The organism is Arthrobacter sp. BGA-UO-ETr-C19 (assembly GCF_059568005.1).
In genome coordinates this window covers 171742-229412 of the sequence record NZ_JCAQPC010000009.1, presented here as the reverse complement: position 1 = coordinate 229412, position 57671 = coordinate 171742, and the positions used below count along the sequence as shown (strand labels likewise).

Sequence of the window (57671 nt, the reverse complement as noted above, 5' to 3'; positions counted from 1 at the left end):
GAATAGAGTGATGCCGTCGTCTGCCTGCACCGGGTAGAGGACGAGGCCGTGCCGGGTTCCCCGCGTCTGGAGGATGTTTCGGCCACGATGGGCGGCCAAGGCGGCCAGCAGTTCCCCTGCCGGCGTCAGTCCTGTCGGGGTACTGATGCCGTGCGGGCCTGACGTTTCGAAGTAGCTGATGCCCTCGACGCCGGGAATGCTCAGCGCGTCGATGCTGCCCAGCAGCCATGCGGCGGTGAACGGGTCAGCTTGGAGCGGATCAGCCGTTTGTTCGCTTGTTGCCTCGTCATCCCCCGCGGAGGTTGCCACAGCGTTGAACCTCGGTTTGAGCGTGATCGGGCCGATGTGGAGCGGACGTCCACCGGAGATCCGGAGAGCATTTACCGCGGTCGTTCTCTGCATTGGCAGGCTTTCTACCAGGTGCGGCACTTCAGTGGCGTGCATTTGCGGTGTGATGCTGTAGGTCAGAGCCCCAGCCCCTGAGGGGAGAAGGTGGGCGTTGCGGTTGAGCTCCGTGAAATGCGAGCGGGCTCCTGCGATGAGCTGGCCGCCGAAGCCCGACCGGTCCGCTGCTGATTTGAGCGCATCCCACAATGCCGGCTCCGTAACGTGGCTGTTCGAGTCGAATACACCCAGCCGAATGACGCGGTGTGCCGGGACCAGCCCGAGGAGCGCGGGAATCTGTTCCGTGGTTTCAACGCTCAGACGGACGTCCAAGGGGACGTTGAGTGCTGTGGCCTGTTCCACTGCCTGCCGGGCATGCTCCTCCACGGCAGGGGAACCGGCAACCAGTTCCACCAAAAGGGACTCCAGCCCGGGCAACGAAGCAGGCAATCCGGCTTCCCGCGCTACGGCCGCGGCCGATACAGACAGGGCCGGAACCACTGATGCTGGGTCCATGGTGACAGCGAGTTCTTCGTCAGGCGGAGCCGGCATGCTTGGTCCCCGTCCCGCGGACCTTGATGCTGTTAGTGTTATGGACTGGCTGAGGCGGCTGCCGGCCGGGACATCCATGGGGAAGGGCAGGGCCAGCGGCCGGCTGTAGGTTTTGAACGAGGCGTCGGTCCAGTTGCGCTGGTCTTCCGTCTCAAAAACGTCGCCGGTGAATTCGAGCCGGAAATTAGCCCCGTCACGCTCCCATTCCATCGCTGCCACGTCCTGGAACGGTTGGTGCGGACTGATTTCCTTGGGAAACCTCGAGGGCGCGCGGCGGCCGCGGGTACTCTCGATGACAACCGGGCGGCCAGCCTCGTCGGGCCGGTGGAGCACCACCAACCCGATGCGGTTGCTTTGGAAGGCAGCGGGAGCTTCACCGTGGAAGGTCACCTCAAGGCCTTGGGCCGAGAAAATGAAAGCAAGTTTGGCTCTATAGCGGCAGCCAAATCCGTCAAAATCCACGTCGAGGAGCAGGGAATAAGCGCCATCGCCGGGAACGCGAACCATGCCCTGCACGACCGGGACCAGCGTGTGCCAGCCCCGGTCGCGGACAACCGCCCGGATCCCCCGCAGCACCGGAATGCCGCGGTAGCTGATCTCGGCGAGTTCGTCGTTGCGTACTTCGGCCCGCCAGTCACCCGACTCCACGGCATCAGACGCTGCGAAGAGCCGCCTACGGTTGATAGTCATCACGATTCCTTGCTGGCCCGCACGCGAACAGCCATGAACGGCCGGGCAGGCAGTTCGATGCGTTGCCGCCCAGTGAACGTCCCGGCCAGCGTGTCGATCGTCATCGCCCAGGTGTCGATCACGTCAATCACGCTTTCCTGGCCCTCCGGTACCTCGAGCGTGACATACCGGTACTGGCTGAAGCCGTTGTAGTGGATTTCGTACTCACCGGCTACACCGCCCGCCGGAGTGGGGGACGTGAGGGGCAGCGGTTCCAGCCGGCCCGTGGGGGATTCGGCTACGAGTTTGTCCAGGAAAGCGATCCTGTCTGCGCTTTCGCCGACCAGTTCTCCGCCCTTGGCCCACCACAGTTCGTCTTCCGGGTGGTAGTAGGTCTCGCCGTGGGTGTAGTAGCCGCCGCGGAGGTTCGTCTCCCATGCTCGGCGCACAACCTCCTGGGCTGAGAGGCTGCCCCATTCGTATTCGAGGTCGCCTTCGTAGCCAATTTCGTCCATGATGACCGGCTTGCCCCATGTGTCGCGCAGATCGGGGACGTTTTCGGCGGTCTTGTAGTAATCGACTTTCTGCAGGCTGCAATGCGTGACCCATTCTGCTGAGAAGTCGTAAATCCGGGTGCCGTTGTGGATGGACAGCAGGTGGGTGGCGTGGTCTTCCTCGCCCACGATTTTCGCGAAGCGTTCCCAGTCCTGAGGCATCTTTGTAGTCATGAAGTCGTACTCGTTGGCCAGGGACCACCACACGTTGGGAAGGGCGGCAAGGCGCCGGACCACGTAGCGCAGGTAGCGGTCGTCGGCGGCAGCACCGAGGTCCTGGAACCCCCACCGGTCGTAGGGGTGGAAGAGAATGACATCTGCCTCGATGCCGAGTTCTGCCAGGTCCCGGATGCGGCTTTCGAAGTGGTGGAAGAACGCCGCGTCGAAGCGGGTCGTGTCCCACTTCTCGCCGTCCCGCTCAAATGGATAGAGGTCAGGGTCGTTGTCGTTGAAGATGAACGCCTTGGGGAAGACGCACATGCGCACCTTGGTGAACGGGCTCGAGGACAGTGTTTCCAGCGTCCGCTTCTGCAGTTCGGGGCTCTGATGCGTCCACGCGTACAAGGTGGTGCCCACGGGCCGGTAGACCTCGCCATTGGCATAGGAGAAATGGAAAGTGTCGGCGACGCGCACAGGGCCGCGTGCCTGTCCGGGCTCTACGCCGATGTTTCCGGTGTGGCCGTCCAAAGACCGGGCAGTGGACACGGTCCGGAACTGCCAGCTGCCGGCTTTCCCCGGGAGGAACCGGATGATGTAACGGCCATCACCGTCGTAGAAACCGCCGGCACGAACTTCAACTCCGTCAAGGGTGAAGAAGCCTTCCAGTTCCACGTCAGTAAACGGGTTCGCGTGCGAAGGTCCATCGAGGGTAATTTCGACGGTCTCATTGACCCTGCCGGCCGCGGGAACAGTGATCCGGGCCGATGCTTTGGGAACGCCCTCACCTTCGTATTCAGGGTTGGGTTCCACCGGCGGCACCTCCACGCGGTCCGGCACTTCAATGGTGGACAGCTGCTTCCACAGCCGCTCCTGAGCTGCTTCCTTCACCCGGAAAACCGTTGCCAGAGCTCCAATAGGGAGGTCCAGGGCCCCACCATATTTGTCCGGGTTGCTTACGACGTCGGGCAAGGCCTCTGCCAGGGCGGTTCGTCCCGCGTCATAGTCAAGGACCAGACGGGCCTTTGTGTGCTCACTCATGAAAGCCATGGCTTGCTACCTCTCTCTTGCGCGCTTCTTGTAGGCGCCGTTTGCTGTAGATTTCCCACATGGTCGCGGCCAACGTGGCCGCGAACATGCAGATCGCCGCCCAGAATGGCAGGACTTCCAGCCTCAGGTGGTCGATGACGACGCCGCCCGTGAATGCCCCGCCTCCGATGCCGACATTGAAAGCCGTGGTTTGAAGGGCTGCGGCCAGGTTGCGGGCTCGGACAGACGCCGACTGCATCATGCGCGTCTGGAGCATGACCGGGATGCCCCCGAACACGGCTCCCATCACGGTTATCAGGATCCAGACAAACACCTGAGAATCCGTGCCGGCCGCGAGGGGAACGGCGCAAAGGATGACGACCTGCAATGCCAGGGAGGCCAGAAACATTAGGGTCGGAAACTTCCGATAGAGCGCACCCGTCACCACCACGCCCACAGCGCTGGCAACACCGGAGGCAAACAGGATGACCGGAACCCCGGCCGGCGGCAAATGCCCCACGTCCAGCAGCCACACGACGCTGTAGGTCCCGAAGCTGACCTGCGCCGAAACCACCATCAGGATCAGCAGGCATAAAACCAGGACCGCAGGTATGCTCTTGTCCCGTCCAACCGGCCCGGCTTTTGTAGTGGCTGCACTGGCACCGCTCGTGAGGACGGACGGAAGCAACCACAGCATGAGCAGGGAGAACATCAGGACCAGGACAGCAAGCACTGCGAACGCCATCCGCCACCCAAAAATCTGCCCCAAGGCGTTGCCTGCAGGTGTGCCGACGACGCCGGCGACGGACCCGCCTGCCGCCGTGATGGCCATGGCCTTGGCCAGTTGGGTGGGACGCACGAGGTACGCCGGGTAGGCTGCCACCACGGACCAAAAAACGCCATGCCCCAGTGCCCCGAGGATCCGGGCGCCAAGGAGAGCGTCAAAGCTTGGCGCCAGGACCAGGATGACGTTGCCCGCACCGATCAGGGCAAACGCGATCAATACCATCGTCTTTCGCGGGACCCGTCGAGTCAGGACCGCCAGGGGTGCCGCGGTGAGAATGACCGTCAGCGCGAACACGGTCACCATGTTTCCGACCTCGGACGGTGACCGGCCAAAGTCGGCGGCGATCTGCGGGATAAGTCCACTGGGTAAGAATTCGGTAGCCATCGACACGAACATCGCCCCGGAAAGCGTCAGCAGACCGAGCATCGGTAAGCGTTCACTGCTCGCCGCCGCTGTGTACCGGTTTGTCTCGCCCGGTTTCACGGAAGAAGTCATCCTGTTTCCTCACAAGAGTCAGATTGATTTTCCTGCCGCGAAAACTGCGGATCAGTGGTCCTCAGGTGGAGAACCTTCGTTTCTTTACCCAGTACACTCAGTCGCCCACGGAGCGCCGCCGTACGCCGCCCGCTGTGGTTGCGCATAGCGGTGCCACAGCTTGGTGGTCCGGGGAGAGCTGCGTTGATGACATCTCATGAACCCGAGCCCTTCAGTATCTCTGCGACCTTCTCCCGGAGGGGGACGGAGCGGTTGATCCATGGTTCGGGAACCAACGCGTAGCCGAGGTTGCCGACCGGCTCGTCAAGATATCTGGCGAGCTTATCGGCCGCCTGGGCCTCGCCTTCGGGGGCGATGCCGGTCTCGACCGCTGCATCGACGACTGCGGACCACGTTAGGGGCTGACGGTCCAGGAGTTCCCGGATGGTCATCGCTCTGCCTTCGCCGGCGTCCGGAGTCGGATCAGCCACAGTCCACGTGTAGGTTCCGTGCGGGACGACTTCCGATTCGCGCATGCCGGGGACATGGACATCGGCGGTGGTTCCGACGGGCACGGTCAGGTCAAGGGTCAGGTATCCCCCTGCACGCCGCCATTCTACGGAGGCCTCGCCGTACGGGGTGAGGTGCCGTGCGGATGCATGGCTGAGTGAGGCCGTCGGATGTGGGTGAACGCTGAGCTTCCGGTAGCCGGGCTCGGCGGGCGCCAGGCCGGCGACGCTGCGGTGCAGCCAGTCTGCCACGGCCCCTAGAGCGTAGTGGTTGAAGGATGTCATGCCGCCGGGGTTGACACTGCCGTCCGGACGCAGGCTGTCCCAGCGTTCCCATACGGTGGTTGCGCCCATCGTGACGGGGTACAGCCAGGAGGGGCAACCCGTTTGCAGCAGCAGCCGGTAGGCCACGTCGATTTCACCGGCTGCGGTGAGTGCGTCGCAGACGAGGGGCGTTCCGACGAATCCTGTGCTGATGCGGAAACCACTGACGCGCACCAGGTCTGCCAGCCGGCGTCCGGCTTCCTGGCGTTGGTCTTCGCTGGGAAGCAGTGCCCATTCGAGGGCCATGGCGTACGCCGTTTGGGTGTCAGAGAGAATCCGTCCTGCTGGGGTCACATAGGAGCGGGCGAACGCAGCGCGGACTTCTGCCGACAGCTTGTAATAGGTGGCAGCGTCCTCCGCACGGCCCAGCACGGCGGCGGCCTGGGCCAGGACCTCAGCCGACCGGGCCAGATGCGCTGTGGCTACGACATCCGGGTCGGTCTTGGCGCGGGCGGCGTCCTCCGGTGGTGCGCTGGGGTCCAGCCAGTCGCCGTACTGGAACCCGCCGGTCCACAACATATCGGGGCCGGCCAATGAGGCGACCTTGTCAACGTACGCGCACATGCTCGTGTACTGCTGTTCCAGGATCTGCCGGTTGCCCGTCCGCTGGTACAGGGTCCACGGAATCAGCACGGCGGCGTCGCCCCAGGCAGCAGTGGGGGCGGAGGTGAAGTCGGAATGGATGACGTCGGGTATTACGTGGGGAACTGACCCGTCGGGCAGCTGCTCGGCGGCGAGATCTTGCAGCCATGAGTCAAGGAATCCGCCGATGTCGTACAGGAAGGAGGCTGTGGGGGCGAATATTTGGATGTCCCCGGTCCAGCCGAGCCTCTCGTCCCGCTGCGGGCAGTCCGTGGGCACGTCAACGAAATTTCCGCGGATGCTCCAGTTGACGTTTTCATGGAGCCTGTTGAGTAGTTCGTTCGAAGTCGAGAACCATCCGGTGCGCCTCAGGTCTGATCCGATGACGACGGCTTCGATGTCTTCGGCCTTCAGGTCGGGCACGCCGGTGACCTCGGCGTACCGGAATCCGTGCAGGGTGAGCGATGGCTCCAGGATTTCCTCGGGTGCCCCCGCGAGGACATAGGAATCTGTAGCTTTCGCCGTACGCAGAGGCCCGGTGCACAGTTCACCGTTTTCGAGAACCTCGGCGTGCTGGATGACGACTTCGCTGCCCTCCGGCAACGCGCGCGTCCGGAGGCGGACCCATCCCACGAGGTTCTGCCCGAAGTCGACCAGTGTCTTACCCGATGGCGAGAGGAACACCGAGCGTGCCGGGAGCACGTCCGTCGGCCGGATGGCCGGCCCCTCAGGGGCGACGAGCAGGGAGTGATCTGCCGGGAGAATCTCGACCGCGCTGGTCTTAGCGGATGTCACTTCCGGGCGCGCACGCAGGTTCGTGTGCTGCCCGTCGTAGAGGTCATCTGCAACGATGTGGCTGTTGCAGGCCGTCCAGGAACTGTCGGACAAAAAGACGTGGGTGCTGCCGTCCACCATGGTGACCTCAAGCTGGGCCAGCACCGCGAGCCGGTTGCCGTAGACGGCGCTCTTGTTTTCGAAGCCCAGGCGGCCGCGGTACCAGCCGTTGCCCAGCAGCATGCCAATGTTGTTGGTGCCGGGCTGTAGCAGCGCGGTGACGTCGTACGTCTGGTAGCGCAGACGGTGTTCGTACGAGGTCCAGCCGGGTGCGAGAACCGTGTTATCGAGGCGGTGACCGTTCAGCGTAGGGACGTAGATGCCGTGCGCGGTGGCGTAGAGCCGGGCCTTGGCGATGTTGCCTGGCACCTCCACGGCGCCGGAGAGCAGGGGTGCCGGCATCCCGATGGCGCCGATCTCAACGGGGCTAATGAAGTCCGCGAGCCAGTCAGTAGCGTTGAGAAGGCCGGTCTCGACGGTCGAAGGCTCGCTCCAGTCGCTCCAGTCCTCATCATCGGCCACGCGCACGCGCACCGTTGCCGACTCCCTGGAGGCCAAATCCGGTGCTGGCCAAGGAACCAGCACCTGCTCCGGGCTTTCCACACGGTAGGCCTCGACGCCGCTGCCACGGGTCACCTCGATCTCGTAAGCCGTCTGGGTGTAACCGGATTCGGCGGCCGGCACAAACCACGAGAGTCGGGGGGTGCCGGTGCCGAGGCCGATGACGGGCGATGGTTCGGTGCGCTGTTCAAAGCGAAGGCCTTGGGGAGCGGCAGCATGTGCCATGGGTGTCTCCAGACGTGATTGTGTCGAGTGCTGGTCTGTACCGGGAGCTGACCAGCGGGCTTGGCTGCGGGCTCAGAGCTGAACGGCAGCGCGGCTTCGGCTTTCGGCCGCCTCTTCGGCGGCCAGAAGCTGCAGGCGTGCGGCGCGGCGTTCCCGCTGCTTCTTCGGGTCAGCAACAGGGGCTGCCATCTGCAATCGCCGGGTGTAGCCGTGACGCGGTGCGCGGGCCACCTGGTCGGCCTCTCCAATTTCCACAACGGATCCTTGATACAGGACGGCGATACGGTCGCTGATGGAGTTCACCACGCCCAAATCGTGGCTGATGAACAGGTACGCGACGCCGGTTTTCTCCTGCAACTCCTTGAAGAGAGTCAGGACGCGTGCCTGGGTAGTAACGTCGAGGGCGCTGGTTGGCTCATCGCAGATGATCACGGCCGGGTCCAGGGCCAGCGCCCTGGCGATGGCGATGCGCTGGCGCTGCCCTCCGGAAAATTCTTTTGGATAGCGGCTGCCGGAGTCGCTGGGAAGCCCGACCGAATCAAGCAGTTCGCGGACGCGCTGCCGGCCACCGGACGCACCTGCGGCGGCCATGGGCTCCACCAGGATGTCCTCTACGGTCATGGAAGGATTCAGCGACGAGTAGGGATCCTGGAAGACCACCTGGATGCCGCGCGCGACTTTCCGCCTTTGTGAGCGCGAGATATTGCTGATGGTCTCGCCCCGGAACCTGATGGAGCCTTTGGTCACCGGTGCGAGCCCGAGGATGGCGCGGCCGATGGTGGTCTTGCCCGATCCGGATTCACCAACGAGACTGAGGGTTTCGCCGGCCTTCAGTTCGAGGCTGACGTCATCGATTACGGTCTTGGAGAGGCCATGGCGTCCTGTATAGGTCACCACGAGGTTTTCTACCTGAAGTGTTGAAGTGGTCATCTTTTACACCTCCATCAGTTCGACCCGGCGGGATGACTCGAGCAGGGCTTTCGTGTATTCCTGCTCGGGTTCGGCGAACAAGGACTCGACATCGTTTCGTTCGACGATCCGGCCGTTCTTCATGACACTCACGGTGTCGCAGAGGTCAGCGACGACGCCCAGGTTGTGCGTCACCAGGATCATGGCCAGACCGCGCTCCGTGCTGAGCTCTCGCAGGAGTTCGAGGACTTCGGCCTGCACCGTGACGTCCAGAGCGGTGGTGGGTTCATCTGCCACGATGAGGTCGGGGTCCCCGGCAACGGCTCCGCAGATCAGCACGCGCTGTGCCATACCTCCGGATATTTCGTGAGGGTATAAGCGCATGACGCTCTCCGGGTTTCGAATGCCGACCCTGGCCAGCAAATCGGTCAGTTGTTTCGTGGCGTCCTTGGTGCTGATCTTCTTGACGGCCCGCAGTCCGTAGACCAGCTGCGCGCCGATGGTGAAGGACGGGTCCAGGTTGGACATAGGTTCCTGCGGGATATAGCCGATGCGGCGGCCGCGTGCGTGCTTGAGTGCTTTGTCGTCGGCGAGGAGGTCCTCCCCTTCCAGGTAAATGCTGCCGCCAAGGATAAGAGCTTCCTTGGGCAGGATTCCCAGCGTTGAGAAGGCCATCTGCGACTTACCGGACCCCGACTCGCCTACGAGGCCGTGGATTTCGCCGCGCCGGACATCCAGGTCGACGCCGTGCACGACCGTGCGGACCCGGTCCGGCCCGTCGGGATAACCGACCTTCAGGCCACGAATGCAGAGGAGGGCCTCGCCCGGCGCTGCCGCGGAGGATGTCTTGCGGGTCTTCTGGGCTTGGCCAAGGAGCTCACGCCGGCGTGACTTTTCTAGCGTCTTGTTATGGGCCGAGGTCTGCAGGACGTCCCGCAGGACGTTCCCGAGCAGGACGAGGGCGAGGATGGTGAGGCTGATCAGCAGTGCCGGCCACAGCACACCAAACCGGTTGTTGTAGATATTGCTGTTGGCGTTCTGCAGGGTGCCGCCCCAGGAAGGCTGCTCCGGGTCACCGAGTCCGAGGAACTCCACGCCGGCCTGGATGGCGATACCTGCCGCGGCGACGAAGGAGCTCTGGATGACAACAGGGGCCCGGACGGCCCACAGGACGTGGCGGCCGATGATGCGCTGATCCGGCAGGCCTACGACTTTTGCGGCGTCTATGTAAAGCTCGGTCCTGACGCCAAGGACGACGGCACGGACCAACCGGTAGTAGGTCGGGGCCACGAGGACACCGAAGACGGCCATGGCGACCATGACGTTCGGCCCCGTCAGTGCGAAGAGTGCGATCAGCAGGACGATGCTGGGCAGGGACATGATCACGTCCGTGACGAAGCCCGCGACGGCCTCGAATGTGCCCCTGTAGAAGCCCGAGAGCAGTCCGGTCGTGACGCCGAGCAGGACGGCGATCACCAACACGAGCATCGAGCCCATCAGGGTTCCGTTGGTGCCCCACATCAGCTGGGAAAGGATGTCCCGTCCTGCACGGTCGGCGCCGAACAGGTGCCCGGCTGAGAAGGGCTGGGCGTTCACGGAATCAAGGTCAGACTGGTTTGGCTGGTAGGGGGCCAGAAGGGGGCTGAGAACGCCGTAGAGTATGACGGCCAGCAGGAAGGCGATGCAGATAATGCCTTGGGGGTTTGTCAGCAGGCGCCGCAGGACGGAGCGGCCCGCTGGGGAAACCTCGGCTGCTGTGTCTATCATGCTTGCTTCGGCGCTCATCGGGTCCTCGCTTTCGGGTTCAATACGGAGTTGGCGAGATCACCAAGGAAGTTCACGCACAGCACGATGATGATCGTCACCACGACGGTTCCCATCACCATCGGCACGTCCCCTTGCTGCGCTGATTGGTTGGCCATTTGCCCCATGCCGGGAAGTGCCATGACCTGCTCGACGAAGATCGCACCGCCCAGCAGTCCCAGGGTCTGCAGGCTAAGGACGGTCAGGCCCGGTCCTCCGGCGTTCCGGAGTACGTGCCTGAAGATCACGTGGGATTCCTTGAGTCCACGTGCCCGCAGCGTGCGCACGAAGTCCTTGGACAGTGCATCAAGAACAGCACCCCGGAATTGGCTGGCGGCGCTGGCCACGGAGCCGATCAGCAGTGCAATCACCGGGAGCGTTACGGAGAGAATCCAGCCGCTGAAGCTTCGGTCAGGGGAAACGTAACCGGTAGCTGGGAAGATGCGGACGGCGATGGCGAAGGTGAAGACCAGTGCGATGGCAATGATGAACGGCGGCACCGCGGCGCCCAGCACCGATACGAACTGGAGCACACGGTCCAGCCAGCCGCCGTAGACGGCCGCTGCCACGCCGAGCAGCACACTGAAGATCAGGGTGAGGATCAGGGTGAGAATGACAAGGGTGAGGGTCACCGGCACCCTCGTCGAGAGAGCGGACGTCACGGTCTGTCCCGTGAAGAACGACTCGCCGAGGTTGCCGGTGACTGCCTTTCCCAGCCAGTCGCCGAATTGCACCAGCAACGGGCGGTCCAGGCCCAGACTAACCACTTTGCGCTGCACGTCAGCCTCTGTGGCCTGGTAGCCCAGGATCGCCCGGGCGATGCCCGTTCCGTTGCCGAACATGAGGCAGAAGGTTGCAAAACTGACAAGGAGGAGTATCGCCGCGGAGCGGAAAAGGCTTTTGAGTAGCATCATCGTGGTTGCCGGGTCTCTGGTGTGGTTACTGGAAGTCCCGCAGAAGCGGGTGCAGACCGGAGAAGTCGCTGGACTCCTGGAGGTTTACCTTGGGGTTTGACGCGTAGAAGCGGTCCATGTACGCCATTGGAACGAACCAGGCCTGCTCGGTGACGTACCGGTTAAGGTCCTGCTCGGCTTGCTTGCGCTCGGCTTCGGAGCCGGTGAGTACCTTCTTCCACAACGCTTCCACCTTGGCGTCAGGCTGGTGGGAAACGTTCCAGATGCCGTCTTTCAGAACATAGTCGCTGATGTCCTGCAGGGACTCTCCGTAGTTGCCCAGCTGCCACAGCGGGACGGGGAACTTGCCGCTGAGAAGTTCAGAGATGGCGTTCGGTCCTGACAGGGCCACCTGCTCTACCTTGATGTTGATCTTGGCCAGCTGCTGGGTGATGTACGGCATCAGGGTTTCATGGTTCTGACCGGTCATGGTGGGGATCTGCAGGGTGAAGCCGTCCGCGTAGCCGGCTTTGGCCATGAGTGCCTTGGCTTCGTCGACATTGAAGGGGTAAGGGTCCTTCATGTCCGGGATGTATGCGTCGCTTCCCTCGCGGAAAATCTGGTTTGCCGGCGATGCATGGCCCTGGTACAGCTTCTGGGACATTGCATCCCTGTCAAAGACCATGTTCATGGCCTTACGGACGTCGAGGTTACCCAAAGCGGGTATCTTTTTCCCCAGGTGGTCAGTGATCAGCAGCCGCGTGGTGCTGCTGCCCTTGAGCGTCTGGATGTTCTCACCGGCGCCCTTTGCCTCTTCGAGAGTGGCAGAGGAGACGATCGTGCCATCGATCTGCTCAGTCTTGAGGGCATTGACGGCCGCCGTCTCGTCTTCCAGGACCTTGAGGACCAGCTTCTTGTACGGGAACCGGGCGCTGTCCCAGAAGGAGTCGTTCTTGACGAACGTGTACACAGAACCGCGCGTCGTAGCAGCGGCATCGAGTGTATAGGGACCGGAACCAACCGGGACGTCGAACTTCTTGGAGGAAATCGAGGTGGGGGTGGCGATCTTGGACTCGCACATGCGCAGGGCAAGAAGGGGATTCGGTGCCGGCCAGGAGATGGCCACAGTCTGGGTGTCCGGTGTCTGAACCTTGATCCCAGCCCACCGGCTGGATGCACCGCCGGCCGTGGCGTAGTACTCAGCATTGGCCTTGACCGCAGCAGAGTCCACCGGTGTCCCGTCGGAGAACTTTACGCCCTCCCTGATGTGCAGCTTGGCTGTCTTCTGGTCGGCGCTGAACTCCCATTTGTCAGCCAACGATGCCTCGGGCTTGCCGTTCTTGTCGCAGCGGAGAAGTGAATCCCACACTGCATCCGCACTCCAGCCCTGGTAGCCGGGCTGGACACCCGGATCCCAACCCTGGATATCAGCCGTCATGGCCAAGGTCAGAACATCCTTGCTACCAGGGCCGCCGGCCGTGGTACCGCCCTGGCCGCCGCTCGTGCAGCCGGTCAAGGCGGCGAGCCCAATAGCCAAGGGGGCCGCAAGGGCGACAAGGGCACGTCGTCGTGTGCGTCGCATAAAAACTCCTTTGTTGTGAGAGGCAGGAACGCTGCCCGCAACGGCCGCCAAATCCGCCAAGGGCGAGGCTCGCTTCTGCGGCGTGCAACGTTGTCCGTGAAAACGATAGGACACGCCTTCCGTGATCGTCAAGGCTCTTTAGTTGCTTGGCTCACATGAAGCCGTGTAAATGCAGGAAATTCAAGGGTTTTTACGGATTTGCCGCCAGGTTTTCGCCACGCCTTGCCGCTCGCTGGGGACGCTCTGGTGCAACGTTGTCTTACCGGGATACACTGGCTATGCCATGACGACAGATAGAAGGGGTCGAGGGTGACACCCAACCGGACCGTTAACACCGAGAAGCCGCGCCGGGCGACGCTTCAGGACGTTGCCAGCGAAGCAGGCGTGTCTTTTTCGGCGGTCTCCAAGGTCATTCGGGGGGCGTCCGGTGTCAGCCCGCAGATGCGGGAGCGCGTCACCGCGGCTATCGAAAAGCTCGGCTATCGCCCCCATGCCGGTGCAAGGGCCATGCGTGGAAAGTCCTACACCGTTGGCGTCATGATCGTGGAGATGAGTTCGCCGTTCCAGCCTGAGGTGGTTCAAGGAATTACCGACGCCCTCGAAACGACGCCTTACCAAGAGGTACTCGTGGCGGGGGGCATTTCCCCCGCACGGCAAAAGAGAAGCATCGAGGCATTGATGGATCGACAAGTGGACGGTCTCGTTCTCGTCGCGCCATGGATGGAAGCTGAGTGGCTTGAGGAACTGGGCGCGAAGATCCCCACAGTTGTCGTAGCCCGCCACGGCACCGCCGCCAATTTCGACACGGTTGTCGATGACGAGTTTCAAGGCGCCCGCCTCATGGTTGACCACCTGGTGGGGCTCGGTCACGAACGCATCGTACATACCGGGATGCCTTCGGGTGGTCTTGAGCCTTTCGTCCTGTCACACACGGCGCGCCGGAACGGTTATGAGCAGGCAATGGTGCGACACGGCCTCGTCCCGGACACCATCGAAACTACCTACTCCGAGGTGGGCGGTTACGAAGCTGCCACCCAGGCATTGTCTGGAGACGACCCGCCCACCGCCATTTTCGCGGGAGCAGACATCGCCGCCCTCGGCGTTCTCCGGGCGGCCGAAGAACGCGGGCTAAGGATTCCGCAAGATCTCACCGTCACCGGTTACGACAACATCTCCGTGTCAGCCATCGGCCGAATCTCACTGACAACTGTCGACCAGTCAGGCCAGCTCACCGGAGCCACCAGCGCCAGGCTCCTCCTCGAACGCATCGAGGGCCGCACCCAGCCAGCCCACTATGTGATTGCACCCCAGCTGGTACCGCGGGACACGAGTGGGGCACCGGCACCCTCGAGACAAGCCAAACCCCTGCCCATCAACCACTAGATCCAGGCCACTGTGGCGACACTTCGAAGCCGCTGGGCGAGGCGAACAGCTCATAGGACTGGGGGCTGATCACGCTTGAGATGCCTTCGACTATGAGGCTGAAGAAGGGGTTTTCAATGTTGGAGAGGCTGGCACGACGGTGAACGTGCGCCCCCGCGTGCCCCGCGCGGGCCTGTGGGGACGGTAGGCGGGCTCGTTCATCGCTTCCTGGACGCAGGGCGCGCGTGGACTCACTGGCGCCGTAGGTGTTGCGGAGGACTTTCGAGGCGGAGGCCGTCGAGACTCCAGCATGCTTGGTCACGCCCACGGTGGTGACACGCGTTGGCGCTGGACGTTGGTCTCGCTCATCGGCTTCCCATTGCTTCGACGCAAAGGGTACTTGCGGTCATGGCCGTCCGCGCGAAGGACTGGCGGGCGGAAGTCGGAAGTCCCAGGCCAGCAAACAGGTCCCCGGAAGCCGAACTGATTGTCGCAGTCCGAGTTCCGGGGACCTGTTCAGGCCTTTGGGGTTGCTGTCGTGACTCTGGTCGAGAGTCCCGGTGCTTAACCGGCGGGCGTGACGACGATCTTGACCCGGTCGAGGTTTTGCGCCAGCGCGAACTCGGCCGTCGGATCGCCGTTGCGTTCCGATGACACCCGAAGCGCGACCAGGTATGTGCCCGGCTTATCGAAGGATGCCCGGGTCTGGAGTGTGACTACGTTCCCGGTCCGGCTGAGCGGGGCGTCAGTGTAGACGCCGTCGCCTTCAAGGTCCCACTCCGCCTTAACGATCTTTCCGGCGCCTACGGGCACCTGCGCCCTGGCATTCAACGTCACGGCCTGTCCGGCCTTAACGGCGGCGGCGTCTTGGCCTTGACTGGTGAGGTCGACGGTGGGCTGGATCCCCCGGCGGGCATCGGCGTTGTCCGGCACGACGATCTGAGCGTCCCGGACCTGATAGTTGGTGGAGGCAGGTGGCTTCACGCCGTCCTCGGCCCATGCGGCAACGTCTCGGAGCGCCTGCTCGGCCATGCCGTACCAGTTGACCAGATGCTTCGCCCGTTCTCCAGAGACCGGCGCGTTCTGATGATCGGCGTGGTCGTTGAAGTAGACCCGGTAATTTTCCGCGGCAGCCTTGCCCAGGCTCGCCTCCACGCGATGGCGATACCAGTCGGTGTGCCACGGGAGGGCATCGGTGTCGTAGAGGTTGGACACCGCGATGACTTTCCCGGTGATGGAGCCGTCGAAGGCGGTGTTTCCGGAGACGAAGCCGTAGAAGCCGGGATCCTTCACGGGGCGCTGCGGATAGAGCGGCGTGCCGTCCGCCTTGCGGAACTGATCGAGCCCGACCCAGCCCTCACTGGCGGGAGGGGTCTGGTAACGGTAATAGAAACGGTTCGCGATGTTCCAGCGGTTGGCGACAGAATCGCCCATCTTGGCCAGTTCGGCCCGGACCCGCCCGCCCAGCGGTGAGTTCTCGGTGCCGAGGTACCCCGGGGCGTTCCAGAAGTCGTCGGCGTAGGTCGGGTCAGCGGGAAGCGGAGCGCTGGAGGCGAGGCCATTAGGGTACTGGTCGGAACGGCCTAGCAGATAGTCGGGGTACTCCCAGCCCTTCCATGGGATGCCGAGCGCGTGGACCTCCTTGAGCATGGCCCGCTCGGCCTCGTCGAGGCCGGCATATGGGTCACCACTGCCGCCGGGCAGCAGGGCATTCCGGATCTGGTCCGCCTTGGCCCCGAGGATGAGCTCAGCGGCGGACCGGCCCTGGAAGTTGTAGCTCGTTGGCTGCGGCACTCCCTGCACCATCGGCACGAACCCCCGCCAGATGCCGATAGTGTTCTCGGCGGCGCCAACCGTCTGGTACGAGCCCCCACTTGGTCCGTAGAGGTACCCGGAAATGGGCCGATTGACGCCGTAGTACTTCGAGGCCACCGTCTCCGCAAACTTTGCGGCTGCAGCAGTGTGCCTGTACCCCAGGGCCAGGGATTTGTTTCCGGCCTGAACGGCGTACCCGCCGCTGGAGAGCGCGAACCCGATGGCGCGGTCGTCCGCCCGCGAGGTGTCCTCTTCGGGGGTGAACGCGGTGGGGTAGGTGTACTGGAAGAAGCGGCCCTGCCACTTCGCTTTGTCCTGTTGTGAGTGAAGGTAAATGGTGAACTGGATGTTGGTGCCGTCGAAATGGCCCCGGAGACGGTGGTGCGGCGTGGGCGACGTTTCGTCGGTTTCGCTGTCGATAACTGGTTTGGCATAGGCCGGGTCGATGCAGTCGGCGTTCACTTGCATGGCGCCTGCAACGGTGGCGCACTCGGGCGTGGCGGCCCGGGCCGGTTCCGCTGTGCCGAGCCCGGTTGCGAGCAGCAACGTTACTGCGAGGGCACCGGTTCCTCCCCGGCGGGCGAGAGTGGAATGAATGGTCATGGTCCTCCTTCATGGGGATCTCCAGCACCGCACGAGGACAGGCGTAATCAATCGGCGGTTGTGTGGAGAACGTCCTCTATGGAACGTTTCAACGGAGGTTACAGTGATGCCGCTCACACGGTCAAGCGGCTCTGGCTTCGAATTCGGCAATGCCGCGGGTGGGGCGCCGCGTGTTCATCTGGCGCTGGTTTGCGTCCCGACGATGGATGCCGATACCCGGCCCCGTGTCACCCGTTGCTGGCAAGGAACTGATGGGAAGGCCATTGGCACCGCCGTTACCGGCGCCGGATTGAAGGAATCGGGAACCGGATTTCGGCGCTGGGGGGCACCCCGCGGATTGAGGGAAGCCAAACACCCTCTTGCCATCGCGGTGTGTGGCGCTTATCGTTACGTACAACGTTGCACGCCTTGAGGCAACGCGTATGAAGTCCGGCGCCCTGTCGTCCGGCGCGGCGGGACCACCCGCCGTCCGGTTCGCGGAGCTGAGACTCCTCGACCGGCGCAACTACTGGTAGATCGAGGATCAACATGAGCACCCGTGTGACAGAACCCTGGATGGACGAGCGACTGGCCTCCGGTGAACGGGCCGCCCTGCTGATGGACAAGCTGAGCCTTGACCAGAAAATGGCTCAGATTTCCTGCTACTTCCCCACTGATATCGCACAGACCACCGACTTCCATGAGCGTTTCCCGCACGGCATCGGCGAGGTCTCGTGCCTCGAGGCGCGCACGGCGCTCACGCTGGATGAGGTCACCGCCTTTCAACGCAGGGTGCAGGCGGAGGCCATGGAAGCCTCCGGGCACGGGATCCCGGCGATATTCCACATGGAAGGGCTCTGCGGCGCGTATCTCCCGGGGGCGACGAGCTTCCCCTCGGGGCTTGGACGCGCAGCGAGCTGGGATGTAGACCTGGAGCGCGCAGTGGGTCTGATTGTGGGGAGGCAAGAACGGGCCCTGGGCATCACGCATACCCTGGCTCCTGTCTTGGATGTTTCCCGCGACCCTCGAATGGGACGGCAGGGTGAGACCTACGGTGAAGACCCAAGCCTCGCGGCTGCTCTCGGCGTCGCTTACACCCTTGGACTGCAAGGCGAGGACGCCGCTGGCCGGCGTACAGAGGCGGTGGCGAAGCACTTTGTCGGCTCCCACCACACCGAGGGCGGCATCCATGGGGCCCACTGCAACGTCCCCGACCGGCTGCTGGTGGAGGTGTACGGCAAACCCTTCCAGGCCGCAATTACCCTCGGTGGGCTGCGGGGTGTGATGCCTTCCTACAATTCTGTGGGCGGCGAGCCGGTGTCGGCCTCCGTCCGGCTCCTCAAGACACTGCTGCGGGAACAGATGGGTTTCGACGGCTTGTTGGTATCTGACTACGGCGCAGTGGGGAATCTTCACACCGTTCAGCGTGTTGCCCAATCCCCGGCCCACGCTGGTCTGGCCGCCCTGCTCGCGGGGATGGATGTCGAGCTCCACGTGCCGCAGGGCTTCGGCCCCGAACTGCGGGAGTGGTTCGCGGACGGACGCGCCGACGTTGCGCTCCTCGACCGGGCGGTTCAACAGGTGCTGACCGCAAAGTTTCGAATGGGGCTCTTCGAGCACCCGTTCGCGCCGGACTCCGCCGACCGGGACACTTCATTCCAATCATCTGCCGACAGGGCCGTGGCTGTTCAGTCTGCACGGGAATCGCTGGTCCTGCTGCGCAATGACGGCACGCTGCCTTTGCGGCCGGATCTTCAAACGCTCGCGGTTATCGGCTGCCACGCGGCAACTGCCCGGTACTTTTTCGGGGGCTACACCCACTACTCCATGGCGGAGGGAAAGCTCGCCGTCAACTCCTCAATGGCCGGTCTCACCACCAGCAGCGAGAACCTTCAGACCCTCACCAACACCGTTCATGGCACTACGATCGAGGCGTCCGACGATCCGGTATTCGAGGAACTGCTGCTGCAGCAGCAGCCCGGCATCCGCAGCCTCCTCGACGAGCTCCGCCTCCGGCTGCCCGAAACGGAAGTGAGTTGGGCATACGGGTACCCAATTGCCGGCAACGACGATTCCGGACATAACGAGGCCATCGCCCTCGCCGAGAGGGCCGACGTCGTGATCCTAACGCTCGGAGGCAAACACGGCACGGCCTCCATCGCGTCGATGGGCGAGGGAATTGATGCAACGAACATCAACCTGCCGTCCTGTCAGGACGACCTGATCGTCAAGCTCGCCAGGCTCGGCAAACCGATGATCGGCGTCCACCTGGACGGCCGGCCGGTATCCAGCGACGCCGCCGACACACACCTGGCGGCGCTCCTTGAGGCATGGAGTCCCGCCGAAGGCGGAGCCGAAGCTATCGTCGACGTCCTCACCGGTGCCCACAACCCAAGCGGACGGCTCCCGGTCAGCGTCGCACGCAACGCCGGCCAGGTCCCGGTGTACTACAACCACCCGCATGGGTCGGCCTGGAACCAAGGCGAGAGCGTCGGGTTTCCCGATTACGTCGATGCAGCCCACGCACCGCGATACTTCTTCGGCCATGGGCTGTCCTACACCACGTTCGACTACTCGGACCTGACACTCTCGCAACACGAGGTGGAGGCTGGCGACTCAGTCGCCGTCTCGCTAACCGTGACGAATACCGGAGCCCGGCCCGGAACCGAGATCGTCCAACTCTATGTCAGTGACAAGTTTGCCTCGGTCTCAAGGCCAGTTCTGGAACTCGCCGGCTTCCGCCGGATCAGCCTGGGGCCAGGGCAGTCGGAGCGGGTCGATTTCCGTCTCGATGTGAGCCAGTTGGCCTTCATCGACGCCGATATGCGCTGGCGGGTCGAAGCCGGGGTTGTCGACGTCCTGGTTGGCACGTCATCGAACGACCTGCGGCTGAAGGAATCGGTATCCATCGTTTCAGGCGCCGTGATTGACTGCAAAAACCGAAGCTTCTATGCCGGCTAGCACAACGTCGACGGCTTACCCCGCAAAAGGATGGCATGCGACAGCCGGTCTATTGGCCGCCCCTACTCCCCCAATGCACTAAAAATGCGGCAATGCTGCGAAGAAGAGAGAGTTTCCAATGAATAAGCTGATCCGCCCCGGTGAGATCATGACCGACACTGAAGGCAAGCGCATCCACATTCACGGCGGCTCCGTACTTGCCGTGGACGGCGAGTACTACTGGTATGGCGAAGACAAGTCCCAGTCAACACCAGCCAGTGGTAGATGGCATAGTGGGGTTCGCGCCTATCGCTCCCCTGACCTCATGTCCTGGACTGACCTCGGGTCGATCCTGCCAGCCGAACCCAACGACCCTGATTCACCCCTGCACCCTGCCAAGATGATGGACAGGCCGCATATTGTGCGTCACCCCTCGACTGGAAAATTCGTTTGTTGGATGAAGGTGATGCATGAGGACGGCAAGCAGCGCTCCTGGGTATACCAGGCTGATCGATTCGAAGGACCCTACCTTCTGGTCCGCGCCGGTTTTGAACCCCTTGGCATGAGTGCCGGTGACTTTGACCTGGTGGTTGACCCTGAAACAGGCCGTGGCTACTACTACTTTGAGCGCGTTCATTCCGAACTCATCTGTGCCGACCTGACCGAGGACCTTACAGATGTCACAGGAACATACTCCACGCATTTTCCCCACCCGCATCCACCACTGGTCCGAGAAGCGCCAGCATATTTTCGCCATGATGGCCGTCACTACCTCATCACCTCAGGAACGAGCTGGTATTTTCCCAACCGTTCCGAGGTCGCCGTCGCTGACGACTACCACGGTCCGTGGACAGTGGTCGGAGACCCCCACCGCAACGATCCGAGCGGTACATCATTCCACTCCCAAATTTCCTCAGTGCTGACCCTTGAGGACGGCAGGCATGTGGCGCTGGCAGACCGGTGGCTCCCCGACGTGTCAGATGACCTGATTCGTCGAGGTTGGCGAGCGACCGAAGCCCAGTTCACAGGGGGCGAACGAGATCCCGAAATTGACGCGTTCGTTCATGCCGGCGCTCCCGACACGTCTCGCGCCCGCCACGTATGGTTGGAAATTCGTTTCGAAAACGATGTTCCAGGCATCGACTGGCAAGACGCATGGCGGCCGTAGAGTGTGAATCGCAGCGGTAAATGGCGGCTTTTCCGTAACGCTATTTGTCGCCGCGCCCGAGCCTGCCGGGTCGGCGAACCGAAACCCGACCCCGAGGAAGTCCCCGAACCGGACTACCGCGCCCTCACCGCATAAGCACCCCGAGGGATCACGAACGAATCAGATACACCACTCAAATGGACTCGACTGCGTCAGCATGTGCTCGCCGAGCACGCCGGCCCACTGTGCGTCCTATTGCCCCTCGAACTTTCTCCGCGAATGCCAATCTCCCACGAGCGCGCACCGTGGACTTGCGTAATAGTGCGCAAGTCCACGCTCCGGATGAGAGGGTGCAGGATCGCGCTAAAACTCTCCGCTCCCCTACCTGCCGAAGGCTCTCCCCATGACTTCATCGCCCCGCCGTCTCTTCCTCGGTGGAGAACTACATAATTCGAGCGCGAGCAATGCCGCGTCGCTACGAGAGGCTTTCCGGCGTGTCCGGGAACTTGGCGCAGATACGGTACTCGCGCCGGTGTCATGGGAGACGATCGAACCCCGCGAGGGCGTCTTCGATCTCTCACTGGTAGACACCGCCCTGGAAACAGCCGAGACGTATGGGCTGGACTGGGTTCCCCTGTGGTTCGGCGCCTGGAAGAACGGCGCGTCAACATACGTTCCTGGATGGGTCAAGCGAGATGGTGAGCGCTTCCCACGCGCTCAATCAACAGCGGGGGCGATGCACCATATTTCACCTTTTGGCGACGAGATCGCCGCGGCCGATGCCACCGCCTTCGCTCAGGTCCTGGCCCGGATCAAGAAGTCCGGCGCGGCCCACATAGTGCCGTTCGTGCAGGTGGAAAATGAACCCGGGCTTCTGGGCGCTCGTCGGGATGAGAGCGACGTGGCGTCGGCGTGCTGGCATCGAGATGTGCCGGATGCTGTGATCGCCGCGGTTCGAGACACCCGCGGACGCCTTCGCTCGGCGTGGGAGTCAAAAGGCAGGCAGGCCGAAGGCTCTTGGAGCCAGGTCTTCGGGCCCGAGGCGGACGAGGCTTTCATGGCATGGGCCTATGCCACCCACATTGACAAGGTCGCGGCGCGCGGCAAAGCCGAACTGGGCGTCCCGCTTTACGTCAACGCTTGGCTCGACGCAGTCAACCCGATGACGCCCGCAGACGAGCTTGTCGCGGGCGGTGCCGAGCCAGGCAGTTATCCAAGTGGGGGTCCAGTTCCCCACCTGCTCCCGCTGTGGCGGGCGTTGACACCGTCCATCGACTTCTACTCTCCCGACATTTATTTCGGCGACTTCGACGCCACGTGCGGTGCGTACGCTGCGGTATCCGACCGACTCGTCATCCCCGAAATGAGACGAGACCAGCTCGGCATCGCCCACATGTTCCGCGCCATCGGTGAGCACAACGCTGAGTTGGTGGCACCGTTCGGCCTGGACTCCCTTCACGCCGGCGCTCCCGACCACGACGAGATAGTGGACGCGTACGGGCTCTTGGCGGCAATGCGGGAAACCGTCGTCGGCGCACCCTCCGACTCGGTGCGGGGCTTCTTCGTCGACCGTGCGAACCCCGTCGCTCGTCTCACCATCGGCGAATTCGATCTCGTCGCTTCGCTCGATGATCCCCGCGGCATGCTCGACGAGGGTGAAATCGGCTTTGGTATCGCCGTCGACATGGGAAGCGCGCTGCGGGTGGCAGGTAGGGGCTTTCTACTCCAGCCAGCCGAGCCGGTTACCGGTCGCACGGGACTCGCGTCGGTCATAGAGAGAACGCGGGGGCTCGAGGTCCACCGAGTACTGAACGGCGACGAGACCGGCGGTGGTAACGAGGTGCGCTTTCATCGCCTCTACTCCGGCCGCGGCCAGGGCGTTGTGCCCTTCGACACGCGCTTCACAGGCATCCTTGATATCGAGCTGTATCACTTCGAATGATCAGCCGAGCCACATTGAGCGGTGCCGAGGGAGGCAGTCTCTCTCAGCATGGCCGCTGGCAGCGGTGAATACTGACCTAGGCCACGTGGACGATCGGACCATTCATGGTCGCTCCGTTATGTTCCAGCGTCAGTTGCGCACAGCGGTCAGCCGGACTGCGATGTACGGACGCCGGTAGGTCCAGACGAACCTCACGCGTCCGCGTCCGAAACCGACAAAGACTAAACACCACAACGCCTGTGGCGGCGGGAGCTTTCGCGCTCCCGCCGCCACAAGCATTTAACGTCCCCAGGCTAATGACTAACATCAGCACGGCAGCTGGCGCTGCCGCCGCCATGCTCCTGCCAGCATGAGGCACACCCCAACCTGACGATCTGAGCCCGGATGTCTTGACGTTCTTCTGGGAAGGCTCTAGAACTCAAGCTGACAGGTCGACGGGTTTGGAGGCATCGGTGGCTGGACAAAGAATCGGGTACGTGCGCGTAAGCACCCTCGAGCAGAACGAGAAACGCCAACTTGAAGGCCAGGTCCTGGACCGGGTGTTCACCGACAAAGCCTCAGGCAGGGACACGACCAGACCCGAGCTCACGGAGCTGCTGCGGTTCGCCCGTGACGGGGACACCGTGGTGGTGCACAGCATGGACCGGCTGGCCCGCAACCTCGATGACCTGCGTTCACTGGTCCAGACTCTGACCCGCAGGGGCGTGCGGGTGGAGTTCGTCAAGGAACAACTGGTCTTCACCGGGGAGGACTCCCCCATGGCCAACCTCATGCTCTCGGTCATGGGGGCCTTCGCCGAGTTCGAGCGCTCCCTGATCCGGGAGCGGCAGCGGGAAGGCATCGCGCTGGCCAAGCAGCGCGGCGCCTACCGCGGACGAAAAAAGACCCTCTCAGCGGAACGGGCGGCCGAGCTGGTGCAGCGGGCGGCCAGCGGAATTCCCAAAGCCGTCCTCGCCAGCGACTACGGGATCAGCAGGGAAACGGTGTACCAGTACCTGCGCCAGGCCAAGCTGTCTTGACGCCCTCGCCGGCGATTCTGCCGCAGCCTAAAGCTAGGTTGACGGAATCTCCAATATCGGCGTCAGAAGACTGCGGGTATAAGTTCAAAACCTTCCTTTCACTTACGGCCCGATGAGGGATCTGTCGGGCAGGTGGCGGGACTGCCTGCTGGTCTTCATCGATGCTGCTGACGCCCGGCATTGGTCTGGTGCGCCACTGAGTTTCCGCCAGTCTTCGCCCCCCATGGATTAGAAGATCGGCCCGGTTCAAAAGAAAACACAGGGCTTTTCATCCGAAGCGGTGACATGTACCATTTCACATATCACGTGACATGCCCCACATCGACCGATGGCCTTTTGGTCCCCACATGGAAGATCGCTATGACCCTTTCAGAAATGGCAGACGGAAAGCTCGCGCCCCGTCTGGGCATCAAGTTAGACAACATCTCGAAGCGCTACGGCGACCACGTTGTCCTTGACGACGTGTCCCTGCACGTTGAACCAGGGACGGTCACCGCGCTGATTGGCCCTTCAGGCGCCGGTAAAAGCACGTTCCTGAGGTGCATCAATCTCCTCGAGCGGCCCGATTCCGGCACCATCCAGGTAGACCAGCACGTCATCGAACCGGGCAAGGACGTCAACGGCCGCGACCTTGCCGCCCTGCGCCGCACGGTGGGCATGGTGTTCCAGTCCTTCAACCTGTTTCCCCACATGTCGGCGCTGAAGAACATCAGCTTCCCCCAGCAGAAAGTCCTTGGTCGCAGCAAAGAGGAGGCCGACGCGCGCTCGATGCAACTGCTGGAGCGGGTGGGCCTGAAGGAAAAGGCGGACCAGCACCCCGGACGGTGCTCGGGCGGGCAGCAGCAGCGCATCGCGATCGCCCGGGCGCTGGCGCTCGATCCGAGCATCATGCTTTTTGACGAGCCGACATCGGCCCTGGACCCCGAGGTAGGGCTTGAGGTTCTGGCCGTGATGCGCGAGCTGGCGGCTGATGGCATGACGATGATCGTGGTCACCCATGAAATGCAGTTCGCCCGGGACGTCTCGGACACCTTGGTCGTCATGGCAGATTGCAGGATCATCGAGCAAGGAGATCCACGCGCCATCATGAGCGACCCTCAGGAAGACCGCACCCGCCGTTTCCTGCGGGCCGTGCTGGAGCGCTGACGTGGACGCCCTTTCAGCAGTACTCCAGGGATTGCCGATGACGCTGGTGCTGACGCTGTCGGCGTTCGCCATCGGCATCCTGGGCGCCGTGCCCCTGGCCGTAGGGTTGTCGTCGTCGAACATTCTTGTGCGGCTGGCGTGCCGGCTCTTCGTGGACCTGGTCCGCGGCGTGCCGATCATCGTTTGGTTGTTCCTGCTCAAGTTCGGCATCCAGATCGGCACCTTCAAGTTCAACCCCATTGGGGCGGCCATAATCGGCCTGGGGGTTGTCTCCGTGGCTTATCTCGCCGAAATCTATCGCGGGGGCCTGCAGGCCGTACCGCGTGGGCAGGGCGAAGCGGCGGACGCCCTGGGCCTGACTCGTGGCACGACATTCTACGGCGTCACGGTCCCGCAGGCCTTCCGCATAGTTTCCCCGTCCATCGCCACGTACCTGACAGGCCTGCTCAAAGACTCCTCGATCGCCTCCACAATCATCGTTGCCGAGATGGTCTTCCAGTCGCAGTCCTTCGCCCGGCAGCACCCGACAGTCGAGGGGATCCTGCCCTACATCCTGGTGGGCATCCTCTACATCGCCCTCAGCCTGCCAGTCGCGTACCTGTCCCGCAGACTCGATTCCCGTATGAGGAAGGCTGTTTACGCATGACCTGGCTTACCGAATGGGCGGCATATCTGCCGCAGATGATGTCCGGTCTGAGCGTCAGCCTCCTGATCGCAGGGGTGTCAATCGTCGCCGGCTATCCCTTAGGGCTGATCCTCAGCGTCATGGTGAGCGCGAAGAACCTGGCCGTCCGCACCCTGGCGCTTGCCGTCGTCGAAATCGGTCGTGGGGCACCGGCCCTGGTGATCCTCTACCTCTTCTACTACGGCCTGCCGAAGTTCGGCATCGCCTTCGAAAGCATCACCGCGGCGTGCCTGGCACTGATCTGGAACTCGGCCGCGTACTCCTCTGAGATCATGCGGGCCGGGATCCAGTCCGTTGGCCGCGGACAGCTCGAGGCCTCCAACGCCCTGGGCCTGTCCCAGACACACACCTTCTGGCGGGTCATCATGCCGCAGGGCATGCGCTCGGCAATCCCGGGCCTGATGGGAGTGGCCATCCAGATGTTCCAAGGCACCTCCCTGGCCTACGCCATCGCAGTCCCCGAACTGATGAAATCCGCGTACAATATCGGCAGCCAGGACTTCAACTACCTGCAGATCTTCACCCTCGCCGGCCTCTGCTACGCCGCCATCTCAATGCCGGCCACCTGGATCACCGTCTTCTTCGAGAAACGCCTGGCCCGCCACGCCTGACCACCAGGCCCCACCCACCGTTCCATCAGTCCCCTCTGAAAACAACAGGAGCAACCATGATCACCACCCGTCTCAAGACAGCAGGACTTCTCACGTCCAGCGCACTCGCACTCGCACTCGCACTCAGCCTCTCCGCTTGCGGAGGGACCTCGGACGCAGGCACCTCAGGCTGCACTCCCAAGCACACTGACATCCAGACCGTTGCCCCGGGCAAGCTCACTATCGGAGTCATCGACATCCCGCCGTTTAGCAGCTACGGCTCAGGCAACCCGACAGGCATCGATATAGAAATCGTCAACAAGATCGCCAAAGATGAGTGCCTCACCCCCGCATACCAGCAGGCCACTTATGCCGATGCGGTCCAGTCCATCGCCGGTGGAAACATTGACCTCGCCGTGGGCACAATCGACGCCACCGAAAAACGCCTCAAGGCCGTGGACTTCTCCGCCTCCACCTACCTTGACGGCATGGGCATCGTCTCCAAATCCGGCGCCACCACCGTCGCCGATTTGGAGAAGATGAACAAGGTCGGCACCATCGACGGTTACCTCTGGGTCGAGGACCTCAAGAAGATCCTGGGCGACCGCCTGGTGACTTACCCCAGCAGCGTGGAACTGAAGGCCGATTTTGACGCCGGCCGCCTCGATGCGGACGTCGATGCTTATGGCGTGCAGGTGCTTCAGTTCAAAGACGCCAAAGGTGTGACAGTGGCCCTTTCCAATGAAAAGCCGGATCCGCGCGTCGGTGCCATCAAGAATGCCCCGGAGGCTGCCTTCCCGATCACCAAAGGCAACACCAGCCTCAAGGAAGCGCTCGACGCCGGCATTGTCGCCCAGCGCGAAGACGGAACAATCGCGAAGCTCCTGAGCGGCGCCGGACTGTCCGAAGGACTTGGCAAAGTCGCCGCCGAACAGTACGTGGTCCCCGCCAGCTAGCTGCGGTTCAGATTCCATCAAAACCCGCTCCAACACCAAAAAAACCACCACCGGTTTCCATCCCTGTGCAATGTCACATGGTAAGTTTGGCCGTGAGGTACGTCACGGCCGCAGCACACGCGCCAAGCGTGCCAACCGAAAGGATCATCCATCATGACCGAAACCCGTAAGCCGTGGCACGGAGTGCTCGTAGCTACCTCACTGCCGTTCAATGACGACCTGAGCGTGGACTACGACGCCTATGGCGAGCACGTCCGCTTCCTGGCAAACGCAGGCTGCCACGGTGTGGCCCCGAACGGTTCCCTGGGTGAATACCAGACCCTGAGCGAAGAGGAACGGGCCAGGATCATCACCACGGCGGTCGAAGCCGCCCCTGAAGGCTTCACTGTCATGGCTGGAGTGGGCGCCTACGGAGGCCTGCAAACCCGCAAGTGGGCGGAACAGGCCGCCGAAGCCGGGGCCGGCGCCCTGATGCTGCTGCCCCCGAACTCCTACCGGGCCACCGAGGAAGAGGTGGTGGAGCACTACCGCCTCGCCGCCGCCGTCGGGCTTCCGGTCGTGGCGTACAACAACCCGATTGACACCAAGGTGGACCTGACCCCGCAGCTGATCGCCCGGTTGCACGGCGAGGGCCTGATCGTGGGCGTCAAGGAGTTCACCGGCGATGTCCGCCGCGCTTACGAAATCAAGGAACTCGCCCCCGAAGTGGACCTCCTGATCGGGACCGACGATACCGTCGTCGAAATGGGCCTGGCAGGTGCCGTGGGCTGGGTGGCGGGCTACCCGAACGCCATTCCGGAAGCCACGCTCGAACTGTACCGGCTCTCCACCTCCGGTGACGTTGCGGACCTTGAGCGGGCCCGCGAAATCTACCGCGACCTGCATTCGCTGCTCCGCTGGGACAGCAAGACCGAGTTCGTTCAGGCCATCAAGCTGTCCATGGACGTGGTTGGCCTCCGCGGCGGCGCCTGCCGCCCGCCGCGCGGTCCGCTGGCCCCGGCCGTGCGCGACGCTGTCATCCGTGACACCGAAGCAGCCATCGCCAAGGGCTACAAATAATCAACCAGGTCACCGCCAGTTCCGTGGCCGCCCGTGGACACCAACGGGCGGTCACGGAACATCAGATGGACAAAGAGGGAGTATTCCATGAGAACCAGCCGCATTTTCCACGCCGTGGACTCGCACACCGAAGGCATGCCCACGCGCGTCATCACCGGCGGAATCGGGACGATCCCCGGTGCCACGATGGCGGCGCGGCGGCTGTGGTTCATGGAGAACAGCGACTGGGTCCGCACCCTCCTCATGACCGAACCTCGCGGCCACGCCTCGATGAGCGGGGCGATCCTCCAGCCACCAACGCGCCCGGACGCGGACTTCGGTGTGCTCTTTATCGAGGTTTCGGGCCTTCTGCCGATGTGCGGCCACGGTACCATCGGAGTGGCTACCGTCCTGGTGGAGACCGGCATGGTCGAGGTTGTGGAGCCGGTCACCACCGTACGGCTCGACACACCCGCCGGCCTGGTGATCGCCGAAGTGGCAGTCAATGACGGGCACGCCGAGTCCGTGACCATCCGCAACGTTCCATCATTCGTTGAGCGCCTTGACGCCAAGGTCGAAGTACCCGGGTTCGGTCCTGTGTCCTACGACCTGGCGTTCGGCGGAAACTTCTACGCAATCGTGGACCTGGACAGCCTGGGTTTGCCGTTCGAGCGCGGGCGGAAGGATGACCTGCTCAAGGCCGGATTGTCCATCATGGACGCAATAAACGCCGCGGATGAACCGGTCCACCCGGAGCGGAACGACATTCGCGGCTGCCACCACGTGTACCTCAAAGCCCCGGGCTCCACAGCAGAACATTCCCGCCATGCGATGGCCATCCACCCCGGATGGTTCGACCGCTCCCCCTGCGGCACAGGCACGAGCGCCCGGATGGCCCAGCTGCACGCACGCGGCGAACTGGCCCTGGACACGGACTTCGTCAACGAGTCCTACATAGGTTCGCGTTTCATCGGCCGCCTGGTCGAGGAAACGGAAGTGGCCGGCCGTCCGGCGGTGATCCCCACCGTCACAGGACGGGCCTGGCTGACCGGTACCGCCCAATATTTCCTCGACCCCACCGATCCCTTTCCTGCGGGGTTCCTGCTGTGAACGTTCCCTACTTTGATTCGACGGCTGTCCGCGCGGCAGCCCCCTGGGCAACGGCAATCGATGCCCTGGAGCAGGCACTCCTGAACATGATTGACCCAGAAGACGACAGCCCGCGGCTGTTCAGCCCCGCTCCAAACGGCGAATTCCTGCTCATGCCCGCAAAGAACCGGCAATACAGCGGGATCAAAGCGCTCACCGTGGCCCCAGCCAACCCGGCCCGGGGACTGGAAAAGATCCAAGGGGTCTATGTACTCTTCGATTCGGACACATCAACCCCTTTGGCCACGATGGACGGCAACGAACTCACGGCCATTCGGACCCCGGCCACCACGCTGCTGGCCATCAAACACGTCCTTGCCTCGGCACCCGGAACCGCCGCTCCCCGCCACCCGGGCGCTACCCGGGTGCTCGTGTTCGGCACCGGAGTGCAGGCGCTCAACCACCTGCGCGCCGCGCACGCCGTACTCCCGCAGGCAAGCCTCGCCGTCGTCGGCCGCCGCCCGCAACGGGTGACGGCGCTGATCGCGCAATTGGCTGCGGAAGGCCTGGACATCCGTAAGGGCACCCCTGCCGAGGTGGCCAACGCCGATGTCGTGATCTGCACAACTTCCTCGCCCACGCCGCTGTTCGACGGCGGTTTGGTTGCCCCCGGCGCCGTCGTGGCAGCGGTGGGCCAGCACGGACTGGATGCCCGGGAAGTCGACGCCGCCCTTGTGCGGCGCAGCGACGTTGTGGTCGAAGGGCGAGCCTCGGCGCTGCGGGAGGCCGGGGACCTGATACCCGCACGGTCCGCAGAGCAATGGGAGGCGATCCGTCCCGCCAACCTCCGGGATCTTGTGAAAGGTGAATTCGAGCGCCTGACAGGGAAGCCCTGCCTATACGTCGGGGTGGGGATGGCATGGGAAGACCTTGTGATCGCCAGCCTGGTGTATGAAGGAGGCACTCGACCATGAATCCCGTCCAAGGAGTGCCCACCGTGCCAGCCAACAACCAGCTCCCGATCGCCCCGCTCGGCCGCCAGCACAGCCTGCGCGAGTCAGTGACGGAGTCCCTGCGAACAGCGATCATCGCCGGCACGCTGGTGGAGGGCACCCTCTATTCCGCGCCGGCCCTTGCCGCCGCTTTTGGTGTCTCAGCCACGCCGGTGCGCGAGGCGATGATGGACCTGACCCGCGAAGGCCTGGTGGAAACAGTCAAAAACAAGGGCTTCCGGATCACTACCATGAGCGACCGGGAGCTGGATGAACTGACGGAGATCCGCTTGCTGCTCGAACCACCAGTTGTTGGCGACGTGGCCGGCACTGTTCCGCCATCCGGAGTCAAGGTCCTGCGCTCTATGGCCGACGACATTGTGGATGCAGCGCGGCAAGGCGACCTCACTGCCTACCTTGCCGCGGACCGCATTTTCCATGCAGAGCTTTTGCGGTATGCCGGCAACGGCCAGCTTGTGGAGCTGGCCACCAGCCTCCGGTCCCGGACCCGCCTGTACGGCCTCAAGATCCTCAGCGACAGCAACCGCCTGGCCAACTCCGCGCAGGAGCACCACGAACTGCTGGACCTCATCGAAACCGGCGACGGTGCCGCCGCCGCAGAACTCATGCGTCGCCACATCGGCCACGCCCGCGGCCTGTGGGCCACCGGCGAGACCGAGACCCCTCAGGAGGAGCAGACATGAACGCAGCGAGCGATGTGCTCGTCATCGGCGCAGGCGTCATCGGGGCCGCTACCGCATACTTCGCCACGCAACAGGGCCTCACCGTGACCGTCCTGGACAAGGGGCTCCCCGCCAGCGGCACGTCCTCGGCCTGCGAAGGGAACATCCTCGTCTCGGACAAGGAACTCGGTCCCGAACTCGAACTGACCCGCTACTCTCTGAACGTATGGCACGGTGACCTGGCCGAGCACAAACGGCTCTGGGAATTCGAATCCAAGGGCGGCATCATCGTCGCCTCCCGCGAAAGCAGCCTGGAATCCCTCGACCGTGTCATGGCCGCCCAGTCCGGCCACGGCGTTCGTGTGGACAGGCTGGACCCGGATGACCTGCGGAAAGCCGAACCGCACATCACACCCGACGCCCTGGGCGGGGCAAGTTATCCTGAAGACTGCCAGGTGCAGCCCATGCTGGTGGCCGCACATCTGGTCCGGCTCGCTACCCAAAGCGGAGCACGTTTCGTTGCAGACACGCCCGTCAGCGGCTTCCTCAGGAGCGGCGACGGCATCACCGGTGTCCGGACACCACGCGGCGAGTTCTCCGCCGGCGCCGTGGTCAACTGCACCGGCACGTGGGCCGGTGAACTCGCAGCCCTGGCCGGAGTCAGCGTCCCGGTCCTCCCCCGCCGCGGCTTCGTCATGGTCACCGAGCCGCTGCCGCCCATGGTTCACCACAAGGTCTATGCAGCCGAATACATCGACAACGTCGGAAGCTCCGACGCCGGACTGCAGGGCTCCCCCGTCGTCGAGGGCACCCCCAGCGGCACCATCCTCATCGGCTCCACACGCGAACGCGTCGGGTTCGACCGCACCGTGAGCACGGATGCCCTGCGGCTTCTGGCTGGAAACGCCGTTCAGCTGTTCCCCTTCCTGGAGCACGTCAAGGCCATCCGCCACTACCACGGCTTCCGCCCGTACTGCCCGGACCACCTTCCGGTGATCGGCCACGACGAACGCGCCCCCGGCCTGTGGCATGCCGCCGGCCATGAGGGCGCGGGCATCGGCCTCTCCGCCGGAACCGGCAAGCTCTTGGCCCAGGCCCTGGCCGGCCAGTCCCCGGACCTTGACCTCTCACCCTTCGCCCCGGCACGGTTCGGCCCGGAAGTCCACAACAGCACACCAAACCCCGAGGCGGCTACAGCATGAGCACCCACCCACCGGCAGAAACGGCGCCAGCCACGGCGGACACGGTCAACGTGAGCTTTGACGGCCGCCCCATCAAGGCGTCCGCGGGACAAAGCGTCGGCGCCGCTCTGGTCTCCAACGGCATCACGGCCTGGCGAACTACGCGAAAGGAAGGCCGTCCGCGAGGCCTGTATTGCGGCATCGGTGTCTGCTTCGACTGTCTCGTCACGATCGACGACGAACCGAACCAACGCGCATGCCTCGTTCAGGCGTGTGAAGGCATGGTGATCGAGGGATCCTGCGGGCCAGACGTGGATCTGCTGCCCGAACGCGAAAGGGGCCAGAGATGAGCGCCGCACCATCGGGCCTGCTGAAGGCCGACGTCGCCGTGGTCGGCGCCGGCCCGGCCGGGCTGGCCGCCGCCGTTGCGGCAGCGGAAGCCCGGGCCGCCGTCGTTATTGTGGACGCCGGCACCCAGCCGGGCGGCCAGTTCTGGCGGCACCGGCCCGAAACCGTTGAGCCCCAGCCTGACGGCAAGGGTCATCACGACTGGCAGACCTACCTGAACCTCCGTTCCCGTTTCGACTCTGCACGCCACCAGGGCAGGATCACCTACCTCCCCGGCCAACAGGTCTGGATGGCGGAAGAGGTCGGCGCCGGATTCCTCCTACGCACCACACCCACCACGGCAGGCGGTTCCGTTCGCGGTTCCGGGAAGTCCGACCGCGGCAGGACCGTCGTCGGACGCCGCCTGGTCCTGTGCCCCGGAGGCTACGACCGCCAACTGCCTGTTCCCGGCTGGGATCTGCCGGGGGTTATGGCCGCCGGTGGGATCCAGGCTTTCATCAAGGGCAACGGAGCCCTGCCGGGGCGGCGCTTCGTCATCGCCGGAACGGGTCCGTTCCTGTTGCCCGTGGCGGCAGGAATTGCCGAAGCCGGGGGACGCGTCCTCGCGGTGCTGGAGTCGTCCTCCCCCGCAGCATGGCTGCCGCACCTGAAAGCGGCCGCGGGCGTGCCTGGGAAGGCGCTCGAAGGTGCCGAGTACGCCGCTGTCTTCGCCAGGCACCGCATCCCGTACCGGACCCGGAGCATCGTCACGGAAGTGCTCGGCACCGAATCCGGCAGCCGGGTATCCGGCGTGCGCACGGCTAAAGTGGACGCCGCCGGCCGGGTCCGGTCCGGTACCGAGCGAATTTACCAGGACGTCGACGTCGTCGGCTTCGGCTGGGGCTTCACCCCGCAGATGGAACTGCCCCTCTCCCTCGGAGCAGAAACCCGTCTCGACGCGGACGGTTCCCTGGCCAGCGTCGTGAATGACCGCCAAGAATCCACCGTCCCCGGCCTGTTCCTTGCCGGGGAGGTAACCGGGGTCGGCGGGGCTTCACTGGCCGTCCTCGAGGGCCTCACCGCCGGCGCATCCGCAGCCGCTGACGGTGGCCCCGGCATTGACGTACCGGCCCTGCGCGCCATGGCACGGCACCGGACTTTCGCTAATGCCATGCACCGCGCCCATCCCGTACCGACCGCCTGGCAGGACTGGCTGACGCCGGACACCACCGTGTGCCGCTGCGAAGAAGTCACTGCAGGCCAGATCATCGACGCGCGCGAGACTCTGGGAGCCCGCGACGCCCGCACCCTCAAGTCCTTCACCCGCGCCGGAATGGGCTGGTGCCAAGGCCGCGTGTGCGGTTTCGCAGCCGCCTGCCTGGGCACCGGCCCAAGCGCCGCCGCCACCCCTGAAAACCTGGCCGGCACCGCAAAACGCCCGCTGGCCGCGCCGGTGGGCATCGGCGAACTCGCCGCCCTCGAAACAACGGACGACTGACCTTCCCTTTGACCTGCCTCCCGAAAGGAGACTGCGCATGACCACGATCACCCCGGCCTCCGCCGTCGTACTCCCACCGACCACCGAGATCGAACTCGAGGCGCTGCTAACAGCAGCCCACGCAGCGGCCACACCGCTCGCCGCCCTGCTTCCCACCGACCGCGCGAAACTGCTTGATGCCGTCTCGAACGCCTTGGATGCGGCAGCGGACCAGCTCGTTCCCGAAGCTGAAAGGGAGACCCGTCTGCCCGAGGCGCGCCTGCGCGGCGAGCTCAAACGCACCACCTTCCAGCTGCGCCTCTTCGGGGAAGAATTGCGCGACGGCGGCTACCTTGATGTCCGCATCGACCATGCCGACGCGGAATGGCCCATGGGGGCGCCTAGACCGGATCTGCGGCGCCTGCGGGTGCCCGTAGGACCCGTGGTCGTCTTCGCAGCCAGCAACTTTCCCTTCGCGTTCTCCGTAGCCGGCGGCGACACCGCCTCGGCGCTGGCCGCAGGCTGCCCTGTGCTGCTCAAAGCACATTCCGGCCACCCCGGGCTCTCCCGGCTCACGGCTGAAGTGATGACATCCGCGCTTGGCAAGGCGGGGGCGCCGGAGGGCACGTTCGCACTCATCGCCGGGACGGCAGCGGGAGCCGCTGCCCTGCGCGATCCGCGGATCAAAGCCGGCGCCTTCACCGGATCCATTCCAGGCGGCCGCGCGCTGTTCGACATCGCGAATTCCCGGCCGGAACCCATCCCTTTCTTCGGGGAATTGGGCAGCAACAACCCTGCCTTCGTCACCGAGGCTGCGGCCAGCGAGCGTGGAGCGGAAATTGCCCATGGGTTCGTGAACTCGTTCACCCTTGGAGCCGGGCAATTCTGCACCAAGCCCGGGACGCTCTTCGTTCCTGCTGGATCCGGAATGGCGGAGGCCCTGCGCGACGCCGCCCTGCCATCGGCCTTTCCCCTGCTCAACGAACGCATCCAGTCCGGCTACGAAGACGTCCTGCAAGACCTGCTATCCAACCCGCGCCTCGAGGTCCTTGCCCAGGGAACCGGCCCCCTGGCCGATCCGCCGGGCCCGACCCTCCTCCTCACCACCGCCGCGGACATGCTCACCGAGCCACACGCTCTCCAAACCGAATGCTTCGGCCCCACCGCCGTAGTAGTCACCTACGATGACGAGTCCCAACTCCCCCAACTCGCTGAGACCTTCGAGGGCCAATTGACGGCCACCATCCAGGGGACAGACACCTGCCAGGTAGCACCACTCGTCGAGGTTCTGGCCCGCAAAGCAGGACGCGTGGTCTGGAACCAATGGCCAACAGGTGTCTCGGTGACCCACGCGCAACAGCACGGCGGACCCTACCCGGCAACCACCGCCGTCGGAAGCACCTCCGTAGGCACCGCCGCAATCGAACGCTTCCTACGGCCCGTCGCCTACCAAGGCTTCCCGCAACACCTCCTGCCCGAGGCACTCCGTGAAGACAATCCCCTCCAGGTGCCACGGCAGGTAAACGGCCGCCGACGGGGGGAATAGCCGTGTCTGTCGTGCAGCGGCTGCGGTCTTTCGCCCGGCGAGGGCTTCCGCCGTCGGGTCTGGCCACCCTGTTCATTCCGCAAGATAATTCAGAGCAGCAAATCCTGAATGAACGGCTCAAGTCCAATGACCCATACTGGTGGATCCTCGCCGGCGGAATACACGTTCAGGGATTTGGCCCGTACGCTGGGCCGACTGAACCAGCACCCTGACTTCGCCCCGAAAGATACCGGTAGTCCTCTCTGAGGGGTTCAAAACCTCGTGCAGCTGATAAGCGACAGCGGCGAGTCTCTTCCAGCGATTTTTGATTGAGGACCGGCAGCTCACTCCCCGGCTCGAGCTATTCGAGGCTCTCCAGGTTTGTCTGGCGTAGCCCTGACGGGCTTCTTGCCAGAAAGCGTGCGTCCCAAACACACGGCCTCATCAACGCCGAAATGCTCGCCGCGATGAAGCCCGAAGGGCACCTCATCAATGTCGGCCGCGCAGCGCTGATAGATGAGACGGATCTTGTTTAGGCACTCAACGGCGATCAAATCACCCACGCTTCCCTCGATGTCTTCCTCAAGGAACCCCTGCCCGAGGCGCACCCCTCTTGGGCTATGGACAACGTCAGCATTTCAGCTCCTATGTCCGGCGATGTCCGTGGCTGGCAGGACAGCCTTGCCGACCCATTCCTGGACAACCGGGGTCCTTCGCGGCAGGACAACAGTGTCCAATTCAGGTCGATACAAGCCAGAGGCTATGCCGTCAAGAAACAATCCAGGCTGCCCCTGGCCGGGTTTAGGCCACGAATCGTGCATATGGCCCTTTTGCGCCGATCGCCACTCTGGTTTTTCACGAGCCATCCCGCTGCTCGTCAGTGACGCCTCCAGTAACTCCTCCGGTCACATTGCTAGGGGGTGTTCCGTATGGGGCTTCTTCCTGCGCAGCACTGAACTGGACGTCGAATCGCCTAGCGGGGTGCCCTTGGCCGGCGCCGCGGCGGCCTGCTGGGCCGTTTCGTGAGGCGAACAACCGAGTAGTCAGGCGTGCGGAAGCAGTTTATTTACGATCGGCATGGAATCATGCCGGCTTTGCTCCACGTGAGCAAAGGCGAGTGCGCCAGCCAGCTCAACCTGCCCCTCCGCAATCGCTCGGCACAGTGAAATATGCTCACGGTGGAGTCCCGGCTGATCACGATCTGTGACGATGTGGAACAGGCGACGCACCCGTCCCTCAACGGGCGACATGAGCCCTCGGAGCAGGGTGCTGTTCGAAACGAGCAGGATCTCCTCGTGAATTTTCGAGTTCGCGCTTGCAATACGCGCATCGTCCTGAGTTGCAAGTGCTTCCTCGGCGTCGGCCAACGCAGCGTCCAGGCGATCCGTCACCGCACCTTTGGCGCACTCAGCCGCGGCCAGCCTCGCCGCCAGTACTTCTAGGCTGGCCCTTACATCGAAAAGCTCCTCGACATCGCGTACCGTCATCCGCGTTACGACCGCGCCCCTGCGCGGCATGGTTCGGATATAACCTTCGCTCTCCAGCTGCGGCAATGCCTCCCGGATTGGAACACGGGACACTTTCAGCCTCTCGGCCAGTTCACGTTCCCTGATCCTGGATCCAGGCGCAAGCGTACCGTCGATGATCCGCTCCCGCAGCCATTCATATATGCCATCCGACAGGGACTGATCAACATCATTCTGCCCGGGCCGGGCAGCGGTACTGGTCCCCTCAATTGACATTCCCATGCCTCCTGTCCGCGCGCTCGTTGCTCTTCCGCCATCCTATGGGCAGTCGGCGATCTACCATTCTGTATACCAAAATCGCCAGCAGTAGCTTCCACAATTCCAATTATCGCGCTACAAGGCTTGTTTGGAATACCAAAGGGCCATAGAGTGATTGACACCACTCCCCATCTCTTCCCACAAGCCGGTGAGCACAGTGACACTTTTCCTAACAGCATCCCAGCTGGAGTCAGCAGCAGATATGACTGCGACAATCGCTGCCGTTGAAAGCATCTTTCAGGACGTCGCCCTGGGGCAGGCAGATCAACCTGCACCGATCGCGATGCATCTTCCGTCATCGGATTCAAACTTCATCGTGATGTCTGGCTTGGCGGCAGGTCCCCGCCTCGCAGCCGTAAAGCTGCTGTCCGACATACCGTCGAACCGCGAACGAGGGCTGCCAACCCAACGCTCTACGATTCTTCTTTCCGACCAGCAAACGGGAGAAACTCTAGCCGTACTGGACGGCAGAGTTCCCACCCGTGTGCGGACGGCGGCCGCCAGTGCCGTAGCAAGCAAGCATTTGGCCCGCCACGCCAGCAGCACCCTTGGATTGATCGGTGCCGGCGCCCTCGCGAGAGCACATCTGGAGGCGATGCTCATCGTCCTGCCAATCGACACAGTAATCGTGTGGTCCCGCAGTACCGAGACAGTTCAAGCCTTCCGCAAGGCAACAGCCCACCACGGAATCAAAATCGTGCAGGCGTCCACCCCCCGGGAGGTGGTCGAGGCAGCTGACGTCGTCTGCACTCTCACACCATCCGAAGACCCGATACTCAAAGGGGAATGGTTCATGCCGGGCCTGCACGTGAATGCCGTCGGTGCACGCCCACGGGCTGCGCATCGGGAGATCGATGCCAATGGAATGGCCCGCGCACGAGTGTTTGTCGACAGCATGGAAACGGCACGAATCAAGTCGGGCGACCTTCTTCTGGCCGTGCAAGAAGGGGCCATGGAACTAAGCGACATCGCCGGAGAGCTTGGCTCCATAATCGCCGGAAAGACTCCTGGGCGCATGGATGACACGGACATCACCTTGTTCAACTCCGTCGGCATAGGCTCCCTGGACCTGGCCATCGGCCGTCTCCTTCTCGACACCGCACGGGAACGTGGCCTCGGTTTCACAGTCGATATGTCGTCCTGATCTCCACGAAATGAATTGCCTCGAAAGCAAGGCCGTCCGGTCGCAAGACCCTCATCAAGCTCCACGTAACCCCTCTAAAGGCCCGAGGATCCCGTCGATTCTCAACTACCCAAAGCGGTGATGGAATTATGAACTCAGCAGGTATACAGGGTCTGCTCTCCCGAATGGAGAGCATGCCCATTTCAAAGCCACACTACAAGCTCGCCCTGATCGGAGGCCTCGGCCTGCTCTTTGATGGCATGGACGGAGCATTGGTTTCGTACATCCTTCCCGTCATCACACCCTTGTGGCACCTTCAGGGCGCCCAAACAGGACTGATCGGAAGTTCCCTGCTCATCGGCATCCTGGTCGGTTCCCTGACGGCAGGAGTCGTCGGCGACCGCATTGGACGCCGCAAAATCATGATATACGCCCTGGCCCTGTACGCAGTAGCAACTCTAGCCGCCGCTGCATCGCAGAACTGGGAAATGTTCTTTGCCTTCCGGGTGATTGCGGGCATCGGCATCGGCGCCGAAGCTGCCATCATCCCCACATTTGTTTCCGAGTTCATCCCGGCCGCCAAACGTGGCCTCTTCGTCGGATCGGTGGCCGGCTTCTTCTCACTCGGATACGTATCGGCCGCGTTGCTGGGAACTTTCGTGGTGGCCGGAAGTCCCGAGGGCTGGAGGCTCGGCCAGGTCATCACCGCCGCTCCCATCCTGCTGCTGCTCTGGTGGCGGCGGATTCTGCCCGAATCGCCGCGTTGGCTCATCAGCAGGGGCCGCTACCAGGAAGCAGAGGACACTGTTGACGCATTGGAACGCGGGCTCCTGCTGCCCCCGTCCAAGCAAAATGCCCCGTCCCGGGGTTCTCATTGGGAAACAGCAGCATCCGAAGAATCCGGCCAAAGGTCTCCACTGTTCCAGTTCGCGGAGCTCTTCAAGAACGGAAACGGCCGGCGGACCGCCGTGCTGTGGCTCCTCTGGACGTCCGTCACGTTTTCGTTCTACGGCTTCTTTGTCTGGATCCCATCCCTTCTTGTCAGCAATGGCATGACCATGACAAAGAGCTTCACCTACACCCTGATAATCACCATCGCCCAAATACCGGGTTACTACAGCGCGGCCTACCTGAATGAACGGCTCAGCCGGAAAATCACTATCGCTACATACCTGGCCGGTGGAGCTACTTCGGCCTACTTGTTGTCCACAGCACAGGACAGCACCCAGATCCTTATCTTCGGTTGCTTCCTCTCCTTCTTCATGAACGGTTGCTATGCGGCCCTCTACGCCTACACCCCTGAGGTCTACGCCACCAGCCTGCGGGCCACAGGCATGGGCACCGCCTCAGCGGTAGGCCGCATCGGCGGCATCGCTGCCCCAATAATCATCGGGGCAAGTTACGCAGAACTAGGCTTCGGAGGCGTATTTACCCTGGTCATGTCTGCGCTCGTGATCGCGGCCATCGGAGTCCTGGTGTTCGGCGTCAACACCAAGGGAAGGACCTTGGAAGAAATCAGCGAAGAACCCCTCAGTGACTCCGCCCGTGACGAGCTCACCCGGCCTGTTAGTAAATAAGGAGGACACCGATGAACCTTTCGAGCCCAGTGACAAACGTGGACGACAACCACGTCGTAGCGATCCGCGACGCGTCCGTACTGGACACCCGAGCGGGTCAGATGCTCACCGGCCAGACCGTGGTGATCCGCGGATCGCGCATCGAAGACGTCGGGCACGCGGTCGACATCCCCCCACGAGCACAAATACTTGATGGCAGTGAAATGACGGTGATGCCTGGGCTCATCGACGCCCACAGCCACGTGATGCAAGTATCCGGGAACTTCAACGACCTCCTTGAATGGTCGCCCTACTACATAGGAGCCCGTGCGGCAGGCGTCCTGAAGGACATGCTGCTACGCGGGTTCACCACCACCAGAGACATGGGCGGAGCCGACGCAGGCATCGCAAGGGCCTTGGAAGAGGGACTGATCCAAGGCCCGCGCCTCAAGTTCGGCGGACCCATCATCGCCCCCACAGGCGGCCATGCGCTCACAAAAGTCTGCGACGGTGAGGTGGAACTGCGCAGGGCCATCCGCAAGGAACTCCGGGACGGTGCAGACCACATCAAACTCACAGTCAGCGGAGGCGTCATCTCCAAAATGCGGATGGAGTCCCTCGGCTTCACTGAGAAGGAACTCAAGGCAGCAGTAGAAGAAGCACAGCTGGCCCATCGCTACGTTGGGGCGCACGCCTACACCGCCGAGGCTGTGAACAGGGCACTAAGATGCGGTATCCGCAGCATCGAACATGGCAACTACCTTAACGACGAAAGCATCAACCTGTTCCTTGAGACCGACTCCTTCTATGTCCCAACCCTGGTGACCTACTGGTACCTGACGCAGGAACCCCACTTCAGTGCCCTCCCGCAGGACAAGCAGCTGAAGCTCAAAGGCGTGCTGGATGCCGGCCTCGACTCGTTAGCACGAGCAAGTGAAGCGGGAGTCAAGATCGCCTACGGCACCGACCTCCACGGAACCGGTCATGAACACCAACTGATGGAGCTGACGCTGCGAGCCCGCGTTCAGCAACCCATGGACGTGCTCCGTTCCGCCACCGTAACGGGCGCGGAATTGCTGAATATGGACGGAGAAGTCGGGGAAATCCGTCCTGGCGCATTAGCGGACATACTCGTTGTCGATGGCAATCCCATTGAAGACATCGGCGTACTCAGCAAGCCCGCAGCTCTCAAGATGGTGATGATCAACGGCAGGATCGTGACAGGCCATCTCTCATGAATGAACGTTCCTCAGTCCGCTTTGACGACCAGAAGCGAGTCCCACTCCGGCAGTGTAGCTCGGAGGCATTACAATTCCTGACCGCCCTTGCCCAAGCCCGTCCCTTCGGGCTCGCGTCTGGTTGAACTACACCCCAACCGGACGTCAGGCGGGCCCAGTAAAACTCGTCAGAATAGGGTCGATTTGGTCTTTTCTGACAATGGCTGGAGAAGGTCTCAGAACCAATCCTGACACGACCGATTTACCCTTTCTCTGCATCGAACGAGATCCACTCGAGGTGGTCGGTGACAGCACCACCGCGTAGCCGTGCTCTTAGTCAGCAGGCAGTCGGTTCCCCGAAGGGCAGTGACGTACCTGCTATGAGCCAGGCGCTTCCATTCCAATGCATGGAGTAGCGGATTTTCCAGTTGGAGCACGTTTGGCCGTTTCTGCCATCCGCTGCATCCTGGCTGGTTTGTAGGTTTACATCAGCGGAGAGGTTATCGCCGTTGCCGGTGACGTTAACTATCTCTGCCTTTCGCCAATAGGAGGACCCGAGGCCGGCGCTCCATGCAGCTGAGTCGCCAAAAGTTGCTTGGAGTTCGGGAGTCAACTGCTTGAACGCAGCGGCGTAAGCCCCTTGGTTGATGCCCTGGCCGTGAAGTAGGAGGCTCTGTCCGATGTTGCGTGCTTGATCATGGGTAGCTAAGACGGTCAGCGGGAAGAATCCTGAGCCTGGTGCCGGGGCGTTGCCGCAGTCCTTGAGGGCTATCGGGACCGAACGTGCCTGCCATTCCTGAACGGCCGCAGCAGCCCGCGGTGCAGTCACCGCATAGGCGATACCTTCGGCCCGGACATCTTGATCGAATTCGATGGTGACAACAACGCCTGAAACCTGACCGTCCTCGGTAATCAGCGGTCCACCGCTGTTTCCATGGTTGATTGCAGCGTCTGTTTGAATCAGGTTGCTGAGGATTCTGTTTCCAATTTTCTGTTCGGCTTTTAAAGCGCTTACAGTTCCACGAGTCAAGGTGAATGGCTTTCCTAGGGGGAATCCGAGGGCCGCTACATCCGTACCTATTGGCGGTTCGGCTGTTCTGAACTGAAAGCGATGACCTTGAACAGGAGTCTCGGTTCTCACAAGCGCCAAGTCCGCGAGTTCGTTTATGCCGAGAGCCTTGCCATTCACAGATGTTCGACCAAACGAGATGCTTATGGCGGAAGCGTCCCGTACCATGTGTGCGGCCGTGACGACCAGGTCAGGCCCAACGAGGAATCCCGTGCCCGTGTAGCTGCTATCACATGTCGTGACACTGAACTGCCCCACGCCAGATTGCACCTGGGCTACGACCTCAGGCCAGCTTTTGGGGACAGCTTCCGTGCTTGCGGTCGGGCTCGGGGAAGGAGTCTGGCTGGGGGTAGCAGTGCTCTGGCTTGGAACAGGCGTTTCCGAGGGGACCCGTGCAGACAAAGTGGACGAGGAACCAGGGGCAGTCCCGGTAGGACTCGTACAGCCCGCAGTCGAAACACATACGCTTACAACTGCGGCAATCGCACAACGTCTGATGGGACTCCGCTTAATACTCATCAAATGCCTCCGGTCCTGAAGGAACGGGACAGCGTCCGTATCAGTCGTGGTCGTGGATCACGCCAGCTTGCTGCTCCGCAAGGTCGTTCTCAAGTTGTGACTGCAGCGCGACTGCTGCTCGGATCGTGGAGACAAATTGCGGGACCTCTCCATGATCCGCATTACCTGCCATTTGCCCTAACTCGGGTACCCAGCGGGAACAGCGTAACACCGGGAAAACCAGATTCTGCGACCGCTACGTTGAATTTCTGTTAAGTGTCCCAGTTGTGAGTCCACTTTGTTATCACATTGCTGAGGGATTTGCCCGAGGATAAAGTCTGACTGCTATTTCCCAATAACAGGCCCCTGCAATTAACCGGAGCCGCGTGTCAGGACGTGGTCCGCCTTCGGAGCCGCCGCTCAGGCTTTTTTCTAGGCTGCCACGGTCACTATCAAAGCTGATGGAGCAACCTTGGGCCTGTTCAACTGTCAGGCCGACCTCCCGGGCACTGCGGAGCGGAAATAAGGCTCAATTGATCGGCTGGCGCTGCGACCGCGCCGAACTACTTCACCGGATACGGGTACTCCGGGTTCCAATCCCTGGCCAACATCCAGGTTTTGGGGTTTAACGACCGACGGCACCAGGGCACCCCGCCATCAGCGCGTCCCAAGCGAGACCGACGTGGGCAGCTTCAGCGGCTCCCCCACAACTGCCCATACACGTATGTACCGGCGCGTTCGTGCGTGGAGGGGTGAGCTGCTACTGCCACTGACGCACAGCGGCCAGATCGTGGGCGGCAGACACATGTCTCGCAACTAACAATGAGCACGCTGGCTGAAGCAAAAGGTTGCGAGACATAGTTACGAGAACGCCTGTTGCACAAGCGCTCCTGCACAATCCCAAGAAGATGAGTGCGGCACCGCCCAGCATAGGGTTGGTGGTCGAGACGTCTCGTATTCCAAGCGTTTCAAGACAGTCTGGAGTGTAGCGTTTAGGGCACCTTCACCGTGCACTCAATCGTGCGGGGTAAACGTGCATATCGAGGCTAGCAAACGGCACCGATGCAAGAAAAATGCCTGGCTGCGCGCTTGACGACCCGCTTACGGGCAGCTTGGGATGGCGTATCCAGCCATATGCGGGGCACGAAAGAGGGGGCATCGGCGCCTGCCGGATTCGACCCCGGTGCCCTGCGCCGCGTCCCGGGAAACGGTCCAGCGCAGAGCTGGTCGGGCACGCCTCCTACGGTTACTGCCCCTCCCACGCGCGCTGGTTCTGGGGCTTGCGCCTCTACCTGCTCTGCACCCCCGAGGGCACGCCGGTCGTCTGGGGGCTGGCCAAGGCCAACCTCGGCGAACGCGAGGTGGCCCAGGCACTGCTGGAACACGACCGCCCCCTGATCGAGGACGGACAGGTGATCGTTGCGGACAAGGGCTTCGCCGGAAAGGACTTCGAGGACTTCACCGCCGGTCTCGGCGCCATCCTGCTCCGCCCGAATCGCAAGGACTAACCCGCCCGCTTCGGCAACCTCGGGAAGATCCGCCAATGGGTCGAGTCCGTCTTCGGCACCCTCAAGGACCAATTCACCCTCGAACCTGGCAAGTTGTCTATCTGCCCGTTGGTACGAGCCGCGTTAGACGGGCGTCACTTGCCGCGCATCGTGCGCGACCAGATTGTCTTTATCTCCCAGTCGCGGTCATAGCGCCCCAACTGTATTGCGGCAGGATGCCATGCCTTGATCATGGCCATGCGGTCAATCCTCGGAATCTTGTCCCACTCGTCGAGGGCGGGCTCCGGGTAATAGACCTGGCATGCGTACAGAAGGCAAAACAAGAGCATTGGGGCGAGGATGAGGCCTCCAAAGCTCGCCGTTGCAATCGCTGTGACCAGTCCCGCCCCACAACTGATGACCCAGATAGCCGTGCGCACCCCGCGATAAGTGGCCGCCCGCACGGGCGTGCGCTGAACGAGTACTCCCATGACACGAGGTTAGCTGTAGAAGGGCTTATTTCTCGGGACATTCACAGGATCGGCTACATTGGGCACTATGGCCTACGACCATAGAACTCCCGACGAACGGACTCGCGACGAGCGCAGCGCTAACGTGGTACACAACTGGACCATGTTCGCCTTCTGCTCGGGAAGTTCTGCGGGCATCTCCGCGCTGATGTGGTTGATTCTGGCGAATGACTCGACGCCCGATCCAGACGAGCAAGCTTGGTTGCCGCTCCTGCAGTTCGTGACTGTCGTCGGCGCGATTGTCGTCGTGGCATACGCTCTGTGGTGCTTCAGCCTGGAGGCTCATGCGCGCGGTCGTGGCTGACGACGCGCGAAGCGCGCTTGACTTGAATTAGCACCATAACGCGGGAAGGTTCACCATCCTCCCAGCTGCCCCTGAAGAGGCGTGTCCGCATCGCCGCCAGGCTCCTAGCACTGGCGGCCGCCATCTGGCACAACTGGCGCAGCGGAAACGCTCACTGACCGCCTACGACCACTGAACCCAAAAGGACTCACTCATCTATACGTTGTTGCGGTACCACCAAGATCACTTCAACGGATCACCACAAAATTTCGATTAGGATGCGGTATGGCTTGTAGGTCGTGCGGATTTGAAGGTCACAACAGTCGCAGCTGTCCGGGCCCAAACTGGCCCTGCCCGACCTGTGGCAAACCAACGGCCAATATGACTGATTACGCCGAACGCCACGACAGCGCTTTTTGCAGCCCCTTCACTTCCTCGAACTGTTGGGGCTGACAACTGCATTCCCGGTGAAAGTCCCTCCCTGACATCGGGCTTCCGGCTCACTGCCACAGACATGGCCCTGATGGTCGAAAGACCAGCAGGATAGGTCCGAGGCCGGATATGATCCGGGCATGACTGAATTGGGTGTCTTCCTGGAAGCCATCGCTGAGGATCTCGGCGATCCCAACGGCTGGGGTGCCCCAGTGGAGTTTCGCTACTCTCTTGCGCTATGCGCCCTGAACTCCGCTTACTCCCTCCGCGGGACCTCAGCTGCCGCGACGAATGTGCTTGCCAAGTACCGATCTTTTCGCTCGACGGCCGACACCGACAGCGGTGCAGATCTGTTGAAGGCCATGGACAGCGCCGGCGGTCCCTCAGACTTTGCCCGTGACATCCTGCGCAACGAAAGCAAGCTCCCTGGAACAAACCGCGTGCGACCCGAGGGTATCTACGAGGGCCTCTCCCGGCTCGCAGCCCTGAAAACCCCCGTCAACAACACAGAACACCTTCGGACGGCAGTGGCTGCCGGAGATACCTCCGTAAAGGCAGCATGGCTGTCAGTCAAAGGCTTTGGCGCGCTTGCCTGGTCATACCTGATCATGAATGCAGGAGTCGGAACCGAAACAAAGCCAGACGTGATGGTTCAGCGCTATCTCTCCCGAGTTCTCGGCTATGGCAACAAACTGACGCCCGCACGAACACGGGACCTCCTCCAGCTCGCCGCAGCAGAGCTCAATGTTGAACCCCGAGACTTGGACCGAGCAATATGGCTACACGAGAGCCCTTCGAAATAGCTGTCCGGTGAAGGATCCCTCTTCCGGAAGTGTCACTCGATGTGCGCGTGGGGATTCGCATGTCGGTCGGAGTGAAGCAACAATAACTGCATGGACCAAGTTCCCCAACTAAAACCACGGCCCTCCCTGCTTGGGATGCGACTCTACGGCCCCCCTCTTTCTGACGTGACCGTTCAATTCGGTCCCGCACTCACAGCTTTCTATGGGAGAAATGGTGCCGGCAAAACTTCCATTCTCAACGGCCTCCGAAACGCGTTTGCCGGGCGAACAAAATACATTACACAGCTCATCATGCAAGCCGACAAGGGTTCGGTGGCTTTTGATTGGGTAGTGAGGAGCATCAAAGACACTGCTCGTGATCTTCCTTACGAGCTGAAATATGAAAGCGCGGACGCTGACGTTATCCGGTACGCGATTCGCGACTGGTTCCTATCCGGCGGAAAGCACTTTGACCCCTCCCTCAGCGCGGACGAAATAGATTCCGTGTTTGTCGACGAATTAGCCGACCTGACCTCGATAGCTATCCTTCCGGCGGGTGCTCAGGAGTCATCTTGGGATGTCTGGCTCTGCATTCCTCCACAAGGATCACGATCCGCAGCGAGCGAGGAAGCCGTGGGTCGGCTCGTCAATATTTGGAGAAAGGAGGATGAGCGGGTGGCCCTGCTTGTGGCCAAAGAGGAGCAGCTTGAGGCGCGATGTGAAGCTGGGGAAATAACAGAAGAAGAGTTTTCCGAGAGGCAAGGGGAAATCGAGATTGAGTGGAAAGAGGCCGGGAAGCAAGACGGATGGGGCGTTTTTGAACCCGTAGCAGGGTTCGCCTGGGATTTTTTTTGGTCTGACACAGCAGATTCCCTTAGACGGTTCATCAGCCCCATGCTTGGAGACGGCCTTCCGGTTCCCGTCGTCAAACTCTTTTCCACTAGTACAATCCCATTCGAGTTGGAGGATGACGGGGACGAGTCCGATCTAGACCGAGTTACTGCTGTGAAGCTCATGGCACGTCTTGATTCCCGGTCGAAGGAACAAAATGAGGACCAGAACACAGACAAACTATTGCGTCGCTGGGTTCAGGAACTCGAATCTGAGGTCAATACGATCTACTCGGCTCTCCTGCAAGATGCGCCTCCCCTCACCCTTGAGCTGGCAGCCCCATCGCGGTGGCTGGCTGAAAAACCCCTGCGATGGATTGTTCGATACGGCCACGAAGCTGTGCCTCTCACTTCGCTCTCCCGGGCTGAAGGGCGCTGGGCTAAAATCGCGATCCGCAGAGCACTGGACTTCCACTCGCTTATTGCAGCTGCCGTGATCGACGAACCAGAAGCCGCTCTACATCGCGCTGCCGAACGGCACATGTCTGTGGGCCTTGAAGCGCTAACGTCATTTGGTCCTCAGCTTATTGTCGCCACGCACTCTCCGGAGGTCCTCAACTCCAGTGCCACCAAGTGCGTCCATGTGTCGAAAACCGAAGGGAGAACGCATATCGGACAGATTCCTGACTTGGGGCCAGAGTCCCTTGCAGTCCTGGGACTCTCTCCGTCTGACCTTCTAGGCCTTTACCGCATATTCCTCCTAGTCGAAGGTGTCCACGACGAGATTGTTCTACGCGGTTTTTGCGGTCCGGCTCTGGACGAAGCGCGGGTCAAGATCATCCCGATGCATGGAGCACGCAATCTACCTGGATCAATTGAAAGTCAGGTTCTGTTTGACCTCACAGACGCCCACGTGGTGGCGGTACTGGACGATATCAGGATCCAGGAAGTCAACGAGGTGTGGGCGGAAGCAGTGAATTTATCGAAGTCCAACGAACAGGACCTGGCTATGACACGTCTGACCAGCGCATTCCGCGGACGAAAGGGCAACGAGTACGAGTGGATTACAAATTGGCTTGGTCGGGCGCTGAAGCACCAAGTAGATTCGCGCATAGAGCCCTATGGCTTCCGGGCCCGCGACATTATCGAGTATCTGCCTGTCGAGGTGATGGTTCCAGAAGCCGGAAAGTCCTGGGACGATCTCCGGAGGGAACACGATCAAGCGATTCCGTCACTGGATAAGAAAAAGGGCCTTCATGACTTCAAACAATGGCTGAGCAGGACCTACAAAGCCGATATGTCGGTCAGCGCCATTCGCCGCGGAACTGAAGCCGCGACAGATGTGCCTGAAGAGTTTTTGAAGTTCAGCTATCGGATACGTGAAATAGGTTCTCGAAGAAGTGCTGGGCGTTGATTTTGAAACTTGCGCAGAGGGCCGAGCATCATGAACACCTATGTTCCCCACAGGCAACAAGCGTCCGCGGTAAGCATTGACGAATCCCGTCCCCGAACGCATCGTCTGGAACAGCGGCCGCGCCTGTCGTTTGTCCTCATTCGACCAGGTATGCCACCAGTCGCCCACTGGCTTCCTGGACAGCGCACCGTTGTTATAGCCGTCGGACCTTGATGTCGGGGTGGTTCTTCTCGACCCAGTCGGCCATCCGGTTGCCCCTCAGCGTTATGAACTTCAGCGAGGCTTCCTGAACCCTGATGTACTCGTCCTTCGTGACCGGGACGCCGAGGCGGGTGAAGACCTTGTCCTCATCCTCCTCGAGGAAGAAGACGATCTTCCCCTCCGGCGTCACGAGATCCTGGAAGTGGAAGAACTCCACGAACTTCTCGAACGTGCAGAAGAGTTCGAAGAAGTCCCCATAGTTAGTGGTGACGTCGGCGAGGGGGCTGCCAGGCTCCTTGGCGTAGTGGCGCCGGATGCATTCCAGAGTCAGGTCCATCCGGTCCGCAATCCGTATCCGCATTCCCCTGGCGGTGTTGAGGGTGGGCAGGTGTAGTGTCCTGACGGGCCAGATCATGGCGCTGCCGATCGTGTACGGCGGGTTGAAATAGCAGCGCTTCTGCTCCTCACTCAACTCGGCCTTAGCCTCGACCAAGGCCTTGGGCTTCCCCCACCTGGTGTAGGAGTTCGTGATGGCGTCACTGCCGACCGTGAACCACTTGTCGGGCGTCTGCTCGAAAATCAGGTAGTTTTTCCGACGCACCTTGGGATCTTCCGAGACCGCCAGTTCGAACAGCTGCCCCTCGCATAGCTCCTTCTTCCAGAGCAGCTGATGGTCAGCCTTGAGCCGCGGACTATGGGAGTCCGGGTCCTTTCCTGGAGGCGTGGTGTCGAGCAGGTAGTTGAAGGTGATGTCGAAGACGCGCATGGAAGCGAGTGTATGTGCCCGCCTATTACGAACCGCGGAACCTACAGCTGAAACAACCGCAGTTGTCGCAGGCACTGTGCTACTGCGTCGACCAAGGTCCCTCCGCTATCCAGTTCTGCACCCACCCAACCTGACCGGCAACCTGTCTCACAAAAGGATGGTTACGAGACGGTCCTTACTACTCTGCGACTGAGGCTGACGGGGTCGCTGAATCAGGCAAAAAAGTTGCTGCCGGGGCCTCGGTGGTGAGGCTCCGGCAGCAACGGCCGGAGCGATGATGGAGATTGGTCGTGCTACCAGTCCAGTGAGCGTTTGGATGTCTCGGGCAGGCGGGTGCTTGCGATCAGGGCCATGATGCACACTGCGATGAGGTAATAGGCGGGTGAGAGCTTGTTGCCGGTTTGTGCGATCAGCCATGTCGCGACGAAAGGTGCTGTCCCGCCGAAGACTGTGTACGCGAGGTTGTACGTTGTGGCCGAGGCGGTGTACCGGACCTTCGTCGGGAAGAGCTCGGACATGAGCACGGCAGTCACGATGCCGGTCATCACGGCGCCGATGCCGAGCAGAAACTGTCCGACGACGGAGATGGCCAGGTTGCCGGTGCTGCCCATCATGAAGGCCGGGAAGACGGCGGCAATGAGGATAAGGCATGCGCCCATGGTGGTTTTGCGCCGGCCGATGCGGTCCGAAAGGCGACCCATGAAAGGGCACAGCAGGCCGGCGAGCACCTGACAGATGCAACTGGAGAGGAGCGCTGCGGGCTGGCTGAGTCCTCCCACGACCTGCAGGAACGTCGACATGTACGTGGTGAAGGTGTAGAAGGACAGCGCCGTGGCCGCGATGAATGCTGCCAGGGTGAGGATGGTGCGCCAGTGGTCGCGGAACGTTTCGCGCAGCGGCGATGCTGCAACTTCCTCGTCCTCTTCGATGTGCTGGAAGAGCGGTGTCTCGTTCAGTTTGAAGCGAAGGTAGAAGCCAAAGAGGCCCAGGGGAAGGGCCAGGAGGAAGGGGATCCTCCAGCCCCAGTCGCCCATGGCGGCCTGGCCAAGGAGTTGGGCAAGCCCGAACGTGAAGCCGGCGGCGAATGCGAACGACCAGAAGGTACTGACCGGCACGAAACTGGCGTAGCTGGCCTTCTTTTCCCGCGGCGCGTGCTCAATGACGTAGGCGCAGGCACCTGCGTACTCGCCACCGGCGGAGAACCCCTGAACGCATCTGGCCAGCACCAGCAGCAGCGGTGCCCATACTCCCAGGGTTGCGTGGTTGGGAAGCAGGCCGATAAAGGCCGTCGAGCCGGAAATCAGCAGGATCGTCAGCGCCAGAGTTCGCTTCCGGCCGATCCGGTCCCCGAGCCGTCCAAAGAAGATCCCGCCGATGGGACGCAGGGCAAAGGCAACCGCAAACACCGCAAAGGTTTCCAGCAGGGCGGAAGTGGGGTTGCCTCCCGGAAAGAAGTTTTTGGCCAACACCGTTGCCAGGTATCCGTAGACGGCAAAGTCATACCATTCGATGAAATTGCCGATGGCGGCAGCCGTGATGACTTTCTTCATGACCTTAAGGTCAGGGGCTTGGGCTTCAGTTTTCTGAAGAGGTTCGGTTGTGGACATTGTCCGCCTCCTGTAGTGGTGGCCGCCACGGGGCGGGCCTCCTGGAAAACACTGGGACTTATGGGGTGGGTGCGCTTCCCGCGTTGCGGGCCTGGAGTGGCAGGATCCAGAGGACTTCATTGTCGCCGGATATACGAACTGTATTACAGCTCACACCGGCTGGCTAGTGGGCAGAGAGGGATATTTACCGGCTTCAGCGTTGGCTGCCCACGGGTTCCACCCTTCCCATCTTCGAATACGAGTCGTATTATCGAAACGACAGTGAGGCGGTCCGCCGCCACGGCCTCAAGGAAGGAAACCTTCGATGACAGCTACTACGGCAGCCAGCCCGGGAACATTTCATGACGAAAGCGTCGTGATTGACGGGCTCATCATCGCCAAATGGGATCGGGACCTGTTTCTGGACATGCGCAAAGGCGGCCTGACCGCTGCCAACTGCACCGTGTCCGTATGGGAAGGATTCCAGGAGACGGTCAACAACATTCTGGAAGTGAACGAACTCATCGCTGACAACAGCGAGCTCGTACGGCCCGTCCGGACGACCTCCGACATCCGGGCGGCCAAGGCGGAGGGCAAGACGGGCATCATTCTCGGTTTTCAAAACGCCCACGCCTTCGAGGACCAGCTCGGATACATCAGCATCTTCAAGCAGCTGGGTGTGGGGGTCGTTCAGCTTTGCTACAACACCCAGAACCTCGTCGGCACGGGCTGCTACGAACGGGACGGCGGCCTGTCCGGATTCGGCCGGGAGGTCGTCCACGAAATGAACCGAGTCGGCATGCTGTGTGACCTTTCGCATGTGGGAGCCCTCACGTCGAAGGAAGTCATCCTCGAATCCGAAAAACCCGTATGCTACTCGCACTGCCTGCCCTACGGACTCAAGGCCCATCCGCGGAACAAGACGGACGAGGAGCTGCGCTTCATCGCCGACCATGGCGGATTCGTAGGCGTCACAATGTTCGCCCCCTTCCTGGCCAAGGGCATCGATTCGACGATCGAAGACTATGCCGAAGCGATCGAGTACGTCATGAACATTGTCGGTGAAGACTCGATCGGCATCGGTACCGACTTCACCCAGGGGCAGGACCAGCGCTTCTTTGAGTGGCTGACACACGACAAGGGATACGCCCGGCGCCTGACCAGCTTCGGGGAGATCATCAATCCGCAGGGCATGCGAACCATTGGGGATTTCCCGAACCTGACCGAAACGCTGCTCAAGCGCGGCCACCCCGAGGACAGGGTCCGCAAGATCATGGGCGAAAACTGGATGCGCGTCCTGCGCGACGTCTGGGGAGCATGATGGGTGCGCCGCTGGTACCTATCGACGTCGAGCCCGAAACAGGGCGGTGGATGACGGACTCCTTGCCCATGCTCTACCTGCCCGTTCATTTCTTCGTCAACAATCACCTGGCGATCGAGAAGGAACTTGGTGTCGAGCGCTACGCCCGGCTGTTGTACGACGCCGGGTACACGTCAGCCTGGACGTGGTGTGAGCATGAGGCGGAAGTCCACCACCTAGAGGGAGCCGCTGTCTTCGAGCACTACATGAGCCGGCTATCGCAGCGGGGATGGGGCCGGTTCGAGATCCTGGACATTGACCTGGCTGGCGCCACCGCATCGGTGGCCGTCTGGCACTCGGTCTTTCACCGTCCGGATGTGGCCGGCACCCGGTCGGGGGACTACATGTTCACTGGATGGTTCGCCGGTGCCATGGACCAGGTTCTGGCCGCTTCCGGCCGGAATACCCGGACCCGGGCGGAGCAGGTGTTTCATGAAGGACAGACCGAAGCGCCGTATGGCCTATTCCGAGTCCACCCGGTCTAGCCGGACGGACGGCAGAATGTCGCCGCCCAAGTTCACGGCTCCGGTAGGGTTCTGCGTCAGGAAACTGAAAATACGGTCCCGGAACAACAGGACATGGCGGCCGGCGATGCTCTCCGCCGCATCGGGATCCCGGTTCTCGTAGGCGTCGATGAGTTCCCTGTGGTCCTTCTGAACCTGCAGGAAATGATCATGGAGCGAATCCCATGAGGTGGCTCCGCCGAAGGCAAGGTATCCCAGCCGCTGCCCGTGGTCGTGGATGGAGCACGCCAAGCCGCCCAAGTACCCGTTGCCGGAAGAGGTGGCCTCCAGACGATGCAGCTCAGCATTGCTGGAGGCCACCTCGGCAGGACGCTGGCGCTCAATGGCGCGGACTACCTTCGCCTCTGCGCGGCGCAATTTGACGATGTCCGAAGGCGACGCACGAACCGCGAGCAGCCGGCTGATCGTCCGGGCCGTCATCATGTGCGCTTCGAAGAGGCTGGAGAGGTCAAGCAGGTCCAGAGGCTTTATGAAGAAACCACTCTTGCCAGGGTCCGCAACAATAAGGCCCTCGGAAGCGAGGCGGAAAAGGGCCTCGCGCGCGGGCGTGCGACTGATGCCAAGCTTCTCGCTGATCTGCATGTCGTCCACGACCGCCCCCGGAGCGAGCTCAAGTGTCATGAACTGCTTCTTGATCTCGGCATAAGCCCGTTCCATCACAGACCTGGGGCGACCGGCCATCACGTCCATCCTCGTCGTATTAGAGCGGTATACAGAATTCTACTGTAGGCGCCAAAGGCGCGATCAGGGTGCAGAACCGCGGATTTCGCCCAGCCAAGGCTTCCCCTGGCCGTTCCCGGCATACGGAACTGCTAGGGGCCGTTCCTTGAAGGATTCGACTTTTTGCGGGTCGCGTTCGGCTACCGGGGTCCAGCAGCTTTCTCGCAGGCCTGTACCTCGTCCTTGCGCTGCCCTGACCGTGCGCTGGCTTTACGCCGTCCAGCCAGCCCTATTCTGGGACGCTGAAGCAAGCCTTCGGGTCGTCGGCACCGAGCAGGTCGTGACGGAAGGGAATCGCATCCACCGGGCGGGTGTCGGCGAACAGCACCGCCACCGTGAGTGAGTGGACGACGGTGTACCGCGTGAGGTCGTCCTCCCAGGAATGGATCCCGGTGTACTCCTCGACGTCCAGCCCGTCACCGAGCAGACCCCGCTCAGAGAGCAGGTCGTAGACAAGATTCCAGGCGAGATCCATCAGCTCATGGATCGCCGCTTCCACCGTTGGAGCCGTCATGAGGCCATGGTCCCACCGGGCACCGACATCTTTGGGAACCTCGTCCGCGCGTCGGCGCACCCCTGACACTTGGCCGCCATCTGCCTGGCAGGTGGCGGCCGCGAAGGCAAGATACCCCCGTGCACAAGCAGAACAGAGACCAATCGGTGTCCCGGCCTGCCAAAACCCTCAAGGTGTGCTCCGGAGCAGAGCTTGCCGTCGGCCAGATGGCTGAAGCCTGTACAGGGGCGGCATAGCAAGACAAGGCCGGGTAATCGACACCCTTGAATCCCGGAACCTGTTTTGGATAATCGATCCCCGCTGATGGCGTTCGAAGGTTGATTGACACGGAGGAATTCACGGTCCGCAGGATTCCCGCACCTGTCCCGTGAGAGCATCATTCAACACAGCCGATCAGTGTAGGCCCTCGTTGTGCCGTTCACGGGGCGTAGGCTTAGGGAAGGATGTTTCCAAACTCCCAGGAAGCCTGTCGGCCAAGCGCCGGCAGGCTTCCTCATTTTGAGTTGGGCTGAAGCTTATGGTCCTGCAGATCGAGCCCTCCAGAAGGCCGCCGAGCCCGGTCCCCTCTCCACGGGTTCGCCGTTGTTCCGGCCTGTTCGCCATTGCGTCGCCCGTTACCCGTCAGGAGTCGCGCCCATGTCAAAGCTGCCGTGAGGTGATTTTCGTCAAGGAGGTGAGTATTGCGAACTATGGCACGGTGCGTTGCATCTGTCAGCCGGTGTCTGGGTATCCGACGTTCACCAAATTCACCCAATACGTCAAATTCACCAAATTCACCCATATTCACCTGTAGGGTGGTCTGCATGTCAGGCATGGAGAATCCGTTCCGTCCAACGGCCGGGGCCACACCGCCGGAAGTCATCGGCAGGGCTGGGCTTCTTGATGAATTCGAGTATGGTCTTCGGCTCGGCTCCGGGGCACCTGGCTTGCTGTCCATCTTCACCGGGGCACGGGGCATCGGCAAGACGGTCATGCTTGGGGCTGCACATGACGTTGCCCGCGAACATGGATGGGCTGTGGTTTCAGAGACAGCCACCGGTACATTTATGGGCCGGATCGGCGAAAAAATGCGTCGCCTGAGCCAAGAGCTCGGAGAAGGACCTGAATCGCGACGACGTATCACAGCGGTTACGGTCGCCGGGTTCGGGGTCACGACACAGCTCTCACCGGAGCGCCAGGTGGATTGGCGTGAGCTTGGGGAGGATCTTCTCAGACTTCTGGACGAGCGCGGAACCGGGCTCCTCATTACCGTGGATGAAATCCACGCCGCCGACCGCACGGAGCTGTCCCAATTGGCGGCAAACGTCCAGCATTTCATTCAGGACCGGCTGCCCATCGCGTTAATCTTCGCCGGTCTGCCGTCTGCGGTGTCTGACCTCTTGAACGAGGGCGTGGCTACGTTCCTTCGCAGGGCAGACAAGATCGACCTTCACGCAGCCGCGGTCCGCGATGTCGAGAAATCGTTCGCGGAAACATTCAGCGGCGCCGGGATCAGCATCACCCCTGACCTGATACGCCGGGCAGCTGCAGCGACGGGGGGCTACCCCTTCCTTATCCAACTGGTCGGCTACTTCCTTTGGAGAGAAGCTGAAATTCACGACGCTTCCCTCGCACCTGCCGCAGTCGACAGAGCGATAGCAGCAGCCATACGTCGTAATGAGCGCGTGGTGATCGAAGCGGCCTTGGCCACAGCCTCCAAGAAAGATCTGGAGTTTCTTCACGCCATGGCCGCTGACGACGGCACCTCAACAACGGCAGACATAGTTCGGCGAACCGGGTCAAGGCCAACGCTTGTGGCCAAGTACCGCAGCAGGCTGCTTGCGGCAGGGCTCGTCGAGTCAGCCGGCCATGGAAAGGTCATCTTCGCCATTCCCGGCCTCCGGCAGTACCTGCTGAAGAATCCTCCATCCTGACCCACGGCCCCAACGTTCACAACGGAAAGAATCCTGTGCCGCGTTTCGAAGACCTCGCTGCCGCCCGGTAATCGTGGGGAGATGCGTGGGCCGCAGCCAATTGTCCAGAGTTCTTTGGACAATTGGCGGAGGGCTCATCGAATTCCACAGGAATTCCCTTTCCACACTCGTGCCCCTTGTCCCGCTGCCCGCGGTCGTCGGTTGTGCAAGGGCTTAAGCGCCGGGGTCGTGGCCCATGGTCCGGAGCAGGTCGCGGATTGTCATGTTCAGTTGTTCGAACCAGTGTTGGTAGAACAATGGATTCATCTCGTTGAGGGGCGTGTTGTCGAGGACATTCAACATCTGCAGGGCTTGTCCGATAATGTCCGCGTCGTCACCGCCGTTTACTGGCAGTGGCTCAGAGTCACGGGAATCATTGGTCATGGCGCTCCTCTGTCAGCAGGCTGCGGCAGGTGTTTGGGCGGCAGCACGTTGAAATGCCGCCGGGTCTCAGGGACGGTTGTCCATACTTTGACGTCCCACACATCTAATTGTCCAGACACCGTCTGGACAATTAGGAGCCGCTGGCGGCAGTCATGGGTTTGATCCTCTCGATCAAGGCTTGCCTGACAGGGCAGCGCCGCGCCAGAGCAACGGGCCTTAGCGAGTGGGACCGTTCTTCGTTTTCTGTGCGCCCCGGGCAGCGCCCCGGCTTGTCTTCCGCGCGTTGACCGGCGCCTTGCTGGTGAGTGCTGCACGGGGGTGGGTGCCTTCACTGCGTGCTGCTGCGAGCCTGCCTTTTATCTGCTCGTCGGTGGCGGTGCCGGCAAGGGATGCCGCGAACGCCTGGTGATGGGCTTCCGAGCCGTACTCAGCTGCAGAGCTGTTTTCAGCCTTTTCGCCCTGACTTTCGAGTCGTCTGCTGTCGGTGCCGGTGACGCGGTTCTCGATGTCGCGGCCCATGGCTTCGATGCGCGCGAAGAGTTCGGTTTCGGTGCGTTCATAGCGCTGCTCCAAGGGCTGGTCGTGGGTGCCGGTGAAGCCGCCTTCGGCGAGGAGTTTGGCTTCGTGCCATTCCCTGGCGGCGGCCACGAAGGCGGCGTCCTTGAAGTGATCTCCGGCGGCGCCGTTGAAGTTCGCCGTGGTTTCTTCGCGGAGCTGGTCGATGGCGGGGCCGTTGAGACCGTCTTTGCCAATCAGGTACAGGCGTTCCTTCACGATCGTGTCGGCAGCTTCGAGCGCCTCAGGGGTCGTGGCGTCCTGTGCTGTCTGCAGCGCCGCGACCAGGGCGTGGTTGGTCAGGTACCCGGCGGGGACCTGGTGCCGCTCCATGGCAGGGGCGAGCTTTTCGGCTTTGGCCCGGAGGTCTTCGGCCTGGGCCGCGGCGATGAGCGCCATGCCCTTCTCGTGCTCCCGGGCCGCTTGAAGGCGGGCCTGTTCTGCGGTGACTGTTTCCAGCCCGGATTCCAGGTAGGTGGCGTCGGCAGCGATGTCGCGGGTGTCGATGCCGTAGCGGCGGTGAACCTCGTGGCGGATCCGGTCGGCCGCGGCGAGGGCGGCGGGGTCGTGGTCCTTCCATGCCTCAGACAGGACGTACGCGGCGGTGATGTCCTTGGGCTTGACCTGGTGCCACCACTGGTCCGTGTGGACCGGGGCGAGGGCGCCTTGCATCGCTGCCCTCCCGGCCTCGTACCGGGCCTGGGTCTCGTGTGCTGCCTGGGCGTCCTGGTGTTCGCGCTGGCGCAGGGATTCCTGCCGTTGCCGGGCCAGGGTTTCGGCG

45 protein-coding genes and 1 pseudogene (2 of these 46 only partly in view) are annotated in these 57671 nt (G+C 62.3%); 28 read left to right on the top strand and 18 right to left on the bottom strand.

What is annotated here, in order from left to right; genetic code table 11:
- From AC57BR_RS05535 to AC57BR_RS05500, 8 genes are all read right to left on the bottom strand, one after another.
- Nucleotides 1–1626 carry the 5' portion of a D-apionate lactonase family protein gene (locus AC57BR_RS05535; protein ID WP_496358752.1) on the bottom strand. 126 nt of this gene lie to the left of the window's left edge, so the window shows 1626 of its 1752 coding nt (coding positions 1–1626); its start codon is at nucleotides 1624–1626; its stop codon lies off the left edge, out of view.
- Nucleotides 1626–3356, bottom strand: a complete 1731-nt coding sequence (locus tag AC57BR_RS05530; RefSeq protein ID WP_496358751.1) for a DUF5605 domain-containing protein — start codon at nucleotides 3354–3356, stop codon at nucleotides 1626–1628. Before AC57BR_RS05530 ends, AC57BR_RS05535 begins: the two co-directional genes overlap by 1 nt.
- Nucleotides 3349–4626: an MFS transporter gene (locus AC57BR_RS05525; RefSeq protein ID WP_496358750.1), complete on the bottom strand. Its 1278-nt coding sequence runs from the start codon at nucleotides 4624–4626 to the stop codon at nucleotides 3349–3351. Before AC57BR_RS05525 ends, AC57BR_RS05530 begins: the two co-directional genes overlap by 8 nt.
- A 194-nt stretch (nucleotides 4627–4820) precedes the next feature.
- Nucleotides 4821–7640: a family 78 glycoside hydrolase catalytic domain gene (locus AC57BR_RS05520; protein ID WP_496358749.1), complete on the bottom strand. Its 2820-nt coding sequence runs from the start codon at nucleotides 7638–7640 to the stop codon at nucleotides 4821–4823.
- Between the two features lie 72 nt (nucleotides 7641–7712).
- Nucleotides 7713–8570 carry an ATP-binding cassette domain-containing protein gene (locus tag AC57BR_RS05515; protein ID WP_496358748.1) on the bottom strand — a complete coding sequence of 286 codons (858 nt, stop codon included), beginning with the start codon at nucleotides 8568–8570 and terminating at the stop codon, nucleotides 7713–7715.
- A gap of 3 nt (nucleotides 8571–8573) precedes the next feature.
- Nucleotides 8574–10334, bottom strand: a complete 1761-nt coding sequence (locus AC57BR_RS05510; protein ID WP_496358747.1) for a dipeptide/oligopeptide/nickel ABC transporter permease/ATP-binding protein — start codon at nucleotides 10332–10334, stop codon at nucleotides 8574–8576.
- Nucleotides 10331–11263 (bottom strand): ABC transporter permease, encoded by a 933-nt coding sequence (locus AC57BR_RS05505; protein ID WP_496358758.1) that lies wholly within the window; start codon nucleotides 11261–11263, stop codon nucleotides 10331–10333. Before AC57BR_RS05505 ends, AC57BR_RS05510 begins: the two co-directional genes overlap by 4 nt.
- Before the next feature lie 28 nt (nucleotides 11264–11291).
- Complete coding sequence (locus AC57BR_RS05500) at nucleotides 11292–12827, bottom strand: ABC transporter substrate-binding protein (RefSeq protein ID WP_496358746.1); 1536 nt, start codon at nucleotides 12825–12827, stop codon at nucleotides 11292–11294.
- 309 nt (nucleotides 12828–13136) lie between these two features.
- Between AC57BR_RS05500 and AC57BR_RS05495 the strand changes: the two genes are divergently transcribed.
- The gene (locus AC57BR_RS05495) at nucleotides 13137–14210 is read left to right on the top strand and encodes a LacI family DNA-binding transcriptional regulator (RefSeq protein ID WP_496358745.1); all 1074 of its coding nucleotides are present in this window, start codon (nucleotides 13137–13139) and stop codon (nucleotides 14208–14210) included.
- A 543-nt stretch (nucleotides 14211–14753) separates the two neighbouring features.
- On the opposite strand, the gene AC57BR_RS05490 is transcribed toward AC57BR_RS05495, so the two are convergent.
- Nucleotides 14754–16607 (bottom strand): hypothetical protein, encoded by a 1854-nt coding sequence (locus tag AC57BR_RS05490; protein ID WP_496358744.1) that lies wholly within the window; start codon nucleotides 16605–16607, stop codon nucleotides 14754–14756.
- 528 nt (nucleotides 16608–17135) lie between these two features.
- Between AC57BR_RS05490 and AC57BR_RS05485 the strand changes: the two genes are divergently transcribed.
- The 17 genes from AC57BR_RS05485 to AC57BR_RS05405 all read left to right on the top strand — a co-directional run bounded on the left by AC57BR_RS05485 (nucleotide 17136) and on the right by AC57BR_RS05405 (nucleotide 35859).
- A complete protein-coding gene (locus tag AC57BR_RS05485; RefSeq protein ID WP_496358743.1) occupies nucleotides 17136–19547 on the top strand; it encodes a glycoside hydrolase family 3 N-terminal domain-containing protein in 2412 nt (803 codons plus the stop codon).
- A 118-nt stretch (nucleotides 19548–19665) separates the two neighbouring features.
- On the top strand, nucleotides 19666–20694 hold the full coding sequence (locus AC57BR_RS05480; protein WP_496358742.1) for a family 43 glycosylhydrolase: 1029 nt from the start codon (nucleotides 19666–19668) through the stop codon (nucleotides 20692–20694).
- A 382-nt stretch (nucleotides 20695–21076) separates the two neighbouring features.
- Complete coding sequence (locus tag AC57BR_RS05475; protein ID WP_496358741.1) at nucleotides 21077–22615, top strand: DUF5597 domain-containing protein; 1539 nt, start codon at nucleotides 21077–21079, stop codon at nucleotides 22613–22615.
- 452 nt (nucleotides 22616–23067) lie between these two features.
- Nucleotides 23068–23634: a recombinase family protein gene (locus AC57BR_RS05470; RefSeq protein WP_496358739.1), complete on the top strand. Its 567-nt coding sequence runs from the start codon at nucleotides 23068–23070 to the stop codon at nucleotides 23632–23634.
- 360 nt (nucleotides 23635–23994) lie between these two features.
- On the top strand, nucleotides 23995–24780 hold the full coding sequence (locus AC57BR_RS05465; RefSeq protein ID WP_496358738.1) for an amino acid ABC transporter ATP-binding protein: 786 nt from the start codon (nucleotides 23995–23997) through the stop codon (nucleotides 24778–24780).
- Between the two features lies 1 nt (nucleotide 24781).
- Nucleotides 24782–25426 (top strand): amino acid ABC transporter permease, encoded by a 645-nt coding sequence (locus AC57BR_RS05460; protein WP_496358736.1) that lies wholly within the window; start codon nucleotides 24782–24784, stop codon nucleotides 25424–25426.
- Nucleotides 25423–26076 (top strand): amino acid ABC transporter permease, encoded by a 654-nt coding sequence (locus AC57BR_RS05455; RefSeq protein WP_496358735.1) that lies wholly within the window; start codon nucleotides 25423–25425, stop codon nucleotides 26074–26076. Before AC57BR_RS05460 ends, AC57BR_RS05455 begins: the two co-directional genes overlap by 4 nt.
- 56 nt (nucleotides 26077–26132) lie before the next feature.
- Nucleotides 26133–27011 carry a substrate-binding periplasmic protein gene (locus AC57BR_RS05450; RefSeq protein WP_496358734.1) on the top strand — a complete coding sequence of 293 codons (879 nt, stop codon included), beginning with the start codon at nucleotides 26133–26135 and terminating at the stop codon, nucleotides 27009–27011.
- Nucleotides 27012–27164: 153 nt separating this feature from the next.
- Nucleotides 27165–28070, top strand: a complete 906-nt coding sequence (locus AC57BR_RS05445; protein ID WP_496358733.1) for a dihydrodipicolinate synthase family protein — start codon at nucleotides 27165–27167, stop codon at nucleotides 28068–28070.
- Between the two features lie 87 nt (nucleotides 28071–28157).
- A complete protein-coding gene (locus AC57BR_RS05440) occupies nucleotides 28158–29159 on the top strand; it encodes a proline racemase family protein (RefSeq protein WP_496358732.1) in 1002 nt (333 codons plus the stop codon).
- On the top strand, nucleotides 29156–30112 hold the full coding sequence (locus tag AC57BR_RS05435) for an ornithine cyclodeaminase family protein (protein WP_496358731.1): 957 nt from the start codon (nucleotides 29156–29158) through the stop codon (nucleotides 30110–30112). Before AC57BR_RS05440 ends, AC57BR_RS05435 begins: the two co-directional genes overlap by 4 nt.
- Nucleotides 30109–30834 carry a GntR family transcriptional regulator gene (locus tag AC57BR_RS05430; RefSeq protein ID WP_496358730.1) on the top strand — a complete coding sequence of 242 codons (726 nt, stop codon included), beginning with the start codon at nucleotides 30109–30111 and terminating at the stop codon, nucleotides 30832–30834. The genes AC57BR_RS05435 and AC57BR_RS05430 overlap by 4 nt, the downstream gene beginning before the upstream one ends.
- Entirely contained in the window at nucleotides 30831–32015 is a 1185-nt protein-coding gene (locus AC57BR_RS05425) for an NAD(P)/FAD-dependent oxidoreductase (protein WP_496358729.1), read from the top strand. Before AC57BR_RS05430 ends, AC57BR_RS05425 begins: the two co-directional genes overlap by 4 nt.
- The gene (locus tag AC57BR_RS05420; RefSeq protein ID WP_496358728.1) at nucleotides 32012–32344 is read left to right on the top strand and encodes a (2Fe-2S)-binding protein; all 333 of its coding nucleotides are present in this window, start codon (nucleotides 32012–32014) and stop codon (nucleotides 32342–32344) included. The genes AC57BR_RS05425 and AC57BR_RS05420 overlap by 4 nt, the downstream gene beginning before the upstream one ends.
- Nucleotides 32341–33819, top strand: coding sequence for an FAD-dependent oxidoreductase (locus AC57BR_RS05415; RefSeq protein WP_496358727.1), 1479 nt, complete (start codon nucleotides 32341–32343; stop codon nucleotides 33817–33819). Before AC57BR_RS05420 ends, AC57BR_RS05415 begins: the two co-directional genes overlap by 4 nt.
- A gap of 37 nt (nucleotides 33820–33856) precedes the next feature.
- Entirely contained in the window at nucleotides 33857–35344 is a 1488-nt protein-coding gene (locus AC57BR_RS05410) for an aldehyde dehydrogenase (NADP(+)) (RefSeq protein ID WP_496358726.1), read from the top strand.
- A 308-nt stretch (nucleotides 35345–35652) separates the two neighbouring features.
- Nucleotides 35653–35859: an NAD(P)-dependent oxidoreductase gene (locus AC57BR_RS05405; protein ID WP_496358725.1), complete on the top strand. Its 207-nt coding sequence runs from the start codon at nucleotides 35653–35655 to the stop codon at nucleotides 35857–35859.
- Nucleotides 35860–36366: 507 nt separating this feature from the next.
- Here the strand turns inward: AC57BR_RS05405 and AC57BR_RS05400 are convergent.
- Nucleotides 36367–37071: a GntR family transcriptional regulator gene (locus tag AC57BR_RS05400; protein WP_496358724.1), complete on the bottom strand. Its 705-nt coding sequence runs from the start codon at nucleotides 37069–37071 to the stop codon at nucleotides 36367–36369.
- A 184-nt stretch (nucleotides 37072–37255) separates the two neighbouring features.
- Between AC57BR_RS05400 and AC57BR_RS05395 the strand changes: the two genes are divergently transcribed.
- The 3 genes from AC57BR_RS05395 to AC57BR_RS05385 all read left to right on the top strand — a co-directional run bounded on the left by AC57BR_RS05395 (nucleotide 37256) and on the right by AC57BR_RS05385 (nucleotide 41024).
- A complete protein-coding gene (locus tag AC57BR_RS05395) occupies nucleotides 37256–38251 on the top strand; it encodes an ornithine cyclodeaminase family protein (protein ID WP_496358723.1) in 996 nt (331 codons plus the stop codon).
- A gap of 173 nt (nucleotides 38252–38424) precedes the next feature.
- On the top strand, nucleotides 38425–39807 hold the full coding sequence (locus tag AC57BR_RS05390) for an MFS transporter (protein WP_496358722.1): 1383 nt from the start codon (nucleotides 38425–38427) through the stop codon (nucleotides 39805–39807).
- Between the two features lie 11 nt (nucleotides 39808–39818).
- Complete coding sequence (locus AC57BR_RS05385; RefSeq protein WP_496358721.1) at nucleotides 39819–41024, top strand: metal-dependent hydrolase family protein; 1206 nt, start codon at nucleotides 39819–39821, stop codon at nucleotides 41022–41024.
- Nucleotides 41025–41340: 316 nt separating this feature from the next.
- Here the strand turns inward: AC57BR_RS05385 and AC57BR_RS05380 are convergent, their stop codons facing one another.
- Complete coding sequence (locus tag AC57BR_RS05380) at nucleotides 41341–42591, bottom strand: S1C family serine protease (RefSeq protein ID WP_496358720.1); 1251 nt, start codon at nucleotides 42589–42591, stop codon at nucleotides 41341–41343.
- Between the two features lie 1141 nt (nucleotides 42592–43732).
- Between AC57BR_RS05380 and AC57BR_RS05375 the strand changes: the two are divergent.
- A pseudogene (locus tag AC57BR_RS05375) lies at nucleotides 43733–44162 on the top strand (transposase); the annotation flags it as partial.
- Between the two features lie 50 nt (nucleotides 44163–44212).
- On the opposite strand, the gene AC57BR_RS05370 reads toward AC57BR_RS05375, so the two are convergent.
- The gene (locus AC57BR_RS05370) at nucleotides 44213–44548 is read right to left on the bottom strand and encodes a hypothetical protein (RefSeq protein WP_496358762.1); all 336 of its coding nucleotides are present in this window, start codon (nucleotides 44546–44548) and stop codon (nucleotides 44213–44215) included.
- 67 nt (nucleotides 44549–44615) lie between these two features.
- On the opposite strand from AC57BR_RS05370, the gene AC57BR_RS05365 reads away from it, so the two are divergent.
- From AC57BR_RS05365 to AC57BR_RS05355, 3 genes are all read left to right on the top strand, one after another.
- The gene (locus AC57BR_RS05365; RefSeq protein ID WP_028272690.1) at nucleotides 44616–44891 is read left to right on the top strand and encodes a hypothetical protein; all 276 of its coding nucleotides are present in this window, start codon (nucleotides 44616–44618) and stop codon (nucleotides 44889–44891) included.
- 551 nt (nucleotides 44892–45442) lie between these two features.
- The gene (locus tag AC57BR_RS05360) at nucleotides 45443–46105 is read left to right on the top strand and encodes a DUF8548 family protein (RefSeq protein ID WP_028272689.1); all 663 of its coding nucleotides are present in this window, start codon (nucleotides 45443–45445) and stop codon (nucleotides 46103–46105) included.
- Between the two features lie 90 nt (nucleotides 46106–46195).
- Nucleotides 46196–48328 (top strand): AAA family ATPase, encoded by a 2133-nt coding sequence (locus AC57BR_RS05355; protein ID WP_496358719.1) that lies wholly within the window; start codon nucleotides 46196–46198, stop codon nucleotides 48326–48328.
- Nucleotides 48329–48521: 193 nt separating this feature from the next.
- Here AC57BR_RS05355 and AC57BR_RS05350 read toward each other — a convergent pair whose 3' ends face one another.
- Both AC57BR_RS05350 and AC57BR_RS05345 read right to left on the bottom strand, forming a co-directional pair.
- Nucleotides 48522–49295, bottom strand: coding sequence for a DUF6994 family protein (locus tag AC57BR_RS05350; protein ID WP_496358717.1), 774 nt, complete (start codon nucleotides 49293–49295; stop codon nucleotides 48522–48524).
- A 293-nt stretch (nucleotides 49296–49588) separates the two neighbouring features.
- Complete coding sequence (locus AC57BR_RS05345; RefSeq protein WP_496358716.1) at nucleotides 49589–50902, bottom strand: MFS transporter; 1314 nt, start codon at nucleotides 50900–50902, stop codon at nucleotides 49589–49591.
- 304 nt (nucleotides 50903–51206) lie between these two features.
- Between AC57BR_RS05345 and AC57BR_RS05340 the strand changes: the two genes are divergently transcribed.
- On the top strand, nucleotides 51207–52202 hold the full coding sequence (locus tag AC57BR_RS05340; protein WP_496358714.1) for a dipeptidase: 996 nt from the start codon (nucleotides 51207–51209) through the stop codon (nucleotides 52200–52202).
- A complete protein-coding gene (locus AC57BR_RS05335; protein WP_496358713.1) occupies nucleotides 52199–52726 on the top strand; it encodes a DUF5943 domain-containing protein in 528 nt (175 codons plus the stop codon). The genes AC57BR_RS05340 and AC57BR_RS05335 overlap by 4 nt, the downstream gene beginning before the upstream one ends.
- Here the strand turns inward: AC57BR_RS05335 and AC57BR_RS05330 are convergent.
- Both AC57BR_RS05330 and AC57BR_RS05325 read right to left on the bottom strand, forming a co-directional pair.
- Nucleotides 52703–53455, bottom strand: a complete 753-nt coding sequence (locus AC57BR_RS05330) for a GntR family transcriptional regulator (protein WP_496358712.1) — start codon at nucleotides 53453–53455, stop codon at nucleotides 52703–52705. The genes AC57BR_RS05335 and AC57BR_RS05330 overlap by 24 nt on opposite strands.
- A 259-nt stretch (nucleotides 53456–53714) precedes the next feature.
- Complete coding sequence (locus tag AC57BR_RS05325; RefSeq protein WP_496358711.1) at nucleotides 53715–53999, bottom strand: hypothetical protein; 285 nt, start codon at nucleotides 53997–53999, stop codon at nucleotides 53715–53717.
- An 803-nt stretch (nucleotides 54000–54802) separates the two neighbouring features.
- Between AC57BR_RS05325 and AC57BR_RS05320 the strand changes: the two genes are divergently transcribed.
- On the top strand, nucleotides 54803–55912 hold the full coding sequence (locus AC57BR_RS05320) for an ATP-binding protein (protein ID WP_496358710.1): 1110 nt from the start codon (nucleotides 54803–54805) through the stop codon (nucleotides 55910–55912).
- A 213-nt stretch (nucleotides 55913–56125) separates the two neighbouring features.
- On the opposite strand, the gene AC57BR_RS05315 is transcribed toward AC57BR_RS05320, so the two are convergent.
- The gene (locus AC57BR_RS05315; protein WP_496358709.1) at nucleotides 56126–56335 is read right to left on the bottom strand and encodes a hypothetical protein; all 210 of its coding nucleotides are present in this window, start codon (nucleotides 56333–56335) and stop codon (nucleotides 56126–56128) included.
- Between the two features lie 216 nt (nucleotides 56336–56551).
- On the bottom strand, nucleotides 56552–57671 hold the 3' portion of the coding sequence (locus tag AC57BR_RS05310) for a hypothetical protein (RefSeq protein ID WP_496358708.1). It continues 74 nt past the right edge of the window; 1120 of the gene's 1194 nt are visible here — the last part of the coding sequence; the start codon falls outside the window, past its right edge; its stop codon occupies nucleotides 56552–56554.

Bases quoted from the DNA above. Each gene is read 5' to 3' on its own strand.
- AC57BR_RS05530 (WP_496358751.1), bottom strand. From the start codon at position 3,356: ATGAGTGAGCACACAAAGGCCCGTCTGGTCCTTGACTATGACGCGGGA.
- AC57BR_RS05525 (WP_496358750.1), bottom strand. From the start codon at position 4,626: ATGACTTCTTCCGTGAAACCGGGCGAGACAAACCGGTACACAGCGGCG.
- AC57BR_RS05520 (WP_496358749.1), bottom strand. From the start codon at position 7,640: ATGGCACATGCTGCCGCTCCCCAAGGCCTTCGCTTTGAACAGCGCACC.
- AC57BR_RS05515 (WP_496358748.1), bottom strand. From the start codon at position 8,570: ATGACCACTTCAACACTTCAGGTAGAAAACCTCGTGGTGACCTATACA.
- AC57BR_RS05510 (WP_496358747.1), bottom strand. From the start codon at position 10,334: ATGAGCGCCGAAGCAAGCATGATAGACACAGCAGCCGAGGTTTCCCCA.
- AC57BR_RS05505 (WP_496358758.1), bottom strand. From the start codon at position 11,263: ATGCTACTCAAAAGCCTTTTCCGCTCCGCGGCGATACTCCTCCTTGTC.
- AC57BR_RS05500 (WP_496358746.1), bottom strand. From the start codon at position 12,827: ATGCGACGCACACGACGACGTGCCCTTGTCGCCCTTGCGGCCCCCTTG.
- AC57BR_RS05490 (WP_496358744.1), bottom strand. From the start codon at position 16,607: ATGACCATTCATTCCACTCTCGCCCGCCGGGGAGGAACCGGTGCCCTC.
- AC57BR_RS05485 (WP_496358743.1), top strand. From the start codon at position 17,136: ATGAGCACCCGTGTGACAGAACCCTGGATGGACGAGCGACTGGCCTCC.
- AC57BR_RS05480 (WP_496358742.1), top strand. From the start codon at position 19,666: ATGAATAAGCTGATCCGCCCCGGTGAGATCATGACCGACACTGAAGGC.
- AC57BR_RS05475 (WP_496358741.1), top strand. From the start codon at position 21,077: ATGACTTCATCGCCCCGCCGTCTCTTCCTCGGTGGAGAACTACATAAT.
- AC57BR_RS05465 (WP_496358738.1), top strand. From the start codon at position 23,995: ATGACCCTTTCAGAAATGGCAGACGGAAAGCTCGCGCCCCGTCTGGGC.
- AC57BR_RS05455 (WP_496358735.1), top strand. From the start codon at position 25,423: ATGACCTGGCTTACCGAATGGGCGGCATATCTGCCGCAGATGATGTCC.
- AC57BR_RS05450 (WP_496358734.1), top strand. From the start codon at position 26,133: ATGATCACCACCCGTCTCAAGACAGCAGGACTTCTCACGTCCAGCGCA.
- AC57BR_RS05445 (WP_496358733.1), top strand. From the start codon at position 27,165: ATGACCGAAACCCGTAAGCCGTGGCACGGAGTGCTCGTAGCTACCTCA.
- AC57BR_RS05440 (WP_496358732.1), top strand. From the start codon at position 28,158: ATGAGAACCAGCCGCATTTTCCACGCCGTGGACTCGCACACCGAAGGC.
- AC57BR_RS05430 (WP_496358730.1), top strand. From the start codon at position 30,109: ATGAATCCCGTCCAAGGAGTGCCCACCGTGCCAGCCAACAACCAGCTC.
- AC57BR_RS05425 (WP_496358729.1), top strand. From the start codon at position 30,831: ATGAACGCAGCGAGCGATGTGCTCGTCATCGGCGCAGGCGTCATCGGG.
- AC57BR_RS05420 (WP_496358728.1), top strand. From the start codon at position 32,012: ATGAGCACCCACCCACCGGCAGAAACGGCGCCAGCCACGGCGGACACG.
- AC57BR_RS05415 (WP_496358727.1), top strand. From the start codon at position 32,341: ATGAGCGCCGCACCATCGGGCCTGCTGAAGGCCGACGTCGCCGTGGTC.
- AC57BR_RS05410 (WP_496358726.1), top strand. From the start codon at position 33,857: ATGACCACGATCACCCCGGCCTCCGCCGTCGTACTCCCACCGACCACC.
- AC57BR_RS05400 (WP_496358724.1), bottom strand. From the start codon at position 37,071: ATGGGAATGTCAATTGAGGGGACCAGTACCGCTGCCCGGCCCGGGCAG.
- AC57BR_RS05390 (WP_496358722.1), top strand. From the start codon at position 38,425: ATGCCCATTTCAAAGCCACACTACAAGCTCGCCCTGATCGGAGGCCTC.
- AC57BR_RS05385 (WP_496358721.1), top strand. From the start codon at position 39,819: ATGAACCTTTCGAGCCCAGTGACAAACGTGGACGACAACCACGTCGTA.
- AC57BR_RS05380 (WP_496358720.1), bottom strand. From the start codon at position 42,591: ATGAGTATTAAGCGGAGTCCCATCAGACGTTGTGCGATTGCCGCAGTT.
- AC57BR_RS05370 (WP_496358762.1), bottom strand. From the start codon at position 44,548: ATGGGAGTACTCGTTCAGCGCACGCCCGTGCGGGCGGCCACTTATCGC.
- AC57BR_RS05365 (WP_028272690.1), top strand. From the start codon at position 44,616: ATGGCCTACGACCATAGAACTCCCGACGAACGGACTCGCGACGAGCGC.
- AC57BR_RS05360 (WP_028272689.1), top strand. From the start codon at position 45,443: ATGACTGAATTGGGTGTCTTCCTGGAAGCCATCGCTGAGGATCTCGGC.
- AC57BR_RS05355 (WP_496358719.1), top strand. From the start codon at position 46,196: ATGGACCAAGTTCCCCAACTAAAACCACGGCCCTCCCTGCTTGGGATG.
- AC57BR_RS05350 (WP_496358717.1), bottom strand. From the start codon at position 49,295: ATGCGCGTCTTCGACATCACCTTCAACTACCTGCTCGACACCACGCCT.
- AC57BR_RS05345 (WP_496358716.1), bottom strand. From the start codon at position 50,902: ATGTCCACAACCGAACCTCTTCAGAAAACTGAAGCCCAAGCCCCTGAC.
- AC57BR_RS05340 (WP_496358714.1), top strand. From the start codon at position 51,207: ATGACAGCTACTACGGCAGCCAGCCCGGGAACATTTCATGACGAAAGC.
- AC57BR_RS05335 (WP_496358713.1), top strand. From the start codon at position 52,199: ATGATGGGTGCGCCGCTGGTACCTATCGACGTCGAGCCCGAAACAGGG.
- AC57BR_RS05330 (WP_496358712.1), bottom strand. From the start codon at position 53,455: ATGGACGTGATGGCCGGTCGCCCCAGGTCTGTGATGGAACGGGCTTAT.
- AC57BR_RS05325 (WP_496358711.1), bottom strand. From the start codon at position 53,999: ATGACGGCTCCAACGGTGGAAGCGGCGATCCATGAGCTGATGGATCTC.
- AC57BR_RS05320 (WP_496358710.1), top strand. From the start codon at position 54,803: ATGTCAGGCATGGAGAATCCGTTCCGTCCAACGGCCGGGGCCACACCG.
- AC57BR_RS05315 (WP_496358709.1), bottom strand. From the start codon at position 56,335: ATGACCAATGATTCCCGTGACTCTGAGCCACTGCCAGTAAACGGCGGT.